Here is a 57,671-nt window from a genome sequence, read left to right on the forward strand (position 1 = left end):
ATTTTTTCTAAAATTGGAGTTTCTTCTGCTTTTTCTTCTACAATTGGTTCCGAAGCTTCAGAATCAACCACTGTTTCTTCTTTTGTAGACGCAACTTCTTCCACAACCGCAATTGGTTGTTCAAAAACATCGGTTTGTTTTCCTTCTAATTTAGCTTCTAAAACTTCTTCTGAAATTTCGTTTTTAACCATTTCAAAGTTTTCTTCATAAAAACGTAAAATCGTCAATTGATCATACAAATTTTTAGCTTCTTGCTGCAGTTGAAGTGTTTCAGAATGGTTTTTTAATTTCAAAATGCGGTGGGCAATACTGATTAATTCAGCAGTAACTCTTTTCTTCATAACTTTATTAGATGGAATTGAATATATCGATACTTTTTTAATATTTTTGTTTTGCTTACAAATGTAGCAGAAAATAATTTTTTAACGTACGAAAGATACAAAAATGTTTCTCGAAAATACCGTAAATCAACAAGAACAATTTGGCTGGATAGAAGTAATCTGTGGCTCTATGTTTTCGGGTAAAACCGAAGAGTTAATTCGTAGATTAAAGCGCGCTCAATTTGCCAAACAAAAAGTGGAAATCTTTAAACCTGCCGTCGATACAAGATATGACGACGAAATGGTGGTGTCGCACAACCGCAATGAAATTCGTTCTACTCCTGTTCCTGTTGCCGAAAATATTCGAATCTTAGCACAAGGTTGTGATGTGGTTGGTATTGACGAAGCACAATTTTTTGATGAAGAAATTGTTGCCGTTTGTAACGATTTAGCTAATTCAGGAATTCGTGTTATAGTTGCAGGATTAGATATGGATTTTAAAGGAAACCCTTTTGGACCAATGCCCGCTTTAATGGCTACCGCTGAGTATGTTACAAAAGTCCACGCCGTTTGTACTCGCACAGGGAATTTAGCGCATTATAGTTTTAGAAAATCTAGCGATGAAAAATTAGTAATGTTGGGCGAAACAGAAGAATATGAACCATTGAGTCGTGCCGCATATTATAATGCTATACGGGAACATAAAGAAGAAAAAGAATAATTTGAAACTAACAATAAACCATATTATTTCGCTTTGCAAAGGTGTTTTTAAAGGAAATTCAACCGAGTTTACGGCAACTCATGTTTCAATAGATAGCCGTTCGCTACAAAATGGGAATAACACTTTATTTTTTGCAATCAAAGGTCAAAATCATGATGCACATTTGTATTTAGAGGAACTAATTACAAAGGGTGTTCGCTATTTTGTGGTCGAATATATTCCTCAACATTTGTCTGATAAAGTAAATTATATTATCGTTGAAAATTCGTTAAATGCCTTACAGCAAACTGCAATTGGTTACCGAGAACAATTTGATTTTCCGTTTGTGGGAATCACGGGAAGCAATGGAAAAACTATCGTAAAGGAATGGCTGAATTTCTTGTTAAGTCCAAATCATTTGATTGTTCGGAATCCAAAAAGTTATAATTCGCAAGTCGGAGTTCCTTTATCGATTTTAGCGATTGAAGGTAATTACGATTTCGGAATTTTTGAAGCCGGAATTTCGTTACCCAATGAAATGTCAAATTTAGAACACATCATTCAACCGAAATATGGAATTCTTACGAATATTGGTTCAGTTCATGATGAAGGTTTTTCAAATCGTGAACTTAAAATCAAAGAGAAAATTAAGCTTTTTGAAAATTGTTCGGATATTTTCTTGGAAAAGAACAACGATATTGAAATTATACTTCCAAAGAACAGTCAAAAGCATACTTGGAGTTTTACCGATGAAAACGCAAACCTTTTTGTTTCAAAGAAAATTACCAATGGTAAGACCGAATTAACGTTCAAAAACAAAGACAATACTTTTAGTGTAAGCATTCCGTTTGTTGATGAAAATGCAATTGAAAACGCTATTACTTGTGTAAATTTTATGCTGTTTTTAGGTGAAAAAATTGCGTTTATACAAAATCGAGTTGCTGAATTATATCCTGTAGAATTAAGACTTCAGTCTAAAAAAGGGATTAATAATTGTTTGGTAATTGATGACAGTTATTCTGTGGATTATCAATCGTTAAAAATTGCGTTAGATTTCTTAGAGCAACAAAAATTGCACGATAAGAAAACAATTATTTTATCTGACATTTTTACGAGTGGAATTCCTGTTGAAACGTTATACAATCAAGTGAAATTATTGCTTTCGAAAAATAAAATCGAGCGTATTATTACCATTGGCGAAACAATCGGAAAACAATTGAACGACTTACCAAATGTGATTTCGTTTGCTACCACGCAAGAATTTTTACAGCAATTCAACACACAATCGTTTCAAAACGAGACCATTTTAGTAAAAGGTGCTCGCGGATTTAACTTTCATGAAATTGTAGTTGTATTGGAAGAGAAAAATCACGAAACCATTTTAGAAATTAATCTCGATGCAATCAGTCACAACTTAAATTTCTACAAATCCAAACTAAAACCAGAAACTAAAATTATGGTAATGGTGAAAGCATTTGGATACGGAAATGGCGGTTATGAAATTGCAAAATTGCTCGAACATCATAAAGTAGATTATTTAGGCGTAGCATTTGCCGATGAAGGCATCGAATTGCGAAAAACAGGAATTACTACACCAATTATGGTTTTAAATCCAGAAAACAGCAGTTTTAGAGCCATGATTGCTTATAATTTAGAACCCGAAATTTATTCAATCACAGGTTTACAAGCTTTTTTAAAAATCGCGCAACACCAAAATATTTCGGATTATCCAATTCATATCAAGTTAGATACAGGAATGCATCGCTTAGGTTTTGAACCACATTTGATGAATGAATTGTGTCTGTTACTAAAAAATAATAATTTCATTAAAGTAAAAAGTGTGTTTTCACATTTAGCAGCAAGCGATGATAGTACTTTAGATGATTTTACTCAATTGCAATTTCAACGTTTTGATGGAATGTATTCAGAATTAGAAAAAGTTTTACCTTCAAAACCAATTCGCCATATTTTGAATACTTCTGGAATTTTCAATTACGCTGAAAAGCAAATGGAAATGGTGCGTTTAGGTATTGGTTTGTATGGCATTGGAAATTCAGAACAAGAATTAAAAGTGTTAGAAAATGTGAGCACTTTAAAAACGATAATTTCCCAAATTAGAGAAGTATTACCTGAAGAAAGCATTGGTTACAGCCGAAGATTTCGAGTAACTCAAAAAATGAAAGTTGCAACCATACCTATAGGTTATGCTGACGGTATTCGTAGAGCTTGGGGTAATGAAAAAGGTTTTGTAACCATCAACAATCAAAAAGCTACGATTTTAGGATCGATTTGTATGGATATGATGATGGTAGATGTTACCAATATTTCCTGCAAAGAAGGGGACGAGGTAATCGTTTTTGGAACCAATCCTAAAGTAACTGATATGGCAGCAATTGTAGGAACGATACCCTATGAAATACTAACCAGTGTCTCTCAACGCGTGAAAAGAATTTTTTACAAAAATTAACATTGTGTTAAAATTTTTGTATTTTCGTTTGTTAAAAAAATTAAACAAACTCTAAAAAATTCAAAACTATGGGATTCTTTTCTGATTTTAAAGCTTCTTTATTAAAAGGAGATGTATTAAGTTTAGCAACTGCCGTTGTAATTGGTGGTGCATTTGGTAAAATTGTAGGTTCGGCGGTGGATGATGTAATCATGCCAATCGTAGGACTATTAACAGGTGGAATTGATTTTACACAAAAATTTATTGCATTAAATGGAGAAAGTTATGCAAATCTAGAGGCAGCAAAAGCAGCTGGTGCAGCAGTTATTACTTATGGAAATTTAGTACAAGCAATCATTAATTTCGTAATTATTTCTTTCTTCATTTTTGTTGTATTGAGAGCAGCTGAAAAAGCAAAGAAAAAGCAAGAAGAAGCTCCAGCAGCACCAGCAGGACCAACTCAAGAACAATTACTTGCTGAAATTAGAGATTTATTAAAAAAATAGTCACTAAACGCTACACTATATATTCTTAATTAAACCACGCCTTTGGCGTGGTATTTTTTTGTCAGTAAGTGTAAAAATGACAAAAAAGAGCCAGTTAAAAGCAATTCTACAAAATAATTTTGAAAAAAGATACTAGGTAGATAGTGTATAGATAGTGTATGGATAGTGTATAGATAGTGTATAGATAGTGTATGGATAGTGTATGGATAATGTATGCCAAAGGTATGGATGAAGTATGCCAAAAGTATTGTTGAGGTATTTTAATAAAAACACAAATAATTTATTTTTGAATACTATCCCTCAGAATAATTAAACTTTTGTGAAAAATAGGATTCTATTTGAAAAGTAATTTGATTATTCTATATTTTTGCAGAACTAAACAAATATCAAAATGAAATCGCTATTAATACTCGTTTGTGTCAGCAAACATAATAAATAAAAAAGCGGTTTTAGATGTTGCAGTTATAAAATAAAATTAAAACATATGAAAGTAGCCGTTGTAGGCGCTACCGGAATGGTAGGCGAAATAATGCTTCAAGTATTAGCAGAACGTAATTTTCCAGTAACGGAGTTAATTCCTGTTGCTTCAGAAAAATCAGTAGGAAAAGAAATCGAATGGAAAGGTAACACCTATAAAGTGGTTGGTTTACAAACCGCTGTAGACATGAAACCTGAAATTGCATTATTCTCTGCAGGAGGTGAAACTTCTCTTCTATGGGCACCAAAGTTTGCCGAAGTAGGAACAACAGTAATCGACAATTCTTCAGCTTGGCGAATGGACGCTACTAAAAAATTAGTCGTTCCAGAAATCAACGCTTCTATCTTAACTAAGGAAGATAAAATTATTGCGAATCCAAACTGTTCTACGATTCAAATGGTAATGGCTTTAGCGCCTTTACATACTAAATATGATATCAAACGTATAGTAGTTTCTACTTACCAATCCATCACTGGAACTGGTGTAAAAGCAGTACAACAATTAGAAAATGAATATGCAGGTATTCAAGGCGACATGGCTTATAAATACCCAATTCACCGTAATGCAATTCCTCAATGTGACAGTTTTGAAGAAAATGGTTACACCAAAGAAGAAATGAAATTGGTTCGTGAAACACAAAAAATATTAAACGACAAAACAATCGCTGTTACAGCTACAGCCATTCGTATACCAGTTGTTGGTGGCCACAGTGAAGCTGTAAATATTCAGTTTGAAAACGATTTTGATGTAAATGAAGTTCGTCAAATTTTACATAATACTTCTGGTGTAACAGTTCAAGATAATTTAGATACATATACTTATCCAATGCCAATTTATGCTCAAGGAAAAGATGATGTATTTGTAGGAAGAATTCGTAGAGACGAAAGCCAACCGAATACATTGAACATGTGGATTGTATCGGATAATTTGAGAAAAGGTGCAGCAACAAATACCATTCAAATTGCGGAATATTTAGTTGCAAATAAATTAGTTTAATTATTCCTTTTGAATGAAGAAAAAGCTATTGTATATTAATGTTTTATTGATGCTTTCAGTGATATTCACTGTTGGTTATCAATCAATACATGCTTTTTCACACGAACACCATCATACTGTTGAATGTATTGCAAAGCAGCAGTCTACAACAGATAAATCAACTACTTTTAAAACATTCACCGAGAAAGAAAACTGTCCGATTTGTGATTTCAAATGGAAAGCTTTTCTTTCTCCTGAGCGTTTTCAATATACCCTTTTTGTACCTAGTGAGTCGATTCCATATTTAGACATTATATCTAAAAATGGAAAAAACACAGAGGTTAGTTTATTCTATTTAAGAGGTCCACCAGTTTTTAATATTTAATAGTTTTTTATGCCTTAAGACATAGAAAATAAGTTTGTGGTACGTCATTGATTTGGCGTACTATCGTCGTATATTAATTATTAAAAACCCTATTATGAGATCTTTTTTCAATATAGCTATGCTGTTGTTTTCAATAGCGAGCTTTTCACAATATAAAATAAGTGGTTATGTTACCGATGCAAGCAATCAAAAATTGCAAGGTGTAGTAGTACACGTAGAGGAGAACAATATCGAAACTACAACTGATGATTCTGGATATTATGAAATAAATGCTTTGCCAAAAGGGCAAAATAAAATCATCTTTAATTATATAGGTTTTGAAACCAAGTCTGAATTGGTTTATACCGACAAAATTGCACAAGTTCTAAATGTTCAATTGGTTGAAAAAGAACAGCATTTAGACGAAGTTATAGTGTCTACATTATACAACAAGATACAATCACAAAACGTGATGAAAGTTGAACACGCTTCGGTACATTCACTCAAACAAAAAGGAGCTGCTACTTTAATTGACGGATTGGCTACATTACCAGGAGTAGCACAAATCGCTACAGGAAATTCCATTGGAAAACCTGTGATTAGAGGTTTAAGCGGTAACAGAGTTTTGGTGTATTCTCAAGGGATAAGAATGGAAAATCAGCAGTTTGGAGAAGAGCATGGCTTGGGATTAAATGCCTCAGGAATTGAAAGTGTTGAAGTAATCAAAGGACCAGCTTCATTGTTGTATGGATCAGATGCTATTGGTGGTGTAATCTATTTTAATCCAGAAAAATTTGCTTCATTACATGATAAAGTAACCTCGCTAGAACAGCAATATTTTACAAATACACAAGGTACATCCACAACTTTTGGTTTCAAAGTTTCTCCTTCAAATTTTAAATTTTTAGTCAAAGGAAATTACACATCGCATGCCGATTATAAAGTACCGAATGATGATAGAATAATAAATACGCGTTTCATTGAAAAAGATTTTAAAGCTGGAATTGGATTCGCTAATTCAAAATTAGCCACAGATTTTAGATATAATTATAACAACTTGAATTTGGGTTTACCCGAAGAGGGTATAGATAATTCAGGGTTCAGAAATCCACTATTTCCAAAACAAGAAGTGGATAATCATATCTTGAGTTTGAATCAAAAAGTGTATTTCAAAAATTCAAAAATAGAAGCCGATTTAGGATATTCATTAAACAATAGAAAAGAATTGGAAGCTTTAAATGAAGTCGCCTTATCGATGAAGTTGCAAACAACAAGTTATAATTTAAAATATTATTTGCCTAAAACTGGCAGATGGGAAGCTATTATCGGCACACAAGGGATTCATCAAACCAATACCAATTTTGGTGAAGAAATGCTAATTCCAAATGCTAAAATAAATGATTTTGGTGTTTATGCCACTACAAACTTTGCATGGAGAACAAATGTACTACAAGCAGGACTTCGTTTTGATAGTAGAAATATCAATACAGCAACACATGGATTAGTAGGAGAGGAAGGCTATTTTGAAGGAATTAATAAACAGTTTACTAGTTTTAATGCTTCGTTGGGATACAAGACAAATGTATTAGAATCAATTACAACAAGAATTAATATTGCTTCTGGATTTAGGGCACCTAATTTATCTGAACTAACTTCAAATGGTATTCACGAAGGAAGTAATCGATATGAAATTGGTAATGCAACTTTAAAAAATGAGCAAAATATTCAATTTGATTTGAATTTAGAATACAAGAGTGAACATTTTGAATGGTTTGCTAATGGTTTTTACAATCATATTAATAATTACATTTACATCGCCCCAACTGGAGCTGTAATTGATGGGAATAATGTTTACAATTATGTACAAAATAATGCGCAATTGTATGGTAGCGAAATAGGAATCCATTTTCACCCACATCCTTATGATTGGTTGCATTTTACCAGTAGCTTTGAAAATGTAATAGCCAAACAAGATGGAAGTAATTTACCTTTAATTCCAGCAAATCAATGGAAAAATAACATTAAAGCAGAATTTGAATATGCCAATTGGCTCAAAGAAGGATTTGCCTCAGCATTTTTAAATTACACATTCAAGCAAAATAATTTTGGGGCGTTTGAAACCAAAACCAACGATTATTTCTTACTTAATTTTGCGGTTGGTGGAAAGATAGTATGGAGAAAAACAAATGTTAATTTGTCGGTTAATACTAATAATGTGTTGAATAAAACTTATGTCAATCATCTATCAAGATTGAAAGCAGATGGTATAAATAATATGGGAAGAAATATAATACTTAACTTAAGTTTTGCACTATAATTAAAATAAATAATATAAAAAATCCCGCAACCGCGGGATTTTTATATTATTTTTTTAATAACTCTAAGTTTGTGCGTATGTCGATTGGTATCTGCATTGTAAATACCTAAATGGTCTAATCTGTCAATACGAACTTTTCCTGAAGCGTGAATAATGTAGTTGTTTTCCATCATAATCCCCACATGGATAATATTTCCTTCATCATTGTCAAAAAAGGCCAAATCACCTGGTTCACTTTCTTCAATAAAACTTAACGCATCGCCTTGTGTAGCTTGTTGTGAGGCATCTCCTAGCAAATGATAACCATTTAATTTGTAAACCATTTGTGTAAACCCAGAACAATCTATTCCAAAAGGTGATTTTCCACCCCATAAATAGGGAGCATTTAAGTACATAAATGCAGTTTTTACCAACTCTGTTTTAGGCTTTACACCGCAAACTTTCATGCCTTCAAAGCTATATTTAGCAGTATTGATGTCTTCGTTTTCTAAAAAAGATAAAGACGCACCCAATGAAATAGGCGTTAACTGATTGCTTGGTGTTGTGATGTAATCAATTAAATCAGCATTTAGAACACTAGGGACTTCATTTAAAAATAAATATTGTTCTTCTGTAATCGATTGAAATTGTTTGTTGTCAATCCAACCTACATAACCATCATAAGCCAATTCTACTTGTGCCCATTTGGCGGTAAGCTCAATAATTTTAAAGTGTTCGCCAAACAACAATTGTGAAACTTGCTCACTTCTGTCGCTAGCTTCTGCTCTAATTGGTACGATGGCTAAATTACAAATTCCAAACATAGTTGGTCTAAATAAAAAATGATGAATTAAGAATTTAATTACAAATGTAACTAAATTTCAAAATTCATCATTAGTAAAAGTTATAAATTATGCTCTTTCAATCACAATTGCTGAAGCACCACCACCACCATTACAGATTGCAGCTGCACCAATTTTCGCATTGTTTTGATTTAAAACGCTGATTAAAGTCACAATAATTCTAGCACCAGAACAACCTAGCGGATGCCCTAATGATACCGCACCACCGTTTACATTGATTTTGTTATTGTCTAAACCTAAGATTTTTGCATTAGCCAAACCTACAACTGCAAAAGCTTCGTTAAACTCAAAAAAATCTACATCAGCTACCGATAATCCAGCTTTGTCTAATGCTTTTGGTAATGCTTTTGCTGGCGCTGTAGTGAACCATTTTGGTTCTTGTGCCGCATCAGCATATGATTTAATGTAAGCTAAAGGAGTTAATCCTAAAGATTTTGCTTTTTCTTCGCTCATTAAAACTAAAGCTGCTGCACCATCATTAATAGTTGAAGCATTTGCTGCCGTAACTGTTCCGTCTTTTGTGAAAACAGGAGCTAATGAAGGAATTTTATCTAATTTAACATTAGTATATTCCTCATCTTTAGTCACAACAATAGCATCTCCTCTTCTTTGAGGAACTTCAACTGGAACAATTTCTGCATCAAATTTACCAGCTTCCCAAGCAGCAGCCGAGCGTTCGTATGACTGAATTGCGAAGTTATCTTGATCTTCTCTTGTAAAGTTATATTCAGACGCACACAAGTCAGCACAAACTCCCATTGCGTTATTATCATAAGCATCTGTAAGCCCATCTTTTTGCATGCCATCCACTAAAGAAGTTGGTCCGAATTTCACACCATTTCTTAAATGTACATAATGAGGAATTAAACTCATATTTTCCATTCCACCAGCAACTACAATTTCAGCATCACCCGCCATAATAGCTTGAGCACCTTGCATTACGGCTTTCATCCCACTAGCACAAACTTTATTTACAGTAGTACAGGCAACATTTTCAGATAAACCAGCATATAAAGCGGCTTGTCTTGCTGGAGCTTGACCATTTCCGGCTTGCACCACATTTCCCATCAATACTTCGTCAACAAGTTTAGGGTCTAAATTGATTTTGTTTAAAGCACCTTTGATTGCAGCTGCTCCTAATTTTGTAGCAGGTACACTTGATAATGCTCCCATAAAACTTCCAATTGGAGTTCTTACAGCAGAAACTATAACTACTTTTTTGTTCATGATTGTGTTTTTAGATTTGAATTGCGAATTTACTAATTTTATTCTAATTTGGATGCTTAATTAAATGTAATTCTAATTAAAAACGGAAATGAAATTGATTTTTCATAATTAATAAGAAAGAGGCTTGTATTTTTGTACGTTGCCTTTTTAGAGAAAGGCAAGCCAGTGTTTGTGTTTTTTCGCTTAAGGGTATTGTGTTGAATATAAGCGCTTTTAAAAAATATATTTAAAAATAAATAAAAAAAGTCAGATAATAGTTGTATATTAATGAATGAAACCATACATTTGCAACCGCAAAAAAGATAAGTTCTTACAGAATAATAGGAGAGGTGCCGGAGTGGTAACGGAGCAGATTGCTAATCTGTCGACGGGTAACCGTCGCCAGGGTTCGAGTCCCTGTCTCTCCGCTTTTTTTGTCTTCGGGGTGTAGCGTAGCCCGGTTATCGCGCCTGCTTTGGGAGCAGGAGGCCGCAGGTTCGAATCCTGCCACCCCGACAAAAATAAATTAGGTTGCGTAGCTCAGCTGGATAGAGCAACTCACTTCTAATGAGTAGGTCCCAGGTTCGAATCCTGGCGCGATCACAAAAAAGCCTTGCAAACGCAAGGCTTTTTTGTTTTTAGTACTTTCCTAAAATGTATTAATTTAGATGTAAATTCGTATATTTGATGATGTTATTAGTTGTGAGAATACTATTGACCAAACGAAACAAAACGCAATTAACGATGAAAAACTTAATTATTTTTATATTTTTTGTTAGCTGTAAAGTTTTTGCAACTCCTCAAATCCCAGATAAATTAATTTATAATGGTAAGGAATATGAATGGAATAGCTTTAGTCCTGGTCATAAATATATAGAAGATAAAAAAATTGCAAAACCGAAAGACGCAATTGAAACAAGTACAAATTACGGAACATATATAATGACATATACGATTGAGAATGATTCATTATTCTTAACTGATATAGAAATTTTAATTGAAAAAAACGACCAAATTGATAATCGATCTGTCTTTAAAGATTTCTTTCCTGCTCAATCCAAAATCTTTATAGATTTCTATTCCAATATTCAAACATTTCCATATGGAAAAGAATTTTATACAACTAAGAATCATTGGACTGATAAATATTTTGAGAATTATCTAGTATTTGAATTTAAAAATGGTCATGTGGAAAAAAGCTATGATTTAAGTCATCGAGATTTATTAAAGCTTAAGAAAAAGTTATTTTCAAGATTTAAAGAAACTGTAGAATATGATAAGGCTGTAATCGAACAGATTGATAATTTGAATAGCTTTAATGAATTTAGACAGAAAAAGTACAAAATGGATCAGTATTTAAAGTTAATAATTTTTAGATTAGTCAAAACTTTAAAAGTATAAGTACTGCTCACAACAACCGTTCGTTTCAATGGGTACTTTCAGATTTTTAGTAGAAAAACCTACAGCTGAATGGAATGATTCTTTATATTTGTAATAGCTTGGTGTTGGTTCAACGGTACTGAAAATAAGCTACAAAACGTTTTTTACTCCACACATTTAATAAAATCCATAAAGTACGTTTCTGGATTTGATTTAGTATTTAATGTTTCAGAAGTTAATTCACTTTTTAAAACATAATCTTTTGAATCGCCTGCATATTGCACGCGCATAAGCGTTATGGGACTGTTTTTTAATTCTTCATAATTGGTTTTGGTAAAAAAGAAGTAAGCTGTTAAAATACGGATGTTGTTTTTTTCTTTTTCATCATAGTTTAGCACACTGCAATTTTCTTCATCGTTTGCAATTAGAGTTACAATCTTACCATTTTTTAATTGTAATATTATTTTTGAGGTTTTGTTGATGCACTTGGTAGGTATAAAATCTTTACTTTTTTGTAATAATTGTAAGCCTAACATTGGCGCTCCATCATTGTTTATCAAATTGAAAAACAAATACTCATTTGTATTTCCAAAAATCTTTTCGTCTATTAATACATTTGGTAGTACTTTTAATGATGTAGAGTCGGTTTTTTCTTCCAGATCATACACACAGTCTTTAGTTTGTGCTAAGGCAAATATTGGAATAAATAGTAAAAGGGCAAGTATATTTTTCATTGATTCTAAATTTTGGTGCAAAGTAAAACTATTTTTTCATTTTTTAAGTTTGTAGTAAAAAAAGCAAATAATGTACCACCGTCGCTAATTTTGTATTTCTTTTTGATTTCTTCTACTTTTAATGGGAAATTTCTGGTAGTAACATTCATTTTCTGGTTTTGAACGTGCTTTTTTAAGTCGCTTTTTTGAAACGGAATTTCTTGTTTAATTTCAAAACGTCTTCCTTGAAAATCTTTAATTATATCAGCAGTATATAAATGGGAATGTTGGTGCAATTTATCCAAACCAAATAGTTCAGAAATCGCTTCAAAACCGCCTGATTTTAATAATGCAGCATTAGGTTCGTAAAGATATTTTTTAGGTAAACTAAACGTTGCTTCGTAGCTTTTTGAAAGACTAATTGTAGTTGAATGTATTTGCTCTTTTTCAATATTTACAACAATGATTTTCGGACTATCTGTAAATGATTTTTTAATTTTCCATAACAATTCTTTGACTTCATTTTCAACGGCTACAATATGAATGGAAGCAACATTTTTTAACTCACATAAACCAGCTTGAAGGTCTAGAATAGGAGCAGTTTTAATTAAAATGGTATCCGAATATTGATAGTAAAAATCTTGTTGGACTACTACGTTTGGCAAACAATCGGCTAGCATGAATACTTTTCCTTTGGCATCATTTCTGCGTGATGGATCAATATAAATGCAATCGAAGCGTTGATTTAATTGAACTAGAATTTCAGAACTATCGCCAGAAATACAAGCTATGTTTTCTGTTTTCAATTGGGTGTAATTATGTCTTACAATTTCTGATAATTCAGTATTAATTTCGCAGTGTGTAACCGATTTGAATTGCTGCGCAAAGTAGTAATCATCAATACCAAATCCACCTGTGCAATCAATCATATTTTCTCCAAAAACCAATGAAGCTTTATATTTTGCTGTTATTTCTGAAGAAGTTTGTTCTATAGAAATTTTTTCAGGATAAATAATATTTGAAGTAGCAAACCAAGTAGGTAATTTGTCTTTAGCTTTCTTTTTTGATATAATTTGATGAATAATTTCGGTATAATTAACGGATGAAAATGGATTTTTCTTTAGCGCTAATTTTGAACTATCAGAGCCTAAATTTTCTGTAATGAAATTTTGAATTTCAGGATGTAAAAGTTGTTGAATATCCAAAACTAAAAATTTTTGGTAAGTGCTTTAATTATGCGATTATCAGGTAAGAATTCTTTACCAATCACTTTTAATGAAGTATAGAAAGGAACTGCAATAATCATACCTGTGATACCAAATAATATCCCTGAAATTAGGATAACCAAAAATATTTCTAAAGGATGCGAGTTGGTACTCTTTGAGAAAATTAGTGGAGAACTCACGTTATTATCTATTAATTGTACGACAAACATTCCAATTAAGACGTAAATGGTAGTAGGTAAGGTTTCGGTACTAAAATCTGCTCCTGTGCCTATACTGTTAGTCATAATTAATATTCCTGCTACAAATGTTGCGATTAATGGTCCAACGTATGGAACAATATTAAATACGGCACATAAAAGCGCTATAATTAGTGCATTGTCTACACCAAAAATCAAGAAAACAATAAAATATAAAACAAGAATTATGAATAATTGTAATAATAAACCCAAAAAGTACTTAGAAAGCATCTCGTTTATTTTTTCAATCGAATTTAGTACTTTTTCTTTTTGATTTTCAGGTAATACTTTTTTAAAAGCTACTGAAAATGAAGTTCTTTCTTTAAGTAAGAAGAATGAAATAAAAAGGACAGAGGCTAAGCCCATTCCAATATTTCCAATTGTACTCGCAATGCTATTTAAAAAGTTGGGAATAAATTCAAAATTAGAAAACGAAGTTAGTTTTGAGTTTTTTACTAATTGTTGTAAATCAATATTATATGAATTCAAATAAGTGGTAATATTATTTAATAATTGGGAGTAATTTTTTTCTAATGATTGGATGTCTAAAAGTGATAAATTTTCGCCTTGTGATACAATTAATGGAACAAAAAGAAGCACAATTCCACTGATTACAAGTAATACTAAAATCAATGAAGTTACTACTGCTAATGTGTTTCTAAACTTGAGTCTTCGTCTTAAAAATAAAACCAAAGGATAAAGGAGTAGAGAGAAAACAATCGCAACAATACAATAGACAATAACAGTTGCTATTTGGTATAAAAAAAACAACAAAAGAGCAATTGCAGTAAGTATTAAAACTGCTCTTACGATTCCATGTGATAGTTCTTTTGAAGTCATTTTTTTTCTTTTGGCTAAAATAAAAAAAACTCGCCAATAAATAGCGAGTTTTCTCAAATAACAATTAATTAAAATCAAGGTTGTGCAAACGAATTTCTTGCACCACCTGAAGCGAAAATGGCAAGCATTCTGCTTTTTTGACCATTTGAAAACATATACATACCAGCATCATCTGTGTAATCCATGTAGTTCATAGTCATTTCGATTGGTGTTCCAGAACATGTTGAATAGTGTGGAAAAGCTGGAATACCATAATTTGCTGTATTGTGAGAAGGTGTATCTGATACTAAGTCGCTCCCGCAAGTTGCATCTCCCCAAATATGTCTTAAGTTCATCCAATGACCTACTTCGTGAGTTGCTGTTCTACCTTTATTGAAAGGAGCAGTTGCAGTACCCGTAGTTCCTAAATATTTTGAATCAATAACAACTCCGTCAGTTGCAGCTGCACCACCAGGAAATTGTGCATAACCTAAAATTCCTCCACCAATTGTACAAACCCATAGGTTTAATTTAGTTGTAGGTGATGTAGGATTGATTCCTCCTTGAGTTGACTTTTTCATAGCATCACGGGTTCCCCACGATGTTTTTGTAGTAGATTTTCTGTAAACAGCATCTAATACAAAAGAGATTCCTACATTAGCTTTTACTCCAGAAAAAACCGTAGGCACTTGATTAAAATCGGAATTAGTTGCATTGAAGTCTTTATTTAATACGTCTATTTGTGATTGAATTTGTGTTAATGAAATGTTTTCAGCAGCAGTTCTGTACAAAACATTTACAACAACTGGAATTTCAATTTTTCCATTTACTAATCTACCAGTGTTGTTTCTAATTGCTTCTTCAGTAAATCTCTCTATTTGCTCCATTTTTTGAGCTAATTCTGGATTTTGTCTCAGTTGCTCTTCGTAAACTTCATGTGATGCACATCCTCTGTGGTCATGAGTAACTAGTGTCTTCTCTTCAGTTGTTGTTGATGTTTCATCGTTTGAACATGAAAACAATAACAGCAAAGCAAATGCTGATAAAACGATTTTTTTCATAAAATTAAAATTTTAGTTAGTTAATTTGGTTTTTAGTTTTTACGATGACAATAATCTATTTTGAAAGAATAAATTGTTTGTATGAAAAAACTGATTCAAAGTTAATGAAGTTCAAAATTCTAATTTTACAGATTTTCTGTATATTTTGTTAAAGTTTTAAGATAAGTTATTAAATAGAATAAAAAAGTATGAAATGTTCAATGTTAGATTTAAATAATTGAAATAATATTAAAAGGTTTTTTTAAAAATCTTTTGAAAAATTAGAAAGTAAAAGCATAATGAATAATATTTGCACCCATTTTTAGTGCTTTTTCTCTTACAGTTGCGGGGTCATTATGTACTTCTGCATCTTCCCAACCATCACCTAAATCACACTCGTAGGTGTATAATAAAACAATCCTTCCATCGATAAAAATACCAAATGCTTGTGGTTTTTTATTATCGTGTTCGTGAATTTTGGGTAATCCACTAGGAAAAGCATAAGGTTCTTGGAAAAGAACATGATTGGCAGGAATTTCTGTTAAAGGATTATCAGGAAAAATCTTTTTGATTTCTTTTCGGATAAATTCATCCATACCATAGTTGTCATCTATGTGTAAGAAACCACCAGAAGTTAAGTATTTTTGTAAATTAATAACATCATTAGCACTAAAAACTACATTTCCATGTCCAGTCATGTGGACAAAAGGGTAATTGAAAATTTCTGAGCTTCCTACTTCTACAGTTGCAATTTTGGTATTTAAAGTAGTATTGATATTTTGATTGCAAAATTTCACTAAATTAGGTAAAGAAGTCGGATTTGCATACCAATCACCACCACCAGAATATTTTCCAACAGCCACTTCTTGGGAAAAACCCAAGTTCAAAAAAAGCAGATAAACAACTAAAAAGAGTTTATTCATTTAATAACGCAATTGTATGGCAAGCAACTAATGCTGCGGTTTCTGTTCGTAATCTTGTGTTTCCCAAAGTTACAGGAATAAATTGATTGGCAATCGCTAAATTAATTTCTTTTGTAGAAAAATCACCTTCTGGACCAATTAAAATAGTGATTTTTTCATTTTTATTAATTTCTTTTTGAAACGATTTTTTGTCAGTTTCTTCACAATGCGCAATAAATTTTTGTCCGTCGATATTCGATTTTACAAAATGCGAAAGTGAAACAGGTTCATTAATTTTAGGTAAATAATAATGCAAAGATTGTTTCATGGCAGCTTGTATTATCTTTTCGGCTCTATCAATTTTATACACTTTTCTTTCCGAATGATCGCAAATAATTGGTGTAATTTCATGAATACCAATTTCGGTTGCTTTTTCTAAAAACCATTCTAAACGGTCGTTCATTTTGGTAGGAGCAACGGCAATATGTGTGTAAAAACTATCGGGTTGTTGAAAGGTTTCTTTTGTGATTTTTATTTCACATTTTTTTTCAGAAGCAAGAATAATTTCTGATTCAAATAAGTAACCTAATCCATTTGTAATGAGTATTTTATCACCTTCTTTTTTTCGTAACACTTTAACAATATGCTTACTCTCTTCTTTGTCAAAAAAGAAAGTGGTGTCAGCTTTTTTTATTTCGGAATTATAAAATAGTTGCATAGTTTTAAAATTCAATTCGTGCTTTAGAAACTACATCAGCATCGCTGAAATTTTGTTCTAAAAAGTTATAATAACCTACAATTCCAATCATAGCAGCGTTATCTGTTGTGTATTCAAATTTAGGAATATAAGTTTTCCATCCGTATTTTTTTTCAGCTTCTTTCAAGGTTGTTCTAATGCCAGAATTTGCCGAAACACCACCACCTATTGCAATTTGATTGATTCCCGTTTCTGCAACTGCAAGTTTAAGTTTATCCATTAAAATATTGATAATAGTATGTTGAATGGAAGCACAGATATCTGCTTTATTTTCTTCAATGAAGTTTGGGTTTTCGGCTACATTTTTTTGGATAAAATATAAAATTTGTGTTTTTAAACCACTAAAACTAAAGTTCAATCCCGGTACTTTTGGCTTGGTAAAAGGAAAGGCTTTTGGATTGCCATCTTGCGCGAATTTATCAATCAAAGGTCCGCCAGGATAGGGAAGACCTAGTATTTTTGCACTTTTATCAAAAGCTTCTCCAACGGCATCATCAGTAGTTTCTCCAATGATTTCCATATCAAAAAAGCTTTTTACTTTCACAATTTGTGTATGCCCACCTGATATAGTCAAGGCTAAAAATGGAAATGTTGGTTTATCATAACCTTCTTCGGTAATAAAATGGGCTAGAATATGCGCTTTCATATGGTTTATTGCAATCAAAGGAATGTTCAACGCCATACTCATTGATTTAGCAAATGAACCGCCAACCAACAAAGAACCCATTAATCCTGGGCCTTGTGTAAAAGCAATGCAATTTAAATCTTCTTTTGTAATTCCAGCTTTTTTAATGGCAACATCTACCACTGGAACAATATTTTGTTGATGGGCTCTAGAAGCAAGTTCAGGCACCACGCCACCATATTCTTCATGAATAGCTTGTCTAGCAACAATATTAGACAAAACAATATCGTTACAAAGTATGGCTGCAGACGTATCATCACACGAACTTTCTATCGCTAAAGTATATATTTTCTTTTCTAACATATTTAGGCACGAAATTTGACTTAAAGATATTGTAATTATCTTACAAAAATCCTTATTTTTGTTGGATATCCCCCTTTTTAATAAATTTGAGCAAATTTAAAACAAAATAGAGTATCAAAAAATTTAAAAAAATACTATTTCGTTTCCTCTTTGGAATAATATTATTGCTACTCTTTCTGGGGATACTATTATCGTTGCCTCCTGTGCAAACCTATTTGGGAAAATATGCTACAGATGAACTCAACAAAGCATATGGAACAAATCTAACAATTGAGCAAGTTGCAATAACTCCTTTTGGTAGTGTAAAGTTAAAAGGAATTTTAATTCTTGACCTTCATAAAGACACACTTTTTGCTATTAAGCGTTTAAATACATCTATTTTAAGTTTTAAAAAAATATATGACCCTGGGCATCCATATCTTAAAGATGTAATTATTGATGGATTAGATGCTAAAATTATCAATTATAAAAACGAAAATTATACTAATTTAGACAAGTTCATCGAAGCATTTGATGATGGTACGCCTTCATCAGGAAAGTTTAGAATGAGAGCGAATAAAATGACAATTTACAGCAGTCGTTTTCGTTATATTGATGAAAATTTAAAAACACCTAAAGTTTTAGATTTTACTCGACTGAATGGTAAAATTGAAGATTTTTTAATCAAAGGTCCAAATGTAACAACCTTTATCGACAGGCTTTCTTTCAAAGATCATAGAGGTATTGAGGTTAAAAATCTTACTGCGGATTTTACTTACACAAAAAAGAATATTCTTTTAGAGCAACTGGCAATGAATACGCCCGAATCTGAAATGAAAGGAAGGGTCGAATTAAAATATAATAGAAAAGATTTTTCAGATTTTAACAACAAAGTAATTTTTGATGTACAGTTTGAAAAAGCTTCAATAGCTTCAAACGATTTGAATCATTTTTATAATGAATTTGGAAAGAATAATACATTTTATGTTGATACACATTTAGTAGGTACATTAAATAACTTTACAACGCATGATTTAAAGTTAGTAGATAAAAATCAATCTGAGATTATCGGAACGGTTAATTTTAGAAATCTGTTTGGAAAAGGCAATCAAGCGTTTTATATGAAAGGTAATTTTGATAGAATTACCTCTAATTATGAAGATTTAAAAGGAATTTTGCCAAGAGTTTTGGGCGAAAATTTGCCATCTGTTTTAGCAAAATTAGGTACTGTTAATTTAGCTGGAGATGTTGAATTGACTCAAAAATATATTAATGCCGATGTTTATTTACTTTCAAAACTTGGAGAAATTGAAAGTAAATTAGCTATGCAAAATATTGACAATATTGATAATGCTTCTTATCAAGGAAACATTCAGTTGGCTAATTTTGATTTAGGAACATTATTGGGTGAAAAAGATTTGGGCAAAACAACCTTGGATTTAGACGTTGATGGAAAAGGATTCACACAGAAACTATTGAATACTAAAATCAAAGGAAAAATTGATAAGTTCTATTTTAACAAATACAATTATCAAAATATTACTGTAGATGGAAGTATGAAAATGCCTTATTATAAAGGTTATTTTAATAGTAATGATCCTAATTTAAAAATGGACTTTGATGGTGTAATTGATTTGAGTAAAAAAGCTAATAATTATGATTTTAAAGCCCAAATTGATTATGCTGATTTGCATCTTTTAAATTTTTATAAAAAAGATTCTATTTCAATTTTTAAAGGAAATATAAATTTCAAAGCTAATGGTGGCTCTATAGATGATTTGGTTGGAGATTTAGAAATTCATAATGTATCGTATCAAAATAGTAAGGACTTTTATTTTTTTGAAGATTTTGAAATCACATCCTCTTTTGATGAACAAAAAGTTCGTACGATTACAATGAATTCTCCAGATATAATTAGTGGTCAAGTTGTTGGAAAATATAAAGTAAAAGAGGTTCGTAAAATAGTTGAAAATGCTTTAGGTAGTTTATATGCCAATTACTCTCCAAATAAATTAGCCAAAGATCAGTTTTTAGAGTTTGATTTTACAATTTATGACAAAATTGTAGAAGTATTTATTCCAGAGGTTTCTATATCAGAAAACACCAGATTCAAAGGAAAAATTAATGCCGATGAAGGTAAATTCGAATTAGATTTCAGGTCACCTACAATTGTTGCTTTTGAAAATCATATTCAAAACGTAAAAATTGATATAGATAATAAAAACCCTATCTATAATGCGTATATTTCTGTTGACACTATAAAAAATAAGAATTACAAGATTGCTGATTTTAATTTGATTAATATTACTCTTAATGATACGTTATTCGTTCGTTCAGAATTTAAAGGAGGTAATCAAAGTCAGGATAAATATGATTTAAACTTATATCACACCATAGATGAGAAGAAACAATCGGTAGTTGGATTCAAAAAATCGGAAGTAAAATTTAAAGATTACACTTGGTTTATCAATGAAAATGAAACTAACGATAATAAAATTGTGTTTGATAAATTTATGAAAAACTTTGATTTTCAGAAAATTAGTTTATCGCACAATGATCAAAAAATGGATTTCTTTGGTACTATGCGTAATTCAACTTACAAAGATTTTCAGTTAACGTTTGATGATGTTGATTTGAAAAAAATAACACCATCGTTAGATAGTTTGTCTTTTGGAGGTAAACTAAACGGAAAAGTCAAATATTTTCAAGATAAAAATGTGTATGATCCACAATCAAGTATAACTATTGATAGCTTGCAAATTAATAAAATTCTGATTGGAGATTTAGATTTTAACATTGAAGGAAACGAAAATTTCAACCAATTTAAAGTTGCTTCCAGCTTAGAACAAGATGGAGACGAACGGTTTTTTTTAGAAGGTAATGTGAACTTTGTTGGTGAGCAATCAAGTTTGGAGCTAGAAGCTGGTTTCAAAGGTTTTGATTTAGCTCCGTTTGGACCACTCTTAGGCTCTGTTTTGTCTGATGTAAGAGGTAATGCTACAGGTAGGGCTAATATCGCAGGAGCATTAACAAAACCAGAAATAGATGGCCGTTTGTATCTCAATGATGCAGGAATGCGTGTGCCGTATTTGAATGTAGATTATGCATTTGAAAAAAATGCTATAGTAGATATAACCGAACATCAATTTAGCCTGAGAAAAATTGAAGTTACAGATACCAAATACAAAACAAAAGGAATCCTAGACGGAAGTATTCGTCATGAAGCACTTGGCGATTGGCAGTTGGATTTACATTTAAGTTCTAATAATATTTTGGCATTAGACACAGAAGATAATGAAGGTGCCTACTATTATGGAACAGCTTTTATGAAAGGAACTGCAAGTATTACAGGTGCTGTAAATGCTTTAAATATTAAGGTAGCTGGAGAATCAGAAAAAGGTACGTCTATTAAAATTCCGGTAAATGATGATGAAGACATTGGAGATAATTCTTTTATTAAGTTTATGACTAAAGAAGAATTTCAGAAAATAAAGGACGGGAAAGTTGTAGAGAAGAATAAATACCAAGGGATAGAACTTGAATTCGATTTTGATATTGATACTGATGCCGAAATTGAAATTATTTTGGATAGAGAGTCTGGTCATGCTATGAAAGGTAAAGGATTGGGTTCTATGTTTATGGAAATTAATACCTTAGGGAAATTCCAAATGAATGGTGATTTTATTGTGCAAGAAGGGCAATATAACTTTAAATATGGTGGATTAATTGATAAAAAATTTAATGTTGAAAAGGGAGGAACTATTCGTTGGGATGGTGATCCTATGAATGCGGTATTGGATTTAGAAGCAACTTATAAAACTACAGCGAATCCAGCAGTTTTATTGGAAAGTGCTTCGTTTAATAAAAAGGTAGATACAAATGTTTCTATTTTATTAAATGGAAATTTAAGCAATCCTGAGCCTGATTTTAATATCGATTTTCCAAATGTTAGTTCCGTACTAAAAAGCGAAATAGATTATAAGTTACAAGACAAAGATACGCGTCAAACACAAGCATTTGCATTACTTTCAACAGGTTCGTTTGTAACTGCTGAAACCGCAGGAAATGCAGCATATGGTCCTCTTTTTGAAAGAGCTAATTCAATCATCAATGGTTTATTTGCTGATGAAGATAGTAAACTGCAATTGGGTTTTGATTATTCGCAAGGAAATAAGTTAACGGAAATATCAGATAGAGTTGGAGTTACCTTGAGTACAAGAATTAATGATAAAATTTCAATCAACGGAAAAGTCGGAGTACCGGTAGGTGGAGTAACAGAATCAGTTATTGTAGGGAATGTCGAAATTCAAATGCAATTGAATGATGATGGTACACTTACTGCGCACGTATTTAATAGAGAAAATGATATCAATTATATAGGAGAAGGTATTGGTTATACACAAGGACTTGGGCTAACCTATAATGTAGAGTTCAATACTTTTAAAGAAATGATTCGTAAAATTTTTACAAAAAAGAAAGAAGATAAAGACTCAACCAATTCTAATGACCAAATGCCAGATTCTGACATACCTACTGAGTTTTTAGATTACATTAACGACCGAAAAGTAAAAAAATCGGAAGGCACTAAGGAAGAACCTATTAAAGTACCAGAAATAGAATAATTCTTCAATTTTTAGCATAAAAAATAAAAAGTTATTAACGAAAACGTTTGAATTTGCCACTATAATTAAATAGTTAGCAAAATTCGTGTTTTTTTACATTTTCGTTTCTTAACTTTACATAAACAAACAAAAAAATGACTTCAAAGATTAGAAAAATAGGTGTTTTAACATCGGGTGGCGATTCACCAGGAATGAATGCTGCTATTCGTTCTGTAGTTCGTACTTGTGCTTATCACAACATTGAATGTTTGGGTATTTACAGAGGATATCAAGGAATGATTGAAGGAGATTTTAAAGAAATGGGACCACGCTCGGTTAATAATATCATTAATAAAGGAGGGACTATTCTTAAATCGGCTCGTTCAAAAGAGTTTATGACAGTTGAAGGTCGTAAAAAAGCATATGATAATTTAGTTGCTGCAGGAGTTGATGCACTTGTAGTGATTGGTGGAGATGGAAGTTTTACAGGAGCGGAAGTTTTTAATAATGAATATGGTTTTCCTGTAATGGGAATCCCAGGTACAATTGATAATGATATTTATGGAACTAGCCATACTTTAGGTTATGACACTGCTTTAAATACGGTTGTAGATTGTATTGATAAAATTCGTGATACTGCCAGTTCACATAACCGTCTTTTTCTTGTTGAAGTTATGGGTAGAGATGCCGGTCATATTGCTTTAAATGCAGGAATTGGTGCTGGAGCTGAAGAAATATTAATACCTGAAGAAGATTTAGGGTTAGATAGACTATTAGATTCGTTACGTAAAAGTAAAGCTTCTGGTAAATCATCAAGTATTGTAGTTATTGCTGAAGGTGATAAAATCGGTAAAAACGTATTTGAATTAAAAGACTATATTGAAGAAAATTTCCCAGAATATGATATTCGTGTATCTGTCTTAGGTCACATGCAACGTGGTGGTTCCCCATCATGCTACGATAGAGTATTGGCAAGTAGACTTGGTGTAAAGGCGGTAGAATCTATATTAGAAGGAAAATCAAATTATATGGTAGGAATGTTAAACGACAAAGTTGCATTAACACCACTAGAACAAGCAATCAAAGGTCATTCAGAAATCGATAAAGAATTATTGCGTGTTTCTGATATCATGACAACATAAAAAATAAATTAATATTAATATATAGCTTAAAGCATGTTGCTTAAAGCGTAAAGCCAAATAAAATGAAAGTAAAATTAGGAATTAACGGTTTTGGAAGAATTGGAAGAATTGTATTCAGAGAATCTTTTAATAGAGATAATGTAGAAGTTGTAGCAATCAATGATTTATTAGATGTTGAGCATTTAGCTTATTTGTTAAAATATGATTCTGTTCACGGGCGTTTTAATGGTAAAGTAGAAGTTAAAGACGGACAACTTTATGTAAACGATAAATTTATTAGAGTCACAGCCGAAAAAGATCCAAAACAGATTAAATGGGATGATGCATCAGTAGATGTTGATGTAGTTGCAGAATGTACAGGAATTTTCACAACTTTAGAAACTGCTCAAGCTCACATTGATGGTGGAGCTAAAAAAGTTGTTATTTCTGCTCCATCGGCAGACGCACCAATGTTTGTTATGGGTGTGAATCATACTGAAGTAAAAGCTACTGATACTATTGTTTCAAATGCATCTTGTACTACAAACTGTTTAGCGCCATTGGCAAAAGTTATCAATGATAATTTTGGAATTGTTGAAGGATTAATGACTACTGTTCACGCTACAACTGCAACTCAGTTAACTGCAGACGGGCCATCAAGAAAAGATTGGAGAGGCGGACGTGCAGCAAGTGTAAATATTATTCCATCTTCTACAGGCGCTGCTAAAGCAGTTGGAAAAGTAATTCCAGCATTAAATGGAAAACTTACAGGAATGTCATTTCGTGTTCCAACTGTAGATGTTTCTGTTGTTGACTTAACTGTAAAATTAGCCAAAGAAACTTCATACGATGAGATCATGTCTGTTTTGAAAAAAGCTTCTGAAAACGAAATGAAAGGCGTTTTAGGATTTACAGAAGATGATGTAGTATCACAAGATTTTGTAGGAGATTCAAGAACTTCAATTGTTGATGCAAAAGCAGGAATTGGATTAAATTCAACTTTCTTTAAAATTGTATCTTGGTATGATAACGAATACGGTTATTCAAGCAAATTAATTGACTTATCAGTACACGTAGCTGGTTTAAAATAATAGTTCTTTAAAAAATCCCGTTGCATTTGTGTACGGGATTTTTTGTTCCTAAATTAACTAACACTAATCAAATGAAATTACTAGTTGACAGTGGATCTACAAAAGCCGATTGGATTGCTATTGATGATAACGGAAAAGTATTATTCACCACACAAACTTTAGGATTAAATCCAGAAGTTTTAGATAAAGAAGAAATCATTAATCGTTTAGACGATAAGTTTGATATTTCACATAACAAAGATAAAGCGACACATTTGTTTTTTTATGGAGCAGGTTGTGGAACGGATAGAATGAAAAATTTTCTTACTGAAGTTTTTGAAAACTATTTTAAAAATGCAACAGTAGTAGTTCATGAAGACACTTATGCTGCTGTATATGCAACCACTCCAAAAGATGCCGAAGCAATTGTATGTATTTTAGGAACAGGTTCAAATTGTAGTTATTTTGATGGAAAAGTTTTGCATCAAAAAGTACAATCTCTGGGCTATATTGCCATGGATGATTGTTCTGGAAATCGTTTTGGGCGTCATTTGTTAAGAGGGTATTATTTTAATAAGATGCCTAAAGAATTAGCACAAGAATTTGAAGAAGAGTACAATGTAGATGCTGATTATATCAAACATAATTTATACAAAGAACCAAACCCAAATGCTTATTTAGCTACGTTTGCAAAGTTTTTAATCAAACACAAAGACAACGATTTCTGTAAAAAGTACATACAATCTGAAATGGAAGATTTTGTAGAAAATTATGTTGAACAATTTGAAAATTGCAAAGATGTTCCAGTACATTTTGTAGGTTCTATCGCTTTTTATTTAAAAGAAGAATTAACAGAAGTATTAGCAAAAAGAGGCATTACAATTGGTAACGTTTTGAGAAGACCAATAGATGGCTTAATTGCCTATCATATTTTGAATAAATAAAATTAGAAACCTGAAAAGAAATTTTCAGGTTTTTTTTGCGAACTTTGTAAACATACCAATAAAGTAAAATGGAAATAGCAATCATTGCCCACGACGGAAAAAAAGCAGACATGGTACAGTTTTTAAACAAAAACAAAGCCTTGCTGTTAAAAGAAAATATTAAAATTATAGCCACTGGAACAACAGGTGGTAGAGCAGAAGCAGCTGGATTTAAAGTAAAAAAAATGTTGTCGGGACCTTTAGGTGGTGATGCACAAATTGCAGCTCGAGTTGCGGTTGGAAAAACGAAAATGGTATTGTTTTTTAAAGACCCCAACTCAAGCCACCCACACGAAGCAGATATAAATATGCTAATCAGAATTTGCGATGTTCACAACGTACCTCTAGCTACCAACGAAGCTACCGCTCAGTTATTGTTATTGGGGTTGGATGAGGTTTAAGATTTTACAGTTTAACGATGTGACGGTTTTAAATAACAGCTTTAATAAATATACCTAAAATTTTTAAAGGAAAAACGTGTATTTACTGCAAAGTTCGCAATCTTGCCAAACGCTAGTTAGCAGTAGCTTTATTTTATTTCAGTTTTTATTAGTTTATAGTTTTTCCAATATTCAATTTTATTTTGTTTACCATTTTCGTTGTAAAAATATTGTTTTTTAATAGGTTTGTCATTTTGAAATTTCCCTTCATATTTTACATTTCCATTTTCATAATATTCTCTATAAATTCCATTTTTGTCCAAGTCTATTAATTCTGTTTCGGATTTTAGAAAACCATTTTGGTAATATTCTTTTACGGTTTCTATTTCCACATCTTTTTCCTTTTCAATAACTTCTCTTTGAATTTTTAGATTACCATTTTCATAATACTCCAATTCTCTTGTAGTTTTTAAGTTTCTACTTTCTTTTTTGTTATGAGTATAAGTGTAAAGTGAATTTTTAGCTACAAAACCATTTTCATAATATTCTATTGATGTTAATAAATTTCCACCATTATAAAATTCAATACTTTCTAAATTTCCATTTTCGTAATATGTGTAATTGTTACCTTGCAAAAAACTGCAATGATAGTTGAAAACACTTTTTAATGTTCCATTTTCATAATAATTTTTCCAAGTTCCGTGATACTTCCCAGTATTAATAGAATCTTTAATATTTATTCTTCCACAAGTTTGTAGTGATGAATAAATTGATATGTGATTAGTTTTATATTCGCAATTTTTATAAAAACCTTCAGTTTTTATATTTCCATTTTCGTAATATTCTTTATAAATGCTGTCTAAAGTTTTACCAACAAGAAATCCTTCAACTTTCAAATTTCCGTTTGGATATTTTTCAACATATTTTTCTTGAGAATACGTAAATGTAATTATCAAAATAAATATTAAAATCAATGTTTTTTTTAATTTCATATTTTTGGGCTGAAAAAGTTACTGCTAACTTATATATATGTGCTACATACATTCACCTATAAACCCAAAATCGGTTAGATTGGTACTATAAGTAGCTTTTATCAAAATTAGGAAAAATAATAACAGCTTAAAGAATTACTTTATCAAAAAATCCCCACAAAAAAATGTGAGGATTTCATAGTATAAAACGTTACAAATTTATTTTATCGCTATCATTGAAATTTCTATGTTTACGTTTTTAGGTAAACATGCTACTTGAACGGTTTCTCTCGCAGGTGCAGTGCTTTCGTCAAAATAACGGGCATATACAGCGTTTATTCGTGTAAAATCGCCCATATTCATAATGAAAATAGAGGTTTTAATTACGTTTTCAAAGGTCATGTCGACTGCGGCTAAAACGGCTTTCATGTTTTCCATTACTTGCATGGTTTCGGTTTCTATATCGTCTAAAACCAACTCCATTGTAACTGGGTCTAAAGCAATCTGACCAGATGTGTATAATGTGTTTCCTACCAAAACAGCTTGGTTGTAAGGTCCAATAGGAGCAGGAGCTTTGTCGGTATAAATTATTTTTTTCATAGCTAATTCAATTTCTATAATCTAATTAAAATACTCTATCAGGTAATTGACGTTTATCATATTTAATATCACTCAATACAGATGATGTAATTCCTATAAAGAAACCCCAATATGTATTGGTACCAAAAGGAACCCAGTTGAAACTCATGCGCCAACTTTCTAAATCTCGCTCAAAACGCAATTGGGTAAATGTAACACCTTTTTGTTTAAAATCATACCCAGAAGAGAAGCCCACTTTCCAACGTGGTGCCAATTCTACATTTCCTGATGCCATCAATGAGTTTGAAGAAATCTCATTTTGACGATTACTGTTGTTATAGGTAACTGAATAGGCCAATCGTAAATCCCAAGGTAATTTGGTGTTGTACCATTCATTTGAACTTTCTTCTTTTTCGCCCTCTTTATCTTTATCAAATAAACTTTGACGTGAATCACTTAAATCTGTACTGGTTCCAAATAAATCATCTCCAGTTCCGCCGTTTTGTTGGTTTTGTTTATTGGTTTTTTTCTCGCCATCTGTACTAGAAAACGAATAATTTAATGTCATATTAGCACTTGTCATACGGAACAAACTACCACCATTATCAATATTGAATTTTTCAATTCGTCTTCCTGAGTTATCAATAGCATATGGGTCTAATGTAGCGCCAAAATTCACATTCATTTTTTGTTTAAACAATTGTGTTCCACCACTAACACGCATCGGTGACCAAGCTAATGAATCGGCTGCTAAATTATAACTCGTAGAAAAGTTTAAGTTGTTTAAAAGCATCACTTTTTTAGTTTCACCTTTTTTACTTTCTTTATCCTGCATTTTGGCCTCAAAAGTATTACTTAACGAGAATCCTAAACTATTTGAGTAGTTTTTTCCAGGCGCACCAAATAATCCACCATCAAATTTAGTATATTCGGCAGTAGTTAATCCTGTAGCATCGATAGCATAGGTGTCATAATATTTTTCAAAACTTGGTGTATAACCATAGGAAACGTTAGGACGCATTACGTGGCGTATAGCTTGGATTTTTTTATCTTCACCAAAATTGAATGTTCCATAAATAGTGGTTCCAATTCCTGCTGAAAAATTATAGGTTCTAAAGGTTTCAAATCCTTTTTGATCTTCAGTAACAACTTTGTTTTCAATGGTGCTGAAGTATTTTTGAATTGTATTAAAAGCCCAAACTTCATTGTATGCAGCACCCATAGAAACACTAAAATATTTGAATACTTTAAAGTTGGTATTGATTGGAATAGTATGTTGAAAACCCGTCTTAGCATCTCTAAACATTTGCGGTTTGAAGAATAATGAATCAGCTGTTTTGATTCGGTTTTCTCCTCTTACGTTATATTGCAAATTGATGTTTTTGAAAAATCCTTTTTTAACACCATCTTTTGGAGCAAAAGGATAGATACGATCAACACTTGCTTGTAAAGTAGGAAGCGTCATATCAATTTGTTCTGTGTTGGTGTTTTGTGAATGTGTTGCAGATAACGACATATTCACCTGTGGTACGGTCTGAAATGTTTTAGAAAATGAAATAGATGAACTCAAGTTGTTGTTCAAACTCGATCCAACATTGTTCATATTGATAGATTGTCTGTAGTATTGGCTACTTCCTAAATTTACCGAAGCTGAAAAACGTGAATTAGCCGCCGCTTTTGCATCTTGACTATGCGACCATTGAATATTATATTGCTTAGACTTTACATAATCAGGAAAACCTTTTTCACTTTGAATGTTATTTTCAAATCTAAAATTGAATCTACCACTAAATTTATACCGTTTGGCATAACTGCTTTCGGCTCGTAATCCATAACTCCCATTAGTGTAATAATCTCCTAAAACTGCTAAATCGTAGTAATCACTTAAAGCAAAATAGTATCCTCCATTTTGTAGAAAATATCCTTGCCTATTGTTTTGCCCAGGGGTGGGTAATATAAAACCAGATGTGCTTTCTTCCGTCATCGGAAAATATGCAAACGGAAGCCCAATTGGTGTAGGTACATCAGCAATAACCATATTTGTTAATCCAGCAACTACTTTCTTTTTAGGAACAAATTTTACTTTTCGAACTAAAAAATAATATTCTGGGTCTTCTATGTTTTTGGAAGTGGTTAAACGTGCATTTTTCATAAAATACACTGAATCGTTTTCTCTTTTTGAAATTTCTGCTTTAATATTTAACTCGCCTTGTTTCGTTCTAGAGTTCCAAACTAATGCTTTTTTTGTTTTGGTATGAAAAACAATCGAATCGGGCTCAACTACATTACTTCCTTGTGTAAAAACAGGTCTTTGGATGTATTTGCCAGTAGAATCTTTCAGTCTTCCTGCGTAAACCAGATTTTTTTCATAGTCCATTACAATTTTTCCAGCCTTTAACTCAAAATCGGTATAGTAGATTTCGGCTTCGTTATAAAGTGTAATTTGTTTCTTTTTTTGGTCTAATTTTTCATAATCTTTTGCCTTCATATTTACCACACCATCCAAAAAAGGTTTCTTCTTTTTTGAGGAGTCAATTGCGGTAGAATCTTTAGGTTTTATAAGGGATAAAGACTCTATTTTGATGGTGTCTGTAATCTTAATTTCTTGAGAAAATACCTGTGTAGTTCCTATTGTTAGAAAAATTACTGAAAAAACGATATGAAATAACTTTGTACGCAATGCTTTTAATAGTATTTTTGTAAAAATTTGGCTTACTTTTTGAAGTGTCAAACTTACATATATTTTTTTGCAAAAATAATGTTTTAATAAAATTATAACTTATAATACTTTTCATTTGTTTTATGATCTATAAAAACACTATCAAATATGTACTTTTAGCAGTTTTGTTATTTGCTTTTATCCCAAATTATGGACAAAGTTCTAATCAATTTAAGGTAGTTTTAGACGCTGGTCATGGAGGAAAAGACCCAGGTGCCATGAAAAACGGACTTAAGGAAAAAGAAATAGCATTAGATGTGGTGCTTAGAGTGGGTAAGTTATTAGAAGCGTATAATGATGTTGCTCTTGTTTATACAAGAAAAACAGATGTTTTTATTGAATTAAGAGAGCGTGCAAATATTGCTAATAGAGCCAAAGCAAATTTATTTGTTTCAGTACATTGTAATTCAACGACAACTGCTGTACCTTATGGTTCAATGACCTTAGTAATGGGAATGTCGAGAACAGGAACCAACTTAGAAATTGCAAAAACTGAAAATGCCGTAATTTTTCAAGAAGCTGATTATAAAACAAAATATAAAGGTTTTGATCCAAACAATCCTGAAACACTAATAGGATTAAAAATTATGCAAGAGGAATCATTACTCCAAAGTATTGAATTAGCAAGTTTAATTCAAGATGGTTTTAAAACAAAATTAAATCGAAAAGACAAAGGCGTGCACCAACAACCATTATGGGTTTTAGACGCAACAGTAATGCCAGGTGTTTTGATTGAATTAGGATTTGTTTCCAATCCTGAAGAAGCTAAATATTTAAGTTCAGAAGAAGGTAAAGCAGAATTGGCGCAGTCTATTGCAAATTCAATTATAACTTATAAAAATACTTTTTTTAGCCCTTCAGAAATAGCATTGCCTCTTGATGTTCAAGAAGAAGTGGTTGTAGCTCCAGAGAATACAATTCCAACAGATAATAATATTGCTGTTAATGATAAAACGACACATTATAAAGTACAACTTGAAGCAGGAACTAAATTAATAGATACAAAGCCAGCTAACTTTAAAGGATTAAAAAATATTTCTTACACCCATGAAAACAAGTTGTACAAATATTTTTATGGCGATGAAACTGATTTTGATGCGTGTAAAAAATTGTTAGAAGAAGCAAAAAAGAAAGGTTATAAATCAGCTTATATTGTAACTTTTGAGAATAAATAACGATTATGATATATAAAATTGCCTCACTTCTTGTAGTACTCAATGTTGCGTTTGGTTTTAGTCAAACCACAAAATTTAAAGTAGTTTTAGATGCAGGCCACGGCGGAAAAGATTATGGTGCTGTTTATCATGGAAATATTGAAAAAAATATTGCATTAAAAACCGTTTTGAAAGTAGGTGCTATTTTAGAAAAAGACCCTCAAATAGAAGTGGTGTACACTAGACAAACAGATGTTTTTATAGAATTGCAACAAAGAGCTAAAATTGCCAATAAATCCAAAGGAAGTATTTTTGTTTCAATGCATTGTAATGCAAATAAAAGTGAAGCCGCATCAGGAAATGAAACCTACGTAATGGGAATTACAAGAAACGCATCAAATCTAGAAGTGGCAAAAGCTGAAAATGAGGTAGTTACTTTAGAATCAGATTATAAGGTAAAATATGATGGTTTTGACCCAAAATCTCCTGAATCAGTAATTGGAATCTCTATTTTGCAAGAAGAATATTTAGACCAAAGTATTGAATTAGCTGGAAATGTTCAGCAATTTTTTACCAAAAAAACCAGTAACAAAAATAGAGGAGTTAAGCAGGCAGGATTTCTAGTGTTAAGACAAATTACTATGCCGCGTGTTCTAATTGAAATGGGATTTGTTTCCAATAAGGAAGAAGGCGCATTTTTAAATTCTGAATCAGGTCAAGATAAATTAGCTGAAGCAATTTCGGGTGCAATTATAGAATACAAAAAAGAGTTCTTTAATCCTTCAAAAGAACCAGAGGTTAAAGAAAAAGAACCAGTTAAAACAACTCCTATTGAAGATAAACCAGTTGAAAAAGAGCAGTCAAAACCAGTTGAAAAACAAGTAAATAAAGTAATTGTATATAAAATTCAAATTGCTGCTAGTTCAAAAAAATTAAAAACAGTTCCGCAAAATTTTAAAGGATTAAAACCTATATCAGTGGAAACTTCAGGTAAATTGTTCAAGTATTTTTACAGTGAGGAAGCACAATATGAAGAAGCTAAAAAACGATTAGATGAAGCTAAGAAAAAAGGCTACTCATCAGCCTACATTGTTGCTTATAAAGACGGAATAAAAATAAACCTTGCAGATGCGATAAAATAAAATAAAAGTTTATTTTTGTTAAAAATTTATTTCGCTTTGAAACTAACTAAAGAAATTAAAACCGCTGTCCTTGTAATTGTATCCATTGTCTTGTTTATATGGGGATATAATTTTTTAAAAGGAAAGAATCTTTTTGATAACAACAACAAGTTGTATGTTATTTTTGAATCTGTTGAAGGATTAGCCCCTTCATCAACTATAACAATAAAAGGAGTTCCTGTGGGAAGAGTAAATTCATATTCTTTTTTAGATAGTAAAAAAGTATTAGTTGAAATGTCAATCACTTCCGATTATCCAATTTCAAAAACAAGTATTGCTGAACTTCAAGGTTCTTCTCCATTAGGAGGGAAAGTAATTGTTATTATTCCAAATGATAAAGATTCAAACTTGGCTGTATCAGGAGATTATTTACAAGCCTCAAGTAAATTAGGATTAACAGATGCTTTAGCTCAACAATTAGAACCACTCCAAGCAAAAATTCAAAAATTACTTGAAAATGCGGATGTGTTATTTACCAATGTTAATGATGTGTTAGATACACAAACCAAGCAAAACCTTAAGAACAGTATTGCTGAATTAAACAAAACATTGTCGGAATTTAGTGTAGCCTCAAAAAATATTAATGGTTTAATTGCTGATAACAAATCAAAAATAAATTCAACATTAAGCAATTTTGATAAAACAGCTGCAAATTTTTCTAAAATGTCAGATTCTTTGGCTAATGCTAACTTAGGCCAAACCGTTAAGAATTTAGAGAAAACCTTGGCTAATGTCGACAAGTTAATGGCTGATATGGAGCAAGGAAAAGGAACAATGGGTAAATTAATGAAAGACGAAACAATGTATAATAATTTTGCTAAAACATCCAAAGAGCTAGAATTATTATTACAAGATTTGCGTTTAAACCCAACAAGATATGTAAATGTTTCTTTGTTTGGTAAGAAAAACAAACCTTATGTTGCCCCAGTAAACGATACAATTAAAAAGTAAAATCTCCTCAATATGAATTTTTTAGATAATATTTTCTTTGCATTGCTTTTAGCTATAGGTGTGGGTTATTTTACACTTAATGTTAAAAAATTAATCCGAAATATTAAGTTAGGACGTGATGTAAATCGAACTGATAATTCTTCAGAGCGATGGAAAAATATGACGATGGTAGCTTTAGGACAGTCCAAAATGGTTAAACGACCAATTGCTGGTTTTTTGCATATTATTGTGTATGTAGGATTTGTAATCATCAATATTGAAGTAATAGAAATTATAATCGATGGTCTTTTTGGAACACATCGTGTTTTGTCTTTTATGGGCATTTTATATGATGTATTAATTGGTTCATTTGAAATATTAGCCTTGTTGGTTTTAGTATCGGTAGTAGTTTTCTGGATAAGAAGAAATGTTACAAAATTGGGTCGTTTTGCAAGTTCAGATTTGAATGGAAAACCTAGAAACGATGCCAATTATATTTTATATTTTGAAATGGTATTGATGTCATTATTCTTATTAATGAATGCGGCTGATTTACATTTACAAAATTTAGGAATAGGTCATTACAGCCAAGCAGGTAGTTTTCCAGTTTCTCAATTCTTTGCCCCTCTTTTTAATGGAATGAGTGAAGGTTTAGTTGTAATTATTGAAAGAGGAGCTTGGTGGTTACACATCATTGGAATTTTAATTTTCTTGAACTATTTATATTTTTCAAAGCATTTACATATCTTATTGGCATTTCCAAACACTTTTTATGCAGATTTAAACGCAAAAGGAAAATTGGATAACTTAGAAAGTGTAACTAATGAAGTAAAATTAATGATGGATCCAAATGCTGATCCATTTGCAGCACCAGCAAATCCAGATGCGGTTCCAGCAAAGTTTGGCGCTTCTGATGTGCAGGATTTAAATTGGGTTCAATTATTAAATGCCTATAGTTGTACCGAATGTGGAAGATGTACTTCATCGTGTCCAGCGAATCAAACGGGTAAAAAATTATCTCCTAGAAAGATAATGATGGACACTAGAGATAGACTTGAAGAAGTTGGTAAAAATATCGATTCAAATAAAGGAATGTTTGTAGATGATGGAAAATCATTGTTAAACGATTATATCACAACAGAAGAATTATGGGCTTGTACTTCTTGTAATGCTTGTGTTGAAGAGTGTCCAATTAATATTAGTCCGCTTTCAATCATAATTGATATGCGCCGTTATTTAGTAATGGAACAAAGTGCTGCTCCTACAGAATTGAATAATGTGATGACAAATATTGAAAACAATGGCGCACCATGGCAATATAACCAAATGGATAGGTTGAATTGGGCAAACGAAGAATAACACACAACAATTAATAATAGCATGAAAAAAGAAGAAATCGAAGGGAAATTGCAGGCAATATCTGTAAATGGTGAACAATTGAGTCCAATATTACCAGAAGGAATTAAAAACTATTTAATTGATATTGACGGAACTATCTGTGACGATATTCCAAATGAAGAGCCAGAGCGAATGGTTACAGCAGCGGTTTATCCAGATGCTTTAGTTACTTTAAATAAATGGTATGATGAAGGACATATTATTTTCTTTTTTACGTCAAGAACAGAAGCACATAGAGAAGTTACAGAAGCTTGGTTAAAATTACATGGATTTAAATACCATGGAATGTTAATGGGTAAACCAAGAGGAGGAAACTATCACTGGATTGACAATCACTTGGTTAAAGCAACTCGATATAGAGGGAAATTTACAGATTTAGTAGATAAAGAAGTTACTATACAAGTTTTTGACGATGAACATCACGAGTAATTTACAGTAAATTCCAATAAATAATTCAGCAATTTAACAATTAAACATATTTTAATATGTCAGAAAATTTAATAGTTCCTACAATGGCCGAAATGATGGCACAAGGCAAGCAACCTGATGTTTTGTTTTGGGTAGGATGTGCAGGAAGTTTTGATGATAGAGCAAAAAAAATCACAAAAGCTTTTGTTAAAATATTAAACAGAGCGAATGTTTCTTTTGCTGTTTTAGGAACAGAAGAAAGTTGTACTGGTGATCCAGCAAAAAGAGCAGGAAACGAATTCTTGTTTCAAATGCAAGCCATGACTAATATTGAAGTAATGAATGCTTATGAAGTAAAACGCATTGTTACTGCATGTCCACATTGTTTCAATACTTTAAAAAATGAGTATCCTGAGTTAGGAGGAAAGTATGAAGTTTTACATCATACTGAATTTATAAAATCTTTATTAAATGAAGGTAAATTAACTATTGAAGGAGGACAATTTAAAGGAAAACGTATTACTTTTCACGACCCTTGTTATTTAGGAAGAGCCAATAATGTATATGAAGCTCCTAGAGAATTAATTCAAAAGTTAGATGCTGAATTAGTTGAAATGAAACGTTCTCGTGCCAATGGATTGTGCTGTGGCGCTGGTGGAGCACAAATGTTTAAAGAACCAGAAAAAGGAAATAAAGACATCAATATTGAAAGAACTGAAGATGCTTTAGACACACAACCTGAAATTATTGCTGCGGGATGCCCATTCTGTAACACAATGTTGACAGACGGTATCAAACACAAAGAGAAAGAAGATTCTGTTAAAGTGCTTGACGTTGCCGAATTAATTGCAAACGCACAAGATTTATAATTAGCAGATGAGAAAATTAATTGTTTTATTTTTTTTAATCACCAATGTTGTTTTTAGTCAATCTACTAAGAAACAAGAGTTAATAAAAAAGCTTACCGAAACCACTTGTACTTGTACAAATAAAGCCAAAATAGAACCAAGAAAACTAAAAGTAACTTTAGGATTATGTATGTTAGAAGCTATTAATGCAAATAAAGCAGAAGTTTTTAAAGTGTATAATAAAAAATCAATTGATTCTGAGTTAATTGAAAACGTAGGAGAAGATATTGGAGGTGAAATGATGGATATTTGTCCAGAAATCATGGAAAAATTGCTAAATGATGAAGAATTAATGAACAAAATTGCAGAAGATAATGGCATTGATGTGAGTACTGAAGATGAAGAAGATTTGAATATTTCGGGAGCTTTTACTGAAACTAAAATTGATGGCTATCTATATGTTATTGTAAAAGAAAGTTCAGGAAAAGTAAATCATTTTGTGATATTGCAGAGTTTTGAGAATGTTTTCTTAATAACAGATAAAGTTTTAAAAGTAAATGATTTGGTTAAAGTTTCTTATTACGAGGCAGAATTGTATGATCCCAAATTAAACAAATTTATTACGCAGAAAGTAGCTACTGATATCGTAAAAAACTAAAAAAATAAGTGGTATTGTTTTTGCTCTTGGCAATACACATTTAAAATAATTCAAGAGAAAAAACTAAAACTTAAACGTATGAAAAAATTACTATTACTATTATTACTTACTTCTAGTTCAATTTTTGCACAAAAATTAACAAAAGAACAATTGATCGACAAAATGTCTGATGTGGGTTGCGAATGTGCAAGCAAACAAGAAGTTACTAGAGATAACATGGAGATGACTTTAGGATTGTGTATTCTAGAAGCAATCAATAAATATGAAAAAGATGTTGAAAAATATTATGGTAAGAACATAATCACTAACGATAAAAAAATGGAAGAGTTAGGATATGATATTGGTTTAAAAATGGGAGCAAAATGTCCAGATGTTTTTATGGCCATGTTAGGAGATGATTCTGGTGATGAAGATGCGGTTGTTGAAGATGAGCCAGACGCTATGATTTCAGGAAAATTAACTGAAATTAAATCAGAACAATTTATGACTTTTTCAGTTAAAGAAGCATCAGGAAAAATGAATCAATTTATTTTATTAAGTAGTTTTGAAAACGCTTTCTTATTAACAGATAAAGTTTTAAAAACAAATGATAGTTTAGAAGTATATTACTATGAATTAGAATTGTTTGATGCTAAATTATCAAAATTTGTTACATATAAAGTAGTTACAGATATCATAAAAAAATAGCAATGTACGTACCATTTGATACATTACCCGAAGAATCCAAAATTTGGATTTACCAATCTAATAGAAAATTTTCGGATGAAGAAATACAAGATATTGAAAAAGATTTGATTGCTTTTTTAGAGAATTGGACTTCACACGGACAACATCTTGAGGCTTCTTTTGTAACAAAATACAATCGTTTTATTATTATTGCGGTTAATCAAGAAGTCCAGCCTGCAACGGGTTGTTCAATCGATGCTTCGGTACAGTTTATTCAAAATCTAGAACAAAAGTATGGGGTTGATTTATTGGATAAAATGAATGTAACCTTTAAAATGGGTGAGCATGTAGCTTTTAAACCGCTAATTGAATTTAAGAAGTTAGCAAAAGAAAAAGCTGTTTCAGCCAATACAATTGTTTTTAATAATTTAGTAAACACTGTAGGAGAATGGCAAGATTTTTGGGAAGTTCCTGCTAGCGAAAGTTGGCATAATAGATTTTTCTAAAACGAATATTTAAACTATATTTGAAAATCATCATTAAACCAATTTTAATGATGATTTTTTTATTACACAAAACCCTGATTTCATGCGATATATACTTATTTTTATACTTTTTTCAATTGTTTCATTTGGACAAAAAAAATCCAATCTTTCACAAGAAGTTTGGGTAGATAGCGTTTATAACCAACTTTCTTTTGATGAAAAAGTAGGACAATTGTTTATGGTAGCAGCTTATTCGAACAAAGATGAAGCGCATAATAAATCAATAGATAAGCTAATTGAAGAAAATAAAATTGGTGGTTTGATCTTTTTTCAAGGAGGTCCTGTACGTCAAGCAAAATTAACCAATCGTTATCAAGCAAAATCAAAAGTGCCTTTATTTATCGGAATAGATGCTGAATGGGGTTTGAGCATGCGATTAGATTCTACTTATCGTTATCCATGGAATATGACGCTTGGTGCTATTCAAGATATGAAATTGATTGAAAAAACTGGAAATCAAATGGCAAAGCAATCAAAGAGAATGGGAATTCATTTCAATTTTGCGCCAGTTGTAGATATTAATACTAATCCTAAAAATCCAATTATTGGCAATCGTTCATTTGGCGAAACAAAGGAAAATGTAACTCTTCGTGCTTTGGCTTTAATGAAAGGGTTACAAGACGAAGGTGTTTATGCAACAGCAAAACATTTTCCTGGCCACGGCGATACTTCTACCGATTCTCATCATACATTGCCTACCGTGCAATTTGATAAAAATCGATTGGATGATGTTGAGTTGTATCCTTATAAAGAATTAATTAAAAATGGATTAACAAGTGTAATGGTAGCGCATTTAAATGTGCCAAGCATAGAACCAAGAGAAAATTATCCAACATCAATATCCTATAATGTAGTAACCAATATTTTGAAAAATGAACTACAATTTAATGGTTTAATTTTTACTGATGCTTTGAATATGAAAGGTGCAAGTAATTTTAAAAAACCAGGTGATATTGATTTAGAAGCTTTTTTAGCAGGAAATGACATATTGCTTTTTGCCGAAAATGTGCCAGTTGCTATTAAAAAGTTTAATGAAGCAAAAGCAGATGGTAGATTAACAGAAGAACGTTTGGCTTACTCAGTTAAAAAGATTCTAGCATATAAATACAAAGCAAATTTACAAAACTATCAGCCAATTGTTTTAGAGAATTTGTATAATGATTTGAATACAGTGGAATATGATGCCTTGAATTACCAGTTGTATGAAAATGCAGTGACAGTAATTAAGAATGAAACGAAATCAATTCCTATAGCACAATTGGATAAAGAAAAAATAGCTTATGTAAAATTAGGAAACGATAGTTCTGAAGTGTTTGTCACAAAGTTAAAAAGTTATGCTAATGTAACAGAAATTACTTCTAAAAATTTAGATTCAGTTTTAGTAGAGTTGCAAGATTATACTAAGGTAATTATTGGATATCACAAATCAGATGGGGCATGGAGAAACCATAACTTAACGTTTAGAGAATTACTTTGGATTAATCAAATTGCAAAGCAGAATGATGTGATTTTGACATTTTTTACTAAACCTTATTCTTTATTAACCATTAAAAATTTTGAATCGGTAGAAACTATAATTGTTGGGTACCAAAACAATGCAATTGCCCAAACAGTTGTACCACAAGTAATTTTTGGAGCTATTGGTTCAAAAGGTAAATTACCAGTTTCTATTGAGGAACATTTTAAAGTGAATGAAGGAATTGAAACATTAGCCATTCAACGATTAGGTTTTGAAATTCCTGAAAATGTAGGAATGAATTCTAAAATTTTAACAAAAATTGACTCGATTGCAAAATATGCTATCGATAAAAAAATGACGCCAGGATTACAAGTTGTTGTCGCCAGAAAAGGAAAAGTAGTTTATCAAAAATCATTTGGAAATCATACCTATGAAGATGGTGCTACCAAAGTACAAAATACTGATTTGTATGATATTGCTTCGCTAACAAAAATTATTGGAACGTTGCCAAATATTATGCAAGAATTTGACAAAGGAAATTTAACCTTGGAATCCAAATTAAAAATGATGTTACCAGTTTTTAAAGGTTCAAACAAAGAAGATGCAACCGTTTTAGATATGTTAACACATCAAGCGCGTTTTCAACCATGGATTCCGTTTTATAAAGCTACATTAGATAGTTTAAATAAGCCTAGTGAAAAATATTATAGGACTCGTCCAACAGTGGAATTTCAATTAAAAGTGGCTGAAGATTTATACTTAAGAAGAGATTATAATGATACCATTATTAAAATTATTGCTGATAGTGAGTTATTATCCAAAAAACAATACAAATACAGTGATTTTTCGTTTATACTATTTAAAGAGTATTTGGAAAAACAAAATGGAAAAACGTTGGAATACTTAGCAAAAAATAATTTTTATAATCAGTTAGGAGCTACTTCGATAACCTATAATCCATTGCATTATTTTGATAGGAGTGTAGTGGTTCCAACCGAAAATGATAACTACTTCAGATACCAACCTGTACATGGTTATGTACATGATATGGCCGCTGCCATGCAAGGTGGAATTTCGGGTCATGCTGGATTATTCTCTAATGCGCTAGACATTGCCAAAGTGATGCAAATGTATTTGCAAAAAGGGAATTATGGTGGAATGCAATTTATTACTGAGGCAACCTTGCAAAAATTTAACACCTGTTATTTTTGTAAAGATGGAAATAGAAGAGGAGTTGGTTTTGATAAGCCACAATTAGGAAATGAAGGGCCAACTTGCGGTTGTGTATCGTTAACAAGTTTTGGGCATACTGGCTTTACAGGAACCATGACATGGGCGGATCCGGAAAAGGAAATAGTATATGTTTTTTTATCAAACAGAACATACCCCGATTCAAATGCTACAAACAAATTATCAAAGGAGAATATTAGAGAAAATATTCAAAAAGTGATATATGAAAGTATAATCGAGTAATTATTAAACCTATAATTTATTAACAATTCAACTATAAAAATGACATCAAAAGCAACTACAGTAGAACAATACATCAACGAAGCTCCTGACGATAGAAGAGAAGCGTTGCAAAAATTAAGAAAAGTAATTTTAGAAAATCTCCCAGAAGGATTTCAAGAAGGAATTGGATATGGTATGATAGGTTATTTTGTGCCACATTCAATTTATCCAGCGGGTTATCATTGTACACCGGAATTGCCTTTGCCTTTTATGTCATTTGCTAGTCAAAAAAACAGTATTAACTTTTACCACATGGGTATTTATGCTAAGCCTGAATTATATGATTGGTTTGTAACAGAATATCCAAAACACTCTAAGCAAAAATTAGATATAGGTAAGAGCTGTTTACGAATCAAAAAACCAGAAAATATTCCTTTTGAATTGATAGGTGAGTTAGTAAAAAAAATCTCTGTTGCAGATTGGATTGAAACCTACGAATCGGCTTTCAAAAAATAAATTAACAAATGTTTTATAATTACCAATAATAGAAATGGTAATTTTATTTCAAATTTTACATACATGAAAATTGCTATAGTTTGTTATCCTACATTTGGAGGAAGTGGAGTTGTAGCCACAGAATTAGGTTTAGAATTAGCGAAAAGAGGTCACGAAATTCACTTCATAACCTATAGTCAACCTGTGCGTTTAGCCTTGTTGAACCCTAATGTGCATTATCATGAAGTTCACGTTCCAGAATATCCTTTATTCCATTATCAACCTTATGAATTAGCACTTTCGAGCAAGTTGGTCGATATGGTTAAATTGTATAAAATCGATGTGTTACATGTGCATTATGCTATTCCTCATGCCTATGCAGGTTATATGGCTAAACAGATGTTAGCAGATGAAGGAATTCATATTCCAATGGTAACGACCTTACATGGTACAGATATTACTTTAGTAGGAAATCATCCTTTCTACAAGCCTGCTGTAAGCTTTAGTATTAATAAATCTGATGTAGTAACCAGTGTTTCACAAAGTTTAAAAGACGATACTTACCGCCTTTTTGATATCAAAAAAGAAATTGTAGTTATTCCAAATTTCATCGAATTAACTAAAGACAAACCAATTGAAAATATTGCTTGTCACCGCTCGTTAATGGCATGTGAAAATGAAATGATTATTACTCATATATCCAATTTCAGAAAAGTAAAACGAATTGAAGATATAGTAAAGATATTCTTCGAAATTCAAAAAGAAATACCTTCGAAATTAATGATGGTAGGAGAAGGTCCCGAAAAAGAGAATGCAGAATATTTATGTAATCAACTAGGCATTCAAAACAAAGTAATTTTCTTCGGGAACAGTAATGAAATTGATAAAATTTTGTCTTATTCTGATTTGTTTTTATTACCTTCAGAAACCGAAAGTTTTGGTTTAGCAGCTTTAGAGGCTATGGCATGTGGAGTGCCTGTTATTTCGAGTAATTCGGGCGGTTTACCAGAAGTAAACAAAGATGGTTTTTCAGGATATTTAAGCAACGTAGGTGATGTCGCAAAAATGAGTCAGGATGCGATTGATTTGTTAAAAGACAAAGAAAAACTAAAACAATTTAAAGTTAACGCTTTAGAAACGGCAAAATTATTTGATATTCAACAAATTATGCCATTATATGAACAAGTTTATTACCAAGCAATCCAATCCAAAAATGAATAAATTGATACCTTTTTTTATTTTAATTTTAACTTCTTGTGCAGTTCCTAAACCAGTGGTTACAAATACCTCGTTTTCTACTATTTATAAAAGTACTAACGGAGGAACAGAAAATGCGGGTTATTTGCATATTACAAATAATGAGGATTATATAAAATTGATTGAAACCTTAAAAATTGACGAATCAGAATTTAATAAGTTAGTAGTTGTTAATTTTAAAGAAAATGATGTTATAGTACTTTATCAAGGACAGAAAACATCTGGTGGTTTTGAAATTGATGTTGAAAAAATTACTTGGGAAAATAAGATACTTTTAGTAACAAAGACTGAAATAGTTCCAAATAAAGGTGAAATGGTGACTATGGGATTAACTTCACCATATTGTATTACAATTATACCAAAAACAAATAGCATCAAAATAGTACAATAAAAAAAGGCTCCTTATTTGGAGCCTTTTTTTATTGTAATTAGTCAAATTTGTAACGAATACCTAATGCGATATCTGGTCCAAAATTGTCTTCTCTCCAATCATCTGAATTGAAATATATTTCTGGTCTAATGTCTAATGAAAGTTGAAGTGGAAAATCAAAATTATATTCGATACCAACATCTCCAGCTGCAAATAAAACAGCACCACTATCACTAACTCCATTGACATCATAACTCCAGCTACCAGCTCCACCACCTACACCGGCATACCAGTTAAAACCTCCATCAATGTTCCAAACCCATTGATATAAACCAGCTAATTTAATAGCATCTACATCATTACTGTTTCTCCAACCTAAATCTAATTCTAAACGATTATTGTCTCCCAAACCTCTTTGATAAGAAACTTCACCTCCAAAACCATCATTATCACCTAAGCGTAAACCTAGTGCGTTTTTAGAAATGTCCTGTGCTTGTGCGCTGAATGCTAATCCTAGTAGCATAAAAGCCGATAAAATTACTTTTTTCATATAAATGTGTTTTTACAAATGTAGAAAAAATTCTACAAGGATTATGCCAAATCGTACTTTTAACGCCTAATTAACTAAATAAGTATCTAAAAATTCTTCTTGAGTTTGTGAATTGGTAGCCGGAACACCTAATTGTGTAGCTACAAGTGAATTTAAGCTGTATGATGTTACAGTATTAGTATATACAACACCAATCCCATCGGCTAAATATTGTGTAGAAACTAAAACGTCTTGTGAAGCTAATGCGGTTATAGGAAATCCAGATATAGTTGTCGTGATCTCTACATTAAGCTTAATCTTGGTTGTCTTCACATCAGTATATACATCACCGTTTGGTGAAGTAAATGAGGCTAAAGTTTCTCCTCCATATGATTGTAAAGAATAATTTATATTTAATGGATAACCACTAACGGTTTGTTGGATTGTGCCTGTTTTTGGAGACGAATTTAAAGCTTGATTGTTTGATGCGTTTTTATTAAAAATAACAAAATCACTAAGTGTTAAATCTACCGCAATCGGTAATGTTTGACCAGAAGCTAATGATAAATCTCCAGAAAGTTTTAACTTATCATCTGATACTCGAACTCCATTATTTCTCAATGCTGATGAATAAAAACCAGTGGTAATATCATTTTCAGTTTTAAATTTTTTGTAGGTATTTGAACCTATTACAGTGTCATTAGAAATATACAAAGAATCTCTAGTGATTCCAGCTTGACCTTCTACATCATAAGTCCAGTAATTTCCAATTGTTAAAGGTGTCTCAAAGTTACTCCCAGTTCCAGATTCATCACTAGAACAAGAAATAAAAAGTATTGAAGTTAGTAGGGTTGTTAAAAGAGCTGTTTTTTTCATAAAAAGGGTTTAATTATGTTGCTAATATAACAAAATAATTAAATTATTTAGAAAATAATAAAGAATCTATCAATTGATCGCTTAGTTTGGTTTCTAATTCAAAATATTCTTCCTCACTTATTTTTTCTATTTTTTTGTGATGGTATAATTTCCAACGTTTTTTATTGTACTCTAAAGCAGTTAAATTCTCAATCCAATCGCCACTATTCAAATATAAAGTGCTGCCTTTTTTTGTAGTTTGATGAATCATTTTAGGCTCATGAATATGTCCACAACAAACAAAATCATAATTATTTTCTATTGCAATTTCTGTAGCTGTAGTTTCAAAATCGGAAATAAATTTTACTGCTTTTTTGACACTTCCTTTAATCTTTTTAGAAAGAGAATAAGGCTCTTTTCCAAGTTTCATCAAGCACCAATTTATAAACCTATTTAATAAAATCAAATAATCATATCCATAACCTCCTAGTTTAGCAATCCATTTTGCACTATGTACAGAACTATCAAAAACATCACCATGAAAAAACCATGCTTTTTTCCCATCTAAATTTAGAACTAGTTTGTCAATTAGTGAAAAATTACCCATATGTGTATCGCTAAATTTGCGCAACATTTCATCATGATTTCCTGTTATATAATACACTTTTGTGCCTTTTGAGGTAAAACTGATTAATTTTTTAACAACTTTCAAATGCGATTTTGGAAAATAGGATTTTCTAAATTGCCATATATCAATGATATCACCATTTAAAATTAAGATTTTTGGTTTTATACTATCTAAATAATCTAATAATTCTGAAGCATGACAGCCATAGGTTCCTAAATGAACATCAGAAATTACACAAATTTCAACTTTACGTTTTTTCAAAATACACTTATTTGAGATACAAAATACCAGCTTTTACATCATTCAATAATTATCTAAAGGTTATAAAATAGCTATGAATTAGATTCTTTTGTTAACGAATTGGTTTCTATTTAGTTTAAAATTATCCTTACATTTGTTTTTGTTATATAATCAATTTGGTATAGTCATGGCAGGAAATACATTTGGAAAATTATTCAAGTTAACCACTTTTGGAGAATCACACGGGGAAGCCTTAGGGGGAATTATCGATGGTTGTCCTCCAGGAATTAAAATAGATTTTCAAGCTATTCAGGTCGAAATGCAACGAAGAAAACCAGGGCAGTCAAATATTGTAACTCAAAGACAAGAAGCTGATGAGGTTCAGTTTCTATCAGGAATTTTTGAAGGAAAAACAACAGGCACACCAATTGGGTTTCTTATACCAAATACCAATCAAAAATCGGAGGATTATTCACATATTAAAGAAACTTATCGTCCTAGTCACGCAGATTATGTTTATGATCAAAAATATGGTATTCGTGATTACAGAGGAGGAGGTAGAAGTTCTGCGCGTGAAACAGCAAGTAGAGTAGTAGGAGGAGCTATTGCAAAACAAATTATTCCTAATATTAAAATAAATGCTTTTGTTTCTTCGGTTGGGGAAATTTTTATAAACAAACCTTATCAAGATTTAGATTTTTCAAAAATAGAAAGCAATGTTGTTCGTTGTCCCGACTTGGCCACAGCCGAAAAAATGGAGGCCTATATTAAAGAACTCAAAAAAGAAGGTGATTCTGTAGGAGGCACTATTACTTGTGTGATTCAAAATGTTCCTATAGGATTAGGAGAACCTGTTTTTGATAAATTGCATGCGGAATTAGGAAAAGCTATGCTATCAATTAATGCAGTAAAAGGATTTGAATTTGGTAGTGGTTTTTGTGGTGCCAAAATGAAAGGGAGTGAACACAATGATTTATACAATGCCGACGGAACTACAAAATCAAACCTTTCCGGAGGAATTCAAGGTGGAATATCTAACGGTATGGATATATATTTTAGAGTAGCTTTTAAACCAGTTGCAACCATATTGCAAAAACAAGATGTTTTAACAACAAATGGTGAAATCATTGAGCAGCAAGGAAAAGGACGTCACGACCCTTGCGTCGTACCTAGAGCTGTTCCTATAGTTGAAGCTATGGCTGCGTTAGTGCTTGCAGATTATTTTTTGTTGAAATAAAAACACAATGTGTATTAATTTGCAACTATAATTGAATAGTATATATTTTTTCATTACTTTTTTTTAATAATTTCAAATAAATTGCTTAATTTGTAGAAACAACACAAATTAATATGCAATTCGATATTAAAGATACCGAATCTTCTGCTTTATATAAGCTTTTAACAGGAACTGTAATTCCAAGACCTATTGGTTGGATTTCCACAATTGATAATAACGGAATCAATAATTTAGCGCCATTTTCTTTTTTTAATGTGGTAAGTGAAGATCCTCCACATGTAATGTTTTCAACCGTTCGAACAGGAAACAAAAATAAAGATACCTTAAATAATATACTAGAAAACAAACAATTTGTCGTCAATTTAGTTACTGAAGAAGTGGTAGAACAAATGAATACTACGTCTCAAACTGTAGTTTCTGATGTTGACGAATTTGAATTAGCAAGTGTTACTCCAATTGATGCTATTTACATCAAACCAAAACGAGTAAAAGAAAGTTTAGTACATTTTGAGTGCGAAATGGTACATCATTATTTTATAGAAAACCATAAAAATGGAGGCGCTTGCATCATCATTGGAAAAATAATTACTATGCATATTGACGATTCAATCCTTAAGGAAAATCACAGAATCAATTTGGAAACATATAAACCTGTTGCTCGTTTAGCAGGTTCAAATTACAGTAAATTAGGAGAAATATTCTCCATTAAAAGACAATAAAAACAATAAAATCAGCGGAAATCTGTGTTTTGCTATAGCAAACCCGTTTTTATCCGCATGCAAATAAATATGAAAATAACAGTTATAGGTGGTGGTCCGGGCGGACTTTACTTTTCGATATTAACCAAAAAAGCAATGCCACATTGCCAAATTGATATTTACGAACGCAATAAACCTGATGATAGTTTTGGTTTCGGAGTGGTTTTCTCAGACGAAACCTTAGGTGAATTTCTAAAACGAGATATGCAGTCGTATGAATTAATCCGAAGCCAGTTTGCCTATTGGGATGATATTATTGTTGCTCGTGATGGAGAGTCTGTAAACATTGCTGGTAATGGATTCTGTGGTTGTTCTCGAAAAACACTTTTGCAATTATTACAACAACGTTGTATTGAAGAAGGTGTAAATTTGCATTTCGAACAAAACGTAGATGATTTATCACAGTTTGCTAATTCGGACATTATTTTAGCTTCTGACGGAATTGCAAGTGCTATTCGAACGCAATACCAAAAAGAATTTGGAACTAAAATAGAATTAAAGAAAAACCGATTTGTTTGGTTAGGCTCCACAAAACCTTTAGATGCCTTTACCTATTTCTTTAGAAGTACACCTCACGGAACTATTGTAGCACATACATACCAATATGAGAAAGGGATGAGTACGTGGATTTTTGAATGTAGCGATGAAACTTGGCAAAAGCACGGTTTTGAAGTTACAAATGAAGAAGATACAATGGCTAAAATAGCTGAAATCTTCAAAGATGAATTAGAAGGGCATCCTCTCATTTCAAATAAATCACATTGGCGTCAGTTTCCGCATGTTACGAATCAAAATTGGTATCATGACAATGTTGTTTTATTGGGTGATGCCAAAGCAACTGCACATTATTCAATTGGTTCAGGAACCAAATTAGCTATGGATTGCGCTATCGGATTATCAGATGCTGTGATTGCAAATCCTAATAATGTACAAGCTGCTTTTGAACAATATGACAAGTCAAGAAGAAATACAGTCGAAATGATTCAGTATGCGGCTTTAGTTTCTTTAGATTGGTTTGAAAACATGGACCGTCACATGCAACACCCATTTCAGCAATTTGCTTTTGGATGCATGACACGATCTAAAAAAGTAACATACGAGAATTTAAAATTACGCGATAAATCATTTACCGATAAAGTTCTAAAAGAGTTTAATGATAATCTCGTCAAATCAAGCGAAGTTGAGATTGTTTCTGCTGCTTTCACACCATTTAAAATTAGAGAATTAGAACTCACAAACCGCATTGTAATGGCGCCAATGGGGCAATATACAGCAGTTGATGGCTTAGTCTCTGATTGGCATTTGGTGCATTACGGAAGTCGTGCTACCGGTGGACTAGGATTAATTATTACAGAAATGACAGCCATTTCTGAAACCGGAAGAATCACAGAAGGTTGTGCGGGAATTTACAATGCAGAACAACTGAATCAATGGAAAAAAATTACAGCATTTGTTCACAACAATTCTTCAACAAAAATAGCTATTCAACTAGGACATTCTGGACGAAAAGGAGCTGCTAAAAAGCCTTTTGAAGGAAATGGACCTTTGGACACACCATGGGATTTAATTTCAGCTTCCCCAATTCCATTTAATGAGAATTATGCTATCCCAAAGGAGATGACTTTAAAAGATATGACTGTAATTAAAGCACAATTTATACAAGCGGCTAAAAACGCAGATGAAGCAGGTTTTGATATGATTGAATTACAGGTGCACCATGGCTTTCTATTAGCATCCTTTTTGTCACCATTAACAAATGTTCGCACCGATGAATTTGGAGGAAAAATACAAAACCGTTTAAAATATCCGCTAGAGATTTTTAATGCTATTCGTGAAGTATTTCCTACTGAAAAACCTATTTCTGTGCGAATTTCTGCTACAGATTGGGCAGAAAATGGAATTTCAGAACAGGAAGTAATTACAATAGCCACTGCTTTCAAAAATGCAGGAGCTGACGTTATTAATGTTTCAACAGGAAATACTGTTGCAGGACAAAAACCACTAACGGGGAGAATGTGGCAAACGCCATTTTCAGATGCTGTTCGAAATACCGTCCATATTCCAACTATAACCGCTGGCTATATTCAAGATATCGACCAAATCAATACGATTCTTTTAAACGGAAGAGCCGATTTAGTCGCTTTAGGAAGACCTTTATTGTTGGATGCTAATTTCGTGAGAAACGCACAAGCTTATGAACAATTTCAAGCGAATGATATCCCAAATCCATATAAAATGGGCGTTTCACATTTATATCCACTAAAAGCTTCCGAAAGAAAACAAGTGGAAGGCATGAAAAAAGCATTAAAACCTAAGAGTAATAAGAAGTAATTGGGAATTATGAAACATTACGAAGACAATTTCGCTCATAATAGTTTACCAACTCTGGAATTACAACCAGATTATACTTTTTTGGATTTACCACAATTCCAACATCCAGAAATGCTGAATAGTGTTGATAAGCTATTAGATAACCATATTCGAGAAGGTCGTGGAACTAACGTTTGCATTCGCACGTTTGAGGAAACTTGGACCTATCAAGATTTACATGAAAAAGCGAATCAAATTGCACATGTTTTAGTAGATGATTTAGGGTTGCAATCAGGCAATCGTGTTTTAATTCGTTCAGCTAACAATCCGATGATGGTCGCGTGTTGGTTCGCTATTCTAAAAGCAGGTGGAATTGTTGTTGCAACAATGCCTTTACTTCGTTCTAAAGAATTAACCACTATTATCGATTGTGCTGAAATTTCACATGTATTGTGCGATAAGGAATTGGAAGAGGAAATGCATTTAGTAAAATCAGATTTTTTAAAACAAACTTGTTTTTATGGAAATTCGCAACTAGAACTTTTAATGGAATCCAAGCCAAAAGTTTTTAATAATTTTCATTCAAAATCAGATTCCCTTGCATTAATTGGTTTCACTTCTGGAACTACAGGTTTACCCAAAATGACGGCACATTATCATAAAGATATTTTAAATATTTGCGAAGCCTTTCCACAATATTCATTAAAACCTACTACAAGTGATATATTTACAGGAAGTCCACCACTAGGATTTACTTTTGGTTTAGGCGGATTGGTGTTGTTTCCAATGTATTTTGGCGCTTCAACTTTTTTAATAGAAAAACCAAGCCCAGATTTATTATTAAAAGCGATTCAAGACTTTAAAATTACGATTTGCTTTACTGCACCAACTGCTTGGCGTATTATCACCACAAAAGTGAGTGACTACAATATTTCGAGTTTGCGAAAATGTGTTTCTGCTGGCGAAACTTTACCATTAAAAGTTTGGCAAGATTGGTATGATACTACAGGTTTAAAAATAATTGATGGAATTGGTGCTACCGAAATGTTGCATATTTTTATTTCATCCAATGAAGAAAACATGAAACCTGGTGCTACGGGTAAAGCCATCACAGGTTACGAGGCCAAAATCATAGACAAACAAGGCAACGAAGTACCAAGAAACGAAGCAGGAAGATTAGCCGTTCGTGGAATTACAGGTTGCAAATACTTAAACCGAGAAGAAAAACAAAGAGAATACGTAGAAAACGGTTGGAACATCACAGGTGATATTTTCCGTCAAGATGAAGAAGGTTATTTTCATTTTGTGGCACGTGGTGATGATATGATTATTTCTTCGGGATATAATATTGCGGCAATTGAAGTAGAATCCGTACTTTTAACCCACGAAGATATTTTAGAATGTGCAGTGGTGGGCTTGCCAGATGAAGAGCGAGGCATGTTGGTTTGTGCGCATATTGTGTTGCACGACACATCTAAAGCAACTGATGTAATGAAGAATCGTATTCAACATTGGTTTAAAGAAGTTGCTGCTCCTTACAAATATCCAAGAGTAATTAATTTCGTAGAATGTTTGCCTAAAACGGAGACTGGGAAAATACAGCGGTTTAAATTGAAATAAGTATCAAGACATAATAATGAGTGAATTCATAAAACAAGAAAAAGTACGTTTCCAACATGTTGATTATGCTGGAATTGTCTTCTATCCCCGATTTTTAGAAATGCTAAATTGCTTAGTAGAAGATTGGTTTGAAGAAGCTTTAGAACGACCATTTTCAAAAATGCACGAAACCAATGGTATTCCAACGGTTGATTTGAAAATTCAATTTAAAAATGCTGCTAGATTAGGAGAAATCTTAACCAAAAAACTTTGGGTAAAAGAATTAAAAAATTCGTCAATACTTTGTGGTTTTCAGTTTGTAAATGAAACAGAAAGCATCGTTTTAGAAGGTGAAGTAATATTGGTAAACGTTGTTTTCAATCCAGAAAGAAATGATATTAAAGCCGAACCTTTTACAGAAGAAATGAAACAAAAAATAAAGCAATACGAATTATAAATCTAGGAACACAGATTGTAGAAATTATATAAATTTTAAAAATTTCTACAATCTATGTTCCAAAAAAAAATTCACAAATGGAGTTCAAAAAATTCAAAGCAGCAACCGTTCAGACTTCTCCTGTATTTCTTAATGTAGAAAAAACAGTAGAAAAAGCCATTTCTTTCATTAAAGAAGCCAGTAATAATGGAGCCAAATTAATCGCTTTTCCTGAGGTTTTTATCGCTGGATATCCTTATTGGAATTGGATTATGACGCCTGTTCAAGGGAGTAAATGGTATGAAGAGTTATATAAAAATTCGGTTGACGTAGCAGGTCCTGAAATCAAGAAACTTTGCTTAGCTGCCAAAGACAATGATATCCATATTGTTATGGGAATCAACGAGCGTGGCAAAAGCTATGGTGAAATTTACAATACCAATTTAATCATCGACAACAAAGGCGTTATCGTTGGAAAACACAGAAAGTTAGTCCCAACATGGGCTGAAAAACTAACTTGGTCATCAGGCGATGGTTCTTCATTAAAAGTGTACAATACAGAAATTGGTCCGATTGGAACTTTGGCTTGTGGCGAAAACACGAATACGTTAGCCCGTTTTACGCTACTTTCTCAAGGCGAATTGATTCATATAGCCAACTATATTTCGCTTCCCGTAGCGCCACCCGATTACGATATGGCTGAAGCGATAAAAATTCGTGCTGCAGCACATTCATTTGAAGGAAAATTGTTTACGATTGTTTCCTGTTCTACCGTATCGCAAGAAATAAAAGATGCTTTACGTGCTGATGTTCCAAATGTAGATGAATTATTAGATAGAAAAAGTTCAGCTTTTTCAGGTTTTATAGGTCCGAATGGCGCTGTTATTGGGCAACCACTAATTGACGAAGAAGGAATGGTGTACGCCGAAATTGATTTAGCAAAATGCATCCAACCAAAACAAATGCATGATATTTTAGGACATTATAATCGTTTTGATATTTTCGACTTACGAGTAAATACGGCGCCAACTCGAAAAATTACATTTATCGATAATCACGAGGAATTTAATAAAAAATAATAGCCACGGATTATACGATTTACACGGATTAGAAAATATCAAATCCATTTTAATCCTTTAATCAGTGGCAAAAAAATAATAAAATGGAAGAAAACAACTATTCAGACGACGTTTACGGAAGAGCTCGCGTTCAAGACTCTCCCGAATTAATAGCATACTACAAAGAATTAGAAACACTTGGTGCTGGTGCTTTATGGACTGTTGCCAATGACATAGAGCCTTGGGAACCACGTTCTTCTTCTGTTCCAATGCTTTGGAAATATGATGATTTACGCGATTTGGTTTTAAAATCATCTGAATTAGTTACACCAGAACAAGCAGGAAGACGTGTTGTTTATTTGGTTAACGATAAAAGAAAAGACGTTTCAGCTGCTGTAGGTTGGTTATATACTGGAATTCAAGTAACACGTCCTGGAGAAAGCACTTCTGCACATCGTCATCGTGCTTCAGCATTGCGTTTTATTATGGAAGGTGAAAAAGGATATACAGTTGTGGATGGTAATAAAATCATGTTAGAAGTGAATGATTTTGTGATTACACCCAATTCCACTTGGCACGAACATGGTGTTGAGGAAGGTGGGAAAACTTGCATTTGGCAAGATGGTTTGGATATTCCGTTAGTGAATGCTTTAGAAGCAAATGATTATGCAGTTTATGATGGCAAACAACCATTGTTAGTTCCATTGAACTTTTCTCCTATGACCTATGGTGGTGCAGGATTAATCCCAGCAGACAAAACTTGGGACAAACCATATTCACCACTATTCAAATATTCATGGAAAAACGTATATCCCGCATTACTAGAAGCACAAAAAGTCAATGAAGTCAATCCATTTGACGGAATTTTTATGCAATACTCAAATCCATTAACAGGAGGGCACGTAATGCAAACTATGGGAGCTGCCATGCAATTATTACCAGCAGGATTCAAAGGGAAAGCGCACAAACATACGGGATCATTCGTTTACCAATGCGCCAAAGGAAAAGGTTATACCGTAATTAATGGAAAACGTTTTGATTGGAAAGAAAGAGATATTTTCTGCGTTCCAAGTTGGGCTTGGCACGAACATCATAATTTATCTGAAACCGAGGATGCTTGTCTTTTCAATTTTAACGATTTACCGGTGATTGAGAAATTAGGATTATTCCAAGGAAGAGAATTAACAGAAAACAACGGACATCAACAAGTTAAATAACAATATCAAGTTCAAAAATCAATAATAATTAAAACTTTGCGGACTTTGCGTATAGTTTAGCGCTCTTTGCGGTAAAATAAAAAATATGAAACTACTTACATACAAAACACAAGACACTGAGCCACGTTTAGGCTTTATTCATAACAATCAAGTAATCGACATGCAGGATTTTGGAGATATTTCTAATTTTCCATTACCCAATGATATGTTGGAATTAATCGATATGGGATTTGAAGTTATTGCTGAAATTACAGAAATGATTACAGAGACGCCAGAGAATTTCTTTGAAGAAATAGCCTATGAAATGGATGAAGTAACAATTTTGGCTCCAATTGAAAAACCAAGGAAAAATATCATCGGAATAGGTTTAAATTATACCGAACATGTGGCTGAAAGCGCACGTACTTTAGATACTACAGGGAAATTACCAACCAAACCGATAATCTTTTCAAAACCACCTACAACGGTTACGGCTACAAATACGGAAATCATAAAAAATACTAAGTTGACTTTACAATTAGATTGGGAATGTGAATTGGCAGTTATTATTAGCAAAAAAGGAAAATATATATCAAAGTCAGACGCTTTAGATTATGTTTTTGGTTATACAGTAATTAATGATATTTCAGCGCGTGATTGTCGCAGGGAAGGGCAGTGGATTGTCTCTAAAGGACAAGATACTTTTGCTCCAATGGGTCCAGTTATCGTTACAAAAGACGAAATCGAAAACCCACACAACTTGAATTTATCGTTGAAGGTAAATGGTGTTGAAAAACAAAATTCGAACACCAAATACATGTTGTTTAATATCAACGATTTGATTGAAGATTTGAGCATTGTATTTACTTTAGAACCCGGAGATATCATCGCAACTGGTACACCAGCAGGCGTTGGGGCAGGTCGCAATCCACAAGAATGGATGTATGATGGTGATGTGGTGGAAGCTACCGTAGAAGGAATTGGAACAATAATTAACACAGTTAAAGAGATATAATTATAAGGAACACAGATTAGAAAAATCTAAGAAATTTTTAAAATTATTTGAATTCTTTCAATCTGTGTTCCCAAAAAACACACTGCAAATGAAATACAGAATAGGCCAAATAGTTCCATCTTCAAACGTAACGATGGAAACCGAAATACCAGCAATTTTTCGCTCGCGTGAAACCATTTTACCAGAGCGTTTTACGTTTCACAGCAGCAGAATGCGCATGAAAAAGGTTACTAAGGAAGAATTAGAAGCCATGGATGCCATGAGTTTAAAATGTGCTCAAGAACTATCAGATGCTCATGTTGACGTAATGGGATATGCTTGTTTGGTGGCAATTATGAGTATGGGTAGAGGATATCATTGTGTCTCTGAAGTAAATTTGCATCAAGAAACGGTAGCGAATGATTTTCCTACGCCAATAGTTACATCAGCTGGTGCTTTAATTAACGGGTTGAAAGTTTTGGGAGCTAAACAAATTTCGATTATTACACCTTATATGCGACCATTAACCGATATGGTTGTAGATTATATAGAGAATCAAGGAATAAAAGTAAAACAAAGTATCGCTTTAGAAATTCCAGATAACTTAGAAGTGGCGGCACAAAATCCAATGAATCTTTTAGAGATTTATAAGCAATTGGATTTAGTAGATGTAGATGTTTTAGTTGCTTCGGCTTGTGTACAAATGCCTTCATTAGAAGCAATTGATTTGATTCAAGCGGAATGTGGAATTCCTGTGACTTCAGCTGCAGTTTGTACTACTTACGAAATGATGAAAAAAATTGGTATTGATGCTAAATCAGCAATTGGTGGTGAGTTATTGAGTGGGAAGTATTAATTTTTTTTTGAAATTATTATAATTAAAAAAGCTACAACAGTAGATGTTGTAGCTTTTTTGTATTAATTATTTGCTTAACATAATTATTTAAATTTTAAATTCATTTACTTAATATTTTGAAAAGCTTTCCTACTGATAATGTCAAAATTACCAATACATTCCTAAAATATTCCAACTTGTTCCATCACTAATCAATTGAACCCAACTAATGTTAGACAATGTAGTTGCAGAGATATCAGTTGTTCCTGAAGGTGTTGTGTAAAACCCGAAAAATAAGTCACTACCATTTGTCAGTACATTGATTGATTGTGGTGTTGAAATTGAAGTAGATGTAATATAAATCATTTTACCTACTCCAGCTGCACTTGCGCTTGGTAATGTAAATGTAACAACCGAGTTACTACTATTTTTTACAATAAGATTGTTGGTTACATCACCTGCAGTAATAGTATAGTCGGAAGTTTTAGACATAAAACTGAATGCCATTGTAGCAGGAGAACCTGCAGGACCTTGTGGGCCTTGTGGGCCTTGAGGACCCATTGGACCAGTTGCGCCATCTAAACCGTTTATTCCAGCAGGACCTTGAGGACCCATTGGACCAGTTGCGCCGTCTAAACCGTTAATACCGTCTACACCATTTAACCCAGCAGGACCTTGAGGACCCATCGGACCAGTAGCGCCATCTAAACCATTAATACCGTCTACACCATTCAATCCAGCAGGACCCTGAGGCCCCATCGGACCAGTAGCGCCATCTAAACCGTTTATTCCAGCTGGACCTTGTGGACCCATTGGACCAGTAGCGCCATCTAATCCGTTTATTCCAGCAGGACCTTGTGGACCCATTGGACCAGTTGCGCCATCTAAACCATTTATTCCAGCTGGACCTTGTGGACCCATTGGACCGGTTGCACCGTCTAAACCATTAATACCATCTACACCATTTAACCCAGCAGGACCTTGAGGACCCATTGGACCAGTTGCGCCGTCTACACCATTCAATCCAGCAGGACCTTGAGGGCCCATTGGACCAGTAGCGCCATCTAAACCATTTATTCCAGCAGGACCTTGTGGACCCATTGGACCGGTTGCACCATCTACACCATTCAATCCAGCAGGACCTTGCGGCCCCATTGGACCAGTTGCGCCGTCTACACCATTCAATCCAGCTGGACCTTGTGGCCCCATTGGACCAGTTGAACCGTCTAAACCGTTAATACCGTCTATACCATTTAATCCGGCTGGACCTTGTGGACCTGGTATTGAACTTCCTGAATTAGCAGCGTAAAGCGCATAAGGAACACTTAAAAATTGAGTTACTCCAACAATTGTATAATTTGTTCCTCCTGTAGGATCAGTTTCTGTTTTTATAAAATAAGGACCATTTGCCCAATTTATAGTATTATATGAACCAGAAACAATACTTCCTCCACCAATAGCAAGTGTAACTAATCCATTCATGTTTGAAGTAGGTGTTTGTGTCTCTTCATAGACTGCTGTTCCTATTGCCGAACCTTGTAAAATGCTAATTTTCAT

General features: G+C 32.4%; 51 protein-coding genes and 3 tRNA genes (2 of these 54 running past the window's edge). 37 read left to right on the forward strand and 17 right to left on the reverse strand.

From position 1 onward, the window contains the following. On the reverse strand, positions 1-341 hold the 5' end (the start) of the coding sequence (locus VK164_RS01590) for a hypothetical protein (protein ID WP_324207687.1). 607 nt of this gene lie to the left of the window's left edge; 341 of the gene's 948 nt are visible here — the first part of the coding sequence; the start codon lies at positions 339-341; its stop codon lies off the left edge, out of view. Between the two features lie 103 nt (positions 342-444). On the opposite strand from VK164_RS01590, the gene VK164_RS01595 reads away from it, so the two are divergent. From VK164_RS01595 to VK164_RS01620, 6 genes are all read left to right on the forward strand, one after another. Beyond that, positions 445-1,041, forward strand: coding sequence for a thymidine kinase (locus tag VK164_RS01595; protein ID WP_166235768.1), 597 nt, complete (start codon positions 445-447; stop codon positions 1,039-1,041). Between the two features lies 1 nt (position 1,042). Continuing rightward, positions 1,043-3,487 carry a bifunctional UDP-N-acetylmuramoyl-tripeptide:D-alanyl-D-alanine ligase/alanine racemase gene (locus VK164_RS01600; protein WP_324207688.1) on the forward strand — a complete coding sequence of 815 codons (2,445 nt, stop codon included), beginning with the start codon at positions 1,043-1,045 and terminating at the stop codon, positions 3,485-3,487. 68 nt (positions 3,488-3,555) lie between these two features. Then, positions 3,556-3,972: a large conductance mechanosensitive channel protein MscL gene (gene mscL, locus VK164_RS01605; RefSeq protein WP_324207689.1), complete on the forward strand. Its 417-nt coding sequence runs from the start codon at positions 3,556-3,558 to the stop codon at positions 3,970-3,972. Positions 3,973-4,456: 484 nt separating this feature from the next. Further along, positions 4,457-5,446, forward strand: a complete 990-nt coding sequence (locus tag VK164_RS01610; RefSeq protein WP_324207690.1) for an aspartate-semialdehyde dehydrogenase — start codon at positions 4,457-4,459, stop codon at positions 5,444-5,446. A gap of 13 nt (positions 5,447-5,459) precedes the next feature. Then, the gene (locus VK164_RS01615; protein WP_324207691.1) at positions 5,460-5,810 is read left to right on the forward strand and encodes a hypothetical protein; all 351 of its coding nucleotides are present in this window, start codon (positions 5,460-5,462) and stop codon (positions 5,808-5,810) included. 94 nt (positions 5,811-5,904) lie between these two features. Then, positions 5,905-8,106, forward strand: a complete 2,202-nt coding sequence (locus VK164_RS01620) for a TonB-dependent receptor (protein WP_324207692.1) — start codon at positions 5,905-5,907, stop codon at positions 8,104-8,106. 41 nt (positions 8,107-8,147) lie between these two features. Here VK164_RS01620 and VK164_RS01625 read toward each other — a convergent pair whose 3' ends face one another. Further along, entirely contained in the window at positions 8,148-8,909 is a 762-nt protein-coding gene (locus VK164_RS01625) for a C40 family peptidase (RefSeq protein ID WP_324207693.1), read from the reverse strand. A gap of 87 nt (positions 8,910-8,996) precedes the next feature. Beyond that, positions 8,997-10,175, reverse strand: a complete 1,179-nt coding sequence (locus VK164_RS01630; RefSeq protein ID WP_324207694.1) for an acetyl-CoA C-acyltransferase — start codon at positions 10,173-10,175, stop codon at positions 8,997-8,999. Positions 10,176-10,498: 323 nt separating this feature from the next. On the opposite strand from VK164_RS01630, the gene VK164_RS01635 reads away from it, so the two are divergent. The 4 genes from VK164_RS01635 to VK164_RS01650 all read left to right on the forward strand — a co-directional run bounded on the left by VK164_RS01635 (position 10,499) and on the right by VK164_RS01650 (position 11,555). Beyond that, positions 10,499-10,582 (forward strand) — tRNA-Ser (locus VK164_RS01635). A 13-nt stretch (positions 10,583-10,595) separates the two neighbouring features. Beyond that, a tRNA-Pro gene (locus VK164_RS01640) sits at positions 10,596-10,670 on the forward strand. A 13-nt stretch (positions 10,671-10,683) separates the two neighbouring features. Continuing rightward, positions 10,684-10,757: transfer RNA gene (locus VK164_RS01645), tRNA-Arg, on the forward strand. A 141-nt stretch (positions 10,758-10,898) separates the two neighbouring features. After that, positions 10,899-11,555: a hypothetical protein gene (locus tag VK164_RS01650; RefSeq protein WP_324207695.1), complete on the forward strand. Its 657-nt coding sequence runs from the start codon at positions 10,899-10,901 to the stop codon at positions 11,553-11,555. Between the two features lie 143 nt (positions 11,556-11,698). Here VK164_RS01650 and VK164_RS01655 read toward each other — a convergent pair whose 3' ends face one another. The 7 genes from VK164_RS01655 to tsaD form a co-directional block, all read right to left on the reverse strand. Next, on the reverse strand, positions 11,699-12,268 hold the full coding sequence (locus VK164_RS01655; protein WP_324207696.1) for a hypothetical protein: 570 nt from the start codon (positions 12,266-12,268) through the stop codon (positions 11,699-11,701). 5 nt (positions 12,269-12,273) lie between these two features. Then, positions 12,274-13,452: a class I SAM-dependent methyltransferase gene (locus VK164_RS01660; protein WP_324207697.1), complete on the reverse strand. Its 1,179-nt coding sequence runs from the start codon at positions 13,450-13,452 to the stop codon at positions 12,274-12,276. 2 nt (positions 13,453-13,454) lie between these two features. After that, positions 13,455-14,549, reverse strand: coding sequence for an AI-2E family transporter (locus VK164_RS01665; RefSeq protein WP_324207698.1), 1,095 nt, complete (start codon positions 14,547-14,549; stop codon positions 13,455-13,457). A 74-nt stretch (positions 14,550-14,623) separates the two neighbouring features. Then, positions 14,624-15,589: a zinc metalloprotease gene (locus tag VK164_RS01670; RefSeq protein ID WP_324207699.1), complete on the reverse strand. Its 966-nt coding sequence runs from the start codon at positions 15,587-15,589 to the stop codon at positions 14,624-14,626. Between the two features lie 260 nt (positions 15,590-15,849). Then, positions 15,850-16,491 carry a DUF4159 domain-containing protein gene (locus VK164_RS01675; protein ID WP_324207700.1) on the reverse strand — a complete coding sequence of 214 codons (642 nt, stop codon included), beginning with the start codon at positions 16,489-16,491 and terminating at the stop codon, positions 15,850-15,852. Beyond that, positions 16,484-17,188, reverse strand: a complete 705-nt coding sequence (locus tag VK164_RS01680) for a 16S rRNA (uracil(1498)-N(3))-methyltransferase (RefSeq protein WP_324207701.1) — start codon at positions 17,186-17,188, stop codon at positions 16,484-16,486. The genes VK164_RS01675 and VK164_RS01680 overlap by 8 nt, the downstream gene beginning before the upstream one ends. 4 nt (positions 17,189-17,192) lie before the next feature. Beyond that, positions 17,193-18,215, reverse strand: coding sequence for a tRNA (adenosine(37)-N6)-threonylcarbamoyltransferase complex transferase subunit TsaD (gene tsaD, locus VK164_RS01685; RefSeq protein WP_324207702.1), 1,023 nt, complete (start codon positions 18,213-18,215; stop codon positions 17,193-17,195). Between the two features lie 203 nt (positions 18,216-18,418). Between tsaD and VK164_RS01690 the strand changes: the two genes are divergently transcribed. The 5 genes from VK164_RS01690 (at position 18,419) to VK164_RS01710 (ending at position 26,370) form a co-directional block, all read left to right on the forward strand. After that, complete coding sequence (locus VK164_RS01690; protein WP_324207703.1) at positions 18,419-22,816, forward strand: translocation/assembly module TamB domain-containing protein; 4,398 nt, start codon at positions 18,419-18,421, stop codon at positions 22,814-22,816. 134 nt (positions 22,817-22,950) lie between these two features. Further along, entirely contained in the window at positions 22,951-23,937 is a 987-nt protein-coding gene (pfkA, locus tag VK164_RS01695; protein ID WP_324207704.1) for a 6-phosphofructokinase, read from the forward strand. A 62-nt stretch (positions 23,938-23,999) separates the two neighbouring features. Further along, a complete protein-coding gene (gene gap, locus VK164_RS01700; RefSeq protein WP_324207705.1) occupies positions 24,000-25,007 on the forward strand; it encodes a type I glyceraldehyde-3-phosphate dehydrogenase in 1,008 nt (335 codons plus the stop codon). 71 nt (positions 25,008-25,078) lie between these two features. Beyond that, complete coding sequence (locus VK164_RS01705) at positions 25,079-25,930, forward strand: BadF/BadG/BcrA/BcrD ATPase family protein (protein WP_324207706.1); 852 nt, start codon at positions 25,079-25,081, stop codon at positions 25,928-25,930. A gap of 68 nt (positions 25,931-25,998) precedes the next feature. Further along, on the forward strand, positions 25,999-26,370 hold the full coding sequence (locus VK164_RS01710) for a methylglyoxal synthase (protein ID WP_166235746.1): 372 nt from the start codon (positions 25,999-26,001) through the stop codon (positions 26,368-26,370). 128 nt (positions 26,371-26,498) lie between these two features. Here the strand turns inward: VK164_RS01710 and VK164_RS01715 are convergent, their stop codons facing one another. The 3 genes from VK164_RS01715 to VK164_RS01725 form a co-directional block, all read right to left on the reverse strand. Continuing rightward, a complete protein-coding gene (locus VK164_RS01715; RefSeq protein ID WP_324207707.1) occupies positions 26,499-27,341 on the reverse strand; it encodes a hypothetical protein in 843 nt (280 codons plus the stop codon). Between the two features lie 198 nt (positions 27,342-27,539). Further along, the gene (locus VK164_RS01720; RefSeq protein WP_324207708.1) at positions 27,540-27,920 is read right to left on the reverse strand and encodes a RidA family protein; all 381 of its coding nucleotides are present in this window, start codon (positions 27,918-27,920) and stop codon (positions 27,540-27,542) included. Positions 27,921-27,945: 25 nt separating this feature from the next. Next, positions 27,946-30,630, reverse strand: coding sequence for a putative LPS assembly protein LptD (locus VK164_RS01725; RefSeq protein WP_324207709.1), 2,685 nt, complete (start codon positions 30,628-30,630; stop codon positions 27,946-27,948). Positions 30,631-30,701: 71 nt separating this feature from the next. On the opposite strand from VK164_RS01725, the gene VK164_RS01730 reads away from it, so the two are divergent. The 13 genes from VK164_RS01730 (at position 30,702) to VK164_RS01790 (ending at position 43,460) form a co-directional block, all read left to right on the forward strand. Further along, positions 30,702-31,793 (forward strand): N-acetylmuramoyl-L-alanine amidase, encoded by a 1,092-nt coding sequence (locus VK164_RS01730; protein WP_324207710.1) that lies wholly within the window; start codon positions 30,702-30,704, stop codon positions 31,791-31,793. A 5-nt stretch (positions 31,794-31,798) separates the two neighbouring features. Continuing rightward, positions 31,799-32,914 carry an N-acetylmuramoyl-L-alanine amidase gene (locus tag VK164_RS01735; protein ID WP_324207711.1) on the forward strand — a complete coding sequence of 372 codons (1,116 nt, stop codon included), beginning with the start codon at positions 31,799-31,801 and terminating at the stop codon, positions 32,912-32,914. A 36-nt stretch (positions 32,915-32,950) separates the two neighbouring features. Then, positions 32,951-33,904: an MlaD family protein gene (locus VK164_RS01740; RefSeq protein ID WP_324207712.1), complete on the forward strand. Its 954-nt coding sequence runs from the start codon at positions 32,951-32,953 to the stop codon at positions 33,902-33,904. Positions 33,905-33,916: 12 nt separating this feature from the next. Next, positions 33,917-35,242 carry a (Fe-S)-binding protein gene (locus VK164_RS01745; RefSeq protein WP_324207713.1) on the forward strand — a complete coding sequence of 442 codons (1,326 nt, stop codon included), beginning with the start codon at positions 33,917-33,919 and terminating at the stop codon, positions 35,240-35,242. A 21-nt stretch (positions 35,243-35,263) separates the two neighbouring features. Continuing rightward, positions 35,264-35,710, forward strand: a complete 447-nt coding sequence (locus VK164_RS01750; RefSeq protein ID WP_324207714.1) for an LNS2 domain-containing protein — start codon at positions 35,264-35,266, stop codon at positions 35,708-35,710. 56 nt (positions 35,711-35,766) lie between these two features. Then, a complete protein-coding gene (locus VK164_RS01755; protein ID WP_324207715.1) occupies positions 35,767-36,558 on the forward strand; it encodes a (Fe-S)-binding protein in 792 nt (263 codons plus the stop codon). 7 nt (positions 36,559-36,565) lie between these two features. Further along, positions 36,566-37,195: a hypothetical protein gene (locus tag VK164_RS01760; protein WP_324207716.1), complete on the forward strand. Its 630-nt coding sequence runs from the start codon at positions 36,566-36,568 to the stop codon at positions 37,193-37,195. Between the two features lie 78 nt (positions 37,196-37,273). After that, positions 37,274-37,882 (forward strand): hypothetical protein, encoded by a 609-nt coding sequence (locus VK164_RS01765; RefSeq protein WP_324207717.1) that lies wholly within the window; start codon positions 37,274-37,276, stop codon positions 37,880-37,882. Positions 37,883-37,884: 2 nt separating this feature from the next. Further along, positions 37,885-38,367, forward strand: a complete 483-nt coding sequence (locus VK164_RS01770) for an ABC transporter ATPase (protein ID WP_324207718.1) — start codon at positions 37,885-37,887, stop codon at positions 38,365-38,367. A gap of 82 nt (positions 38,368-38,449) precedes the next feature. Then, complete coding sequence (locus VK164_RS01775) at positions 38,450-41,338, forward strand: glycoside hydrolase family 3 N-terminal domain-containing protein (RefSeq protein ID WP_324207719.1); 2,889 nt, start codon at positions 38,450-38,452, stop codon at positions 41,336-41,338. Between the two features lie 39 nt (positions 41,339-41,377). Continuing rightward, positions 41,378-41,833, forward strand: a complete 456-nt coding sequence (locus tag VK164_RS01780) for a DUF1801 domain-containing protein (protein ID WP_324207720.1) — start codon at positions 41,378-41,380, stop codon at positions 41,831-41,833. A 63-nt stretch (positions 41,834-41,896) separates the two neighbouring features. Beyond that, positions 41,897-43,033 (forward strand): N-acetyl-alpha-D-glucosaminyl L-malate synthase BshA, encoded by a 1,137-nt coding sequence (gene bshA, locus VK164_RS01785; protein ID WP_324207721.1) that lies wholly within the window; start codon positions 41,897-41,899, stop codon positions 43,031-43,033. Then, a complete protein-coding gene (locus VK164_RS01790; protein WP_324207722.1) occupies positions 43,026-43,460 on the forward strand; it encodes a protease complex subunit PrcB family protein in 435 nt (144 codons plus the stop codon). The genes bshA and VK164_RS01790 overlap by 8 nt, the downstream gene beginning before the upstream one ends. A gap of 37 nt (positions 43,461-43,497) precedes the next feature. On the opposite strand, the gene VK164_RS01795 is transcribed toward VK164_RS01790, so the two are convergent. The 3 genes from VK164_RS01795 to VK164_RS01805 all read right to left on the reverse strand — a co-directional run bounded on the left by VK164_RS01795 (position 43,498) and on the right by VK164_RS01805 (position 45,712). Next, positions 43,498-43,989: a hypothetical protein gene (locus VK164_RS01795; RefSeq protein ID WP_324207723.1), complete on the reverse strand. Its 492-nt coding sequence runs from the start codon at positions 43,987-43,989 to the stop codon at positions 43,498-43,500. 66 nt (positions 43,990-44,055) lie between these two features. Continuing rightward, positions 44,056-44,844, reverse strand: a complete 789-nt coding sequence (locus VK164_RS01800; protein ID WP_324207724.1) for a hypothetical protein — start codon at positions 44,842-44,844, stop codon at positions 44,056-44,058. A 43-nt stretch (positions 44,845-44,887) separates the two neighbouring features. Beyond that, on the reverse strand, positions 44,888-45,712 hold the full coding sequence (locus VK164_RS01805; protein WP_324207725.1) for a UDP-2,3-diacylglucosamine diphosphatase: 825 nt from the start codon (positions 45,710-45,712) through the stop codon (positions 44,888-44,890). Positions 45,713-45,878: 166 nt separating this feature from the next. On the opposite strand from VK164_RS01805, the gene aroC reads away from it, so the two are divergent. The 9 genes from aroC (at position 45,879) to VK164_RS01850 (ending at position 56,135) form a co-directional block, all read left to right on the forward strand. Continuing rightward, positions 45,879-46,928 (forward strand): chorismate synthase, encoded by a 1,050-nt coding sequence (gene aroC / locus VK164_RS01810; protein ID WP_324207726.1) that lies wholly within the window; start codon positions 45,879-45,881, stop codon positions 46,926-46,928. 113 nt (positions 46,929-47,041) lie between these two features. Next, positions 47,042-47,647 carry a flavin reductase family protein gene (locus tag VK164_RS01815; protein WP_324207727.1) on the forward strand — a complete coding sequence of 202 codons (606 nt, stop codon included), beginning with the start codon at positions 47,042-47,044 and terminating at the stop codon, positions 47,645-47,647. A 69-nt stretch (positions 47,648-47,716) separates the two neighbouring features. Further along, the gene (locus VK164_RS01820; RefSeq protein ID WP_324207728.1) at positions 47,717-50,017 is read left to right on the forward strand and encodes a bifunctional salicylyl-CoA 5-hydroxylase/oxidoreductase; all 2,301 of its coding nucleotides are present in this window, start codon (positions 47,717-47,719) and stop codon (positions 50,015-50,017) included. A 9-nt stretch (positions 50,018-50,026) separates the two neighbouring features. Next, positions 50,027-51,616, forward strand: a complete 1,590-nt coding sequence (locus tag VK164_RS01825; protein ID WP_324207729.1) for an AMP-binding protein — start codon at positions 50,027-50,029, stop codon at positions 51,614-51,616. A 16-nt stretch (positions 51,617-51,632) separates the two neighbouring features. Next, on the forward strand, positions 51,633-52,052 hold the full coding sequence (locus VK164_RS01830) for an acyl-CoA thioesterase (protein ID WP_324207730.1): 420 nt from the start codon (positions 51,633-51,635) through the stop codon (positions 52,050-52,052). Between the two features lie 77 nt (positions 52,053-52,129). Next, positions 52,130-53,110 carry a carbon-nitrogen hydrolase family protein gene (locus VK164_RS01835; protein WP_324207731.1) on the forward strand — a complete coding sequence of 327 codons (981 nt, stop codon included), beginning with the start codon at positions 52,130-52,132 and terminating at the stop codon, positions 53,108-53,110. A gap of 83 nt (positions 53,111-53,193) precedes the next feature. After that, positions 53,194-54,306: a cupin domain-containing protein gene (locus tag VK164_RS01840; RefSeq protein ID WP_324207732.1), complete on the forward strand. Its 1,113-nt coding sequence runs from the start codon at positions 53,194-53,196 to the stop codon at positions 54,304-54,306. Positions 54,307-54,391: 85 nt separating this feature from the next. Next, a complete protein-coding gene (locus tag VK164_RS01845) occupies positions 54,392-55,300 on the forward strand; it encodes a fumarylacetoacetate hydrolase family protein (protein WP_324207733.1) in 909 nt (302 codons plus the stop codon). An 88-nt stretch (positions 55,301-55,388) separates the two neighbouring features. Beyond that, the gene (locus VK164_RS01850) at positions 55,389-56,135 is read left to right on the forward strand and encodes an Asp/Glu racemase (RefSeq protein ID WP_324207734.1); all 747 of its coding nucleotides are present in this window, start codon (positions 55,389-55,391) and stop codon (positions 56,133-56,135) included. A 147-nt stretch (positions 56,136-56,282) separates the two neighbouring features. Here the strand turns inward: VK164_RS01850 and VK164_RS01855 are convergent, their stop codons facing one another. Continuing rightward, positions 56,283-57,671, reverse strand: the 3' portion of a protein-coding gene (locus VK164_RS01855; RefSeq protein WP_324207735.1) for a hypothetical protein. 135 nt of this gene lie beyond the right edge of the window; the window shows 1,389 of its 1,524 coding nt (coding positions 136-1,524); its start codon lies off the right edge, out of view; the stop codon is at positions 56,283-56,285.

The sequence above is a fragment of the Flavobacterium sp. genome, from assembly GCF_035299005.1.
GTDB lineage: Bacteria > Bacteroidota > Bacteroidia > Flavobacteriales > Flavobacteriaceae > Flavobacterium.

Excerpts from the sequence above, each read along its gene's own strand:
- VK164_RS01755 (WP_324207715.1), top strand. The coding sequence starts at position 35,767 with ATGTCAGAAAATTTAATAGTTCCTACAATGGCCGAAATGATGGCACAA.
- VK164_RS01620 (WP_324207692.1), top strand. The coding sequence starts at position 5,905 with ATGAGATCTTTTTTCAATATAGCTATGCTGTTGTTTTCAATAGCGAGC.
- VK164_RS01745 (WP_324207713.1), top strand. The coding sequence starts at position 33,917 with ATGAATTTTTTAGATAATATTTTCTTTGCATTGCTTTTAGCTATAGGT.
- mscL (WP_324207689.1), top strand. The coding sequence starts at position 3,556 with ATGGGATTCTTTTCTGATTTTAAAGCTTCTTTATTAAAAGGAGATGTA.
- VK164_RS01770 (WP_324207718.1), top strand. The coding sequence starts at position 37,885 with ATGTACGTACCATTTGATACATTACCCGAAGAATCCAAAATTTGGATT.
- VK164_RS01655 (WP_324207696.1), bottom strand. The coding sequence starts at position 12,268 with ATGAAAAATATACTTGCCCTTTTACTATTTATTCCAATATTTGCCTTA.
- VK164_RS01775 (WP_324207719.1), top strand. The coding sequence starts at position 38,450 with ATGCGATATATACTTATTTTTATACTTTTTTCAATTGTTTCATTTGGA.
- VK164_RS01790 (WP_324207722.1), top strand. The coding sequence starts at position 43,026 with ATGAATAAATTGATACCTTTTTTTATTTTAATTTTAACTTCTTGTGCA.
- VK164_RS01760 (WP_324207716.1), top strand. The coding sequence starts at position 36,566 with ATGAGAAAATTAATTGTTTTATTTTTTTTAATCACCAATGTTGTTTTT.
- VK164_RS01625 (WP_324207693.1), bottom strand. The coding sequence starts at position 8,909 with ATGTTTGGAATTTGTAATTTAGCCATCGTACCAATTAGAGCAGAAGCT.
- VK164_RS01680 (WP_324207701.1), bottom strand. The coding sequence starts at position 17,188 with ATGCAACTATTTTATAATTCCGAAATAAAAAAAGCTGACACCACTTTC.
- VK164_RS01820 (WP_324207728.1), top strand. The coding sequence starts at position 47,717 with ATGAAAATAACAGTTATAGGTGGTGGTCCGGGCGGACTTTACTTTTCG.
- VK164_RS01780 (WP_324207720.1), top strand. The coding sequence starts at position 41,378 with ATGACATCAAAAGCAACTACAGTAGAACAATACATCAACGAAGCTCCT.
- VK164_RS01675 (WP_324207700.1), bottom strand. The coding sequence starts at position 16,491 with ATGAATAAACTCTTTTTAGTTGTTTATCTGCTTTTTTTGAACTTGGGT.
- tsaD (WP_324207702.1), bottom strand. The coding sequence starts at position 18,215 with ATGTTAGAAAAGAAAATATATACTTTAGCGATAGAAAGTTCGTGTGAT.
- VK164_RS01705 (WP_324207706.1), top strand. The coding sequence starts at position 25,079 with ATGAAATTACTAGTTGACAGTGGATCTACAAAAGCCGATTGGATTGCT.
- VK164_RS01840 (WP_324207732.1), top strand. The coding sequence starts at position 53,194 with ATGGAAGAAAACAACTATTCAGACGACGTTTACGGAAGAGCTCGCGTT.
- VK164_RS01710 (WP_166235746.1), top strand. The coding sequence starts at position 25,999 with ATGGAAATAGCAATCATTGCCCACGACGGAAAAAAAGCAGACATGGTA.
- VK164_RS01715 (WP_324207707.1), bottom strand. The coding sequence starts at position 27,341 with ATGAAATTAAAAAAAACATTGATTTTAATATTTATTTTGATAATTACA.
- VK164_RS01735 (WP_324207711.1), top strand. The coding sequence starts at position 31,799 with ATGATATATAAAATTGCCTCACTTCTTGTAGTACTCAATGTTGCGTTT.
- bshA (WP_324207721.1), top strand. The coding sequence starts at position 41,897 with ATGAAAATTGCTATAGTTTGTTATCCTACATTTGGAGGAAGTGGAGTT.
- VK164_RS01845 (WP_324207733.1), top strand. The coding sequence starts at position 54,392 with ATGAAACTACTTACATACAAAACACAAGACACTGAGCCACGTTTAGGC.
- VK164_RS01765 (WP_324207717.1), top strand. The coding sequence starts at position 37,274 with ATGAAAAAATTACTATTACTATTATTACTTACTTCTAGTTCAATTTTT.
- VK164_RS01610 (WP_324207690.1), top strand. The coding sequence starts at position 4,457 with ATGAAAGTAGCCGTTGTAGGCGCTACCGGAATGGTAGGCGAAATAATG.
- VK164_RS01730 (WP_324207710.1), top strand. The coding sequence starts at position 30,702 with ATGATCTATAAAAACACTATCAAATATGTACTTTTAGCAGTTTTGTTA.
- VK164_RS01850 (WP_324207734.1), top strand. The coding sequence starts at position 55,389 with ATGAAATACAGAATAGGCCAAATAGTTCCATCTTCAAACGTAACGATG.
- VK164_RS01595 (WP_166235768.1), top strand. The coding sequence starts at position 445 with ATGTTTCTCGAAAATACCGTAAATCAACAAGAACAATTTGGCTGGATA.
- VK164_RS01835 (WP_324207731.1), top strand. The coding sequence starts at position 52,130 with ATGGAGTTCAAAAAATTCAAAGCAGCAACCGTTCAGACTTCTCCTGTA.
- gap (WP_324207705.1), top strand. The coding sequence starts at position 24,000 with ATGAAAGTAAAATTAGGAATTAACGGTTTTGGAAGAATTGGAAGAATT.
- aroC (WP_324207726.1), top strand. The coding sequence starts at position 45,879 with ATGGCAGGAAATACATTTGGAAAATTATTCAAGTTAACCACTTTTGGA.
- VK164_RS01720 (WP_324207708.1), bottom strand. The coding sequence starts at position 27,920 with ATGAAAAAAATAATTTATACCGACAAAGCTCCTGCTCCTATTGGACCT.
- VK164_RS01815 (WP_324207727.1), top strand. The coding sequence starts at position 47,042 with ATGCAATTCGATATTAAAGATACCGAATCTTCTGCTTTATATAAGCTT.
- VK164_RS01800 (WP_324207724.1), bottom strand. The coding sequence starts at position 44,844 with ATGAAAAAAACAGCTCTTTTAACAACCCTACTAACTTCAATACTTTTT.
- VK164_RS01650 (WP_324207695.1), top strand. The coding sequence starts at position 10,899 with ATGAAAAACTTAATTATTTTTATATTTTTTGTTAGCTGTAAAGTTTTT.
- VK164_RS01750 (WP_324207714.1), top strand. The coding sequence starts at position 35,264 with ATGAAAAAAGAAGAAATCGAAGGGAAATTGCAGGCAATATCTGTAAAT.
- VK164_RS01670 (WP_324207699.1), bottom strand. The coding sequence starts at position 15,589 with ATGAAAAAAATCGTTTTATCAGCATTTGCTTTGCTGTTATTGTTTTCA.
- VK164_RS01825 (WP_324207729.1), top strand. The coding sequence starts at position 50,027 with ATGAAACATTACGAAGACAATTTCGCTCATAATAGTTTACCAACTCTG.
- VK164_RS01615 (WP_324207691.1), top strand. The coding sequence starts at position 5,460 with ATGAAGAAAAAGCTATTGTATATTAATGTTTTATTGATGCTTTCAGTG.
- VK164_RS01630 (WP_324207694.1), bottom strand. The coding sequence starts at position 10,175 with ATGAACAAAAAAGTAGTTATAGTTTCTGCTGTAAGAACTCCAATTGGA.
- VK164_RS01830 (WP_324207730.1), top strand. The coding sequence starts at position 51,633 with ATGAGTGAATTCATAAAACAAGAAAAAGTACGTTTCCAACATGTTGAT.
- pfkA (WP_324207704.1), top strand. The coding sequence starts at position 22,951 with ATGACTTCAAAGATTAGAAAAATAGGTGTTTTAACATCGGGTGGCGAT.
- VK164_RS01665 (WP_324207698.1), bottom strand. The coding sequence starts at position 14,549 with ATGACTTCAAAAGAACTATCACATGGAATCGTAAGAGCAGTTTTAATA.
- VK164_RS01795 (WP_324207723.1), bottom strand. The coding sequence starts at position 43,989 with ATGAAAAAAGTAATTTTATCGGCTTTTATGCTACTAGGATTAGCATTC.